The 53862-nt window shown below is 68.7% G+C and carries 58 protein-coding genes and 2 pseudogenes (1 of these 60 only partly in view); 24 read left to right on the forward strand and 36 right to left on the reverse strand.

Going from position 1 to position 53862, the window contains the following annotated elements; genetic code table 11:
* Window positions 1-120 precede the first annotated feature (120 nt).
* The 6 genes from AC5JCN_RS14850 to AC5JCN_RS14875 form a co-directional block, all read right to left on the reverse strand.
* Window positions 121-903 carry a gamma-glutamyl-gamma-aminobutyrate hydrolase family protein gene (locus AC5JCN_RS14850; RefSeq protein WP_495755858.1) on the reverse strand — a complete coding sequence of 261 codons (783 nt, stop codon included), beginning with the start codon at window positions 901-903 and terminating at the stop codon, window positions 121-123.
* Between the two features lie 9 nt (window positions 904-912).
* Window positions 913-2271, reverse strand: coding sequence for a glutamine synthetase family protein (locus AC5JCN_RS14855; protein WP_495755859.1), 1359 nt, complete (start codon window positions 2269-2271; stop codon window positions 913-915).
* Window positions 2272-2320: 49 nt separating this feature from the next.
* Window positions 2321-3637: an NAD(P)/FAD-dependent oxidoreductase gene (locus AC5JCN_RS14860; protein WP_495755860.1), complete on the reverse strand. Its 1317-nt coding sequence runs from the start codon at window positions 3635-3637 to the stop codon at window positions 2321-2323.
* Between the two features lie 7 nt (window positions 3638-3644).
* Window positions 3645-5036, reverse strand: a complete 1392-nt coding sequence (locus tag AC5JCN_RS14865; protein WP_495755861.1) for an aspartate aminotransferase family protein — start codon at window positions 5034-5036, stop codon at window positions 3645-3647.
* A gap of 59 nt (window positions 5037-5095) precedes the next feature.
* Window positions 5096-6487, reverse strand: a complete 1392-nt coding sequence (locus AC5JCN_RS14870; protein WP_495755862.1) for a glutamine synthetase family protein — start codon at window positions 6485-6487, stop codon at window positions 5096-5098.
* 70 nt (window positions 6488-6557) lie between these two features.
* Window positions 6558-7292, reverse strand: a complete 735-nt coding sequence (locus tag AC5JCN_RS14875) for a GntR family transcriptional regulator (RefSeq protein ID WP_495755863.1) — start codon at window positions 7290-7292, stop codon at window positions 6558-6560.
* Window positions 7293-7521: 229 nt separating this feature from the next.
* Here AC5JCN_RS14875 and AC5JCN_RS14880 point away from each other — a divergent pair, with 229 nt between their 5' ends.
* The 4 genes from AC5JCN_RS14880 (at window position 7522) to AC5JCN_RS14895 (ending at window position 11590) form a co-directional block, all read left to right on the forward strand.
* Window positions 7522-8637, forward strand: coding sequence for a polyamine ABC transporter substrate-binding protein (locus AC5JCN_RS14880; RefSeq protein ID WP_495755864.1), 1116 nt, complete (start codon window positions 7522-7524; stop codon window positions 8635-8637).
* Window positions 8638-8698: 61 nt separating this feature from the next.
* Window positions 8699-9853 carry an ABC transporter ATP-binding protein gene (locus tag AC5JCN_RS14885; protein WP_495755865.1) on the forward strand — a complete coding sequence of 385 codons (1155 nt, stop codon included), beginning with the start codon at window positions 8699-8701 and terminating at the stop codon, window positions 9851-9853.
* 10 nt (window positions 9854-9863) lie between these two features.
* A complete protein-coding gene (locus AC5JCN_RS14890) occupies window positions 9864-10775 on the forward strand; it encodes an ABC transporter permease subunit (protein WP_495755866.1) in 912 nt (303 codons plus the stop codon).
* Window positions 10772-11590 (forward strand): ABC transporter permease, encoded by an 819-nt coding sequence (locus tag AC5JCN_RS14895; RefSeq protein WP_495755867.1) that lies wholly within the window; start codon window positions 10772-10774, stop codon window positions 11588-11590. Before AC5JCN_RS14890 ends, AC5JCN_RS14895 begins: the two co-directional genes overlap by 4 nt.
* Window positions 11591-11623: 33 nt before the next feature.
* Here the strand turns inward: AC5JCN_RS14895 and AC5JCN_RS14900 are convergent, their stop codons facing one another.
* Window positions 11624-12325 carry a fumarylacetoacetate hydrolase family protein gene (locus AC5JCN_RS14900; protein ID WP_495755868.1) on the reverse strand — a complete coding sequence of 234 codons (702 nt, stop codon included), beginning with the start codon at window positions 12323-12325 and terminating at the stop codon, window positions 11624-11626.
* 190 nt (window positions 12326-12515) lie between these two features.
* On the opposite strand from AC5JCN_RS14900, the gene AC5JCN_RS14905 reads away from it, so the two are divergent.
* Complete coding sequence (locus tag AC5JCN_RS14905; protein WP_495757658.1) at window positions 12516-13073, forward strand: septation protein A; 558 nt, start codon at window positions 12516-12518, stop codon at window positions 13071-13073.
* Between the two features lie 85 nt (window positions 13074-13158).
* Here AC5JCN_RS14905 and AC5JCN_RS14910 read toward each other — a convergent pair whose 3' ends face one another.
* The 3 genes from AC5JCN_RS14910 to AC5JCN_RS14920 are packed head-to-tail and all read right to left on the reverse strand — an operon-like array spanning window position 13159 to window position 14705.
* The gene (locus AC5JCN_RS14910) at window positions 13159-13776 is read right to left on the reverse strand and encodes a DsbE family thiol:disulfide interchange protein (protein ID WP_495755869.1); all 618 of its coding nucleotides are present in this window, start codon (window positions 13774-13776) and stop codon (window positions 13159-13161) included.
* A gap of 6 nt (window positions 13777-13782) precedes the next feature.
* Window positions 13783-13956 (reverse strand): heme exporter protein CcmD, encoded by a 174-nt coding sequence (gene ccmD, locus AC5JCN_RS14915; RefSeq protein ID WP_495755870.1) that lies wholly within the window; start codon window positions 13954-13956, stop codon window positions 13783-13785.
* Window positions 13953-14705, reverse strand: coding sequence for a heme ABC transporter permease (locus AC5JCN_RS14920; protein ID WP_495755871.1), 753 nt, complete (start codon window positions 14703-14705; stop codon window positions 13953-13955). Before AC5JCN_RS14920 ends, ccmD begins: the two co-directional genes overlap by 4 nt.
* Before the next feature lie 193 nt (window positions 14706-14898).
* Between AC5JCN_RS14920 and AC5JCN_RS14925 the strand changes: the two genes are divergently transcribed.
* Both AC5JCN_RS14925 and AC5JCN_RS14930 read left to right on the forward strand, forming a co-directional pair.
* Complete coding sequence (locus AC5JCN_RS14925; RefSeq protein ID WP_495755872.1) at window positions 14899-15435, forward strand: L,D-transpeptidase; 537 nt, start codon at window positions 14899-14901, stop codon at window positions 15433-15435.
* 49 nt (window positions 15436-15484) lie between these two features.
* The gene (locus AC5JCN_RS14930) at window positions 15485-16675 is read left to right on the forward strand and encodes a lytic murein transglycosylase (protein ID WP_495755873.1); all 1191 of its coding nucleotides are present in this window, start codon (window positions 15485-15487) and stop codon (window positions 16673-16675) included.
* Between the two features lie 77 nt (window positions 16676-16752).
* On the opposite strand, the gene AC5JCN_RS14935 is transcribed toward AC5JCN_RS14930, so the two are convergent.
* The 5 genes from AC5JCN_RS14935 to arsK form a co-directional block, all read right to left on the reverse strand.
* On the reverse strand, window positions 16753-17700 hold the full coding sequence (locus AC5JCN_RS14935) for a prephenate/arogenate dehydrogenase family protein (RefSeq protein WP_495755874.1): 948 nt from the start codon (window positions 17698-17700) through the stop codon (window positions 16753-16755).
* The gene (locus AC5JCN_RS14940) at window positions 17693-18811 is read right to left on the reverse strand and encodes a pyridoxal phosphate-dependent aminotransferase (protein ID WP_495755875.1); all 1119 of its coding nucleotides are present in this window, start codon (window positions 18809-18811) and stop codon (window positions 17693-17695) included. Before AC5JCN_RS14940 ends, AC5JCN_RS14935 begins: the two co-directional genes overlap by 8 nt.
* A 27-nt stretch (window positions 18812-18838) precedes the next feature.
* A complete protein-coding gene (locus tag AC5JCN_RS14945; RefSeq protein ID WP_495755876.1) occupies window positions 18839-19675 on the reverse strand; it encodes a chorismate mutase in 837 nt (278 codons plus the stop codon).
* 201 nt (window positions 19676-19876) lie between these two features.
* The gene (locus AC5JCN_RS14950; RefSeq protein WP_495755877.1) at window positions 19877-20284 is read right to left on the reverse strand and encodes a DUF983 domain-containing protein; all 408 of its coding nucleotides are present in this window, start codon (window positions 20282-20284) and stop codon (window positions 19877-19879) included.
* A 46-nt stretch (window positions 20285-20330) separates the two neighbouring features.
* Window positions 20331-21587: an arsenite efflux MFS transporter ArsK gene (gene arsK, locus AC5JCN_RS14955; protein ID WP_495755878.1), complete on the reverse strand. Its 1257-nt coding sequence runs from the start codon at window positions 21585-21587 to the stop codon at window positions 20331-20333.
* Window positions 21588-21809: 222 nt separating this feature from the next.
* Between arsK and AC5JCN_RS14960 the strand changes: the two genes are divergently transcribed.
* On the forward strand, window positions 21810-22730 hold the full coding sequence (locus AC5JCN_RS14960) for a DMT family transporter (protein ID WP_495755879.1): 921 nt from the start codon (window positions 21810-21812) through the stop codon (window positions 22728-22730).
* Between the two features lie 3 nt (window positions 22731-22733).
* Here AC5JCN_RS14960 and ftsY read toward each other — a convergent pair whose 3' ends face one another.
* Window positions 22734-23762, reverse strand: a complete 1029-nt coding sequence (ftsY, locus tag AC5JCN_RS14965) for a signal recognition particle-docking protein FtsY (protein WP_495755880.1) — start codon at window positions 23760-23762, stop codon at window positions 22734-22736.
* A 52-nt stretch (window positions 23763-23814) separates the two neighbouring features.
* On the opposite strand from ftsY, the gene AC5JCN_RS14970 reads away from it, so the two are divergent.
* Window positions 23815-24531 carry an RluA family pseudouridine synthase gene (locus AC5JCN_RS14970; protein ID WP_495755881.1) on the forward strand — a complete coding sequence of 239 codons (717 nt, stop codon included), beginning with the start codon at window positions 23815-23817 and terminating at the stop codon, window positions 24529-24531.
* Window positions 24532-24592: 61 nt separating this feature from the next.
* On the opposite strand, the gene AC5JCN_RS14975 is transcribed toward AC5JCN_RS14970, so the two are convergent.
* Window positions 24593-25051 (reverse strand): hypothetical protein, encoded by a 459-nt coding sequence (locus tag AC5JCN_RS14975; RefSeq protein ID WP_495755882.1) that lies wholly within the window; start codon window positions 25049-25051, stop codon window positions 24593-24595.
* Between the two features lie 435 nt (window positions 25052-25486).
* Here AC5JCN_RS14975 and rplS point away from each other — a divergent pair, with 435 nt between their 5' ends.
* The gene (gene rplS / locus AC5JCN_RS14980; protein ID WP_495755883.1) at window positions 25487-25885 is read left to right on the forward strand and encodes a 50S ribosomal protein L19; all 399 of its coding nucleotides are present in this window, start codon (window positions 25487-25489) and stop codon (window positions 25883-25885) included.
* A gap of 215 nt (window positions 25886-26100) precedes the next feature.
* On the forward strand, window positions 26101-27504 hold the full coding sequence (gene leuC, locus AC5JCN_RS14985) for a 3-isopropylmalate dehydratase large subunit (protein WP_495755884.1): 1404 nt from the start codon (window positions 26101-26103) through the stop codon (window positions 27502-27504).
* Window positions 27505-27568: 64 nt separating this feature from the next.
* Here the strand turns inward: leuC and AC5JCN_RS14990 are convergent, their stop codons facing one another.
* On the reverse strand, window positions 27569-27943 hold the full coding sequence (locus AC5JCN_RS14990) for a hypothetical protein (protein WP_495755885.1): 375 nt from the start codon (window positions 27941-27943) through the stop codon (window positions 27569-27571).
* Window positions 27944-28082: 139 nt separating this feature from the next.
* On the opposite strand from AC5JCN_RS14990, the gene AC5JCN_RS14995 reads away from it, so the two are divergent.
* Complete coding sequence (locus AC5JCN_RS14995) at window positions 28083-28337, forward strand: hypothetical protein (protein ID WP_495755886.1); 255 nt, start codon at window positions 28083-28085, stop codon at window positions 28335-28337.
* 72 nt (window positions 28338-28409) lie between these two features.
* Entirely contained in the window at window positions 28410-28847 is a 438-nt protein-coding gene (locus AC5JCN_RS15000; RefSeq protein WP_495755887.1) for a metallopeptidase family protein, read from the forward strand.
* 6 nt (window positions 28848-28853) lie between these two features.
* Here AC5JCN_RS15000 and AC5JCN_RS15005 read toward each other — a convergent pair whose 3' ends face one another.
* The 3 genes and pseudogenes from AC5JCN_RS15005 to AC5JCN_RS15015 all read right to left on the reverse strand — a co-directional run.
* A complete protein-coding gene (locus tag AC5JCN_RS15005; RefSeq protein WP_495755888.1) occupies window positions 28854-29453 on the reverse strand; it encodes a hypothetical protein in 600 nt (199 codons plus the stop codon).
* A 60-nt stretch (window positions 29454-29513) separates the two neighbouring features.
* Complete coding sequence (locus AC5JCN_RS15010) at window positions 29514-30179, reverse strand: restriction endonuclease (protein ID WP_495755889.1); 666 nt, start codon at window positions 30177-30179, stop codon at window positions 29514-29516.
* 32 nt (window positions 30180-30211) lie between these two features.
* Window positions 30212-30391 (reverse strand): annotated as a pseudogene (locus AC5JCN_RS15015) (hypothetical protein); the annotation flags it as partial.
* 122 nt (window positions 30392-30513) lie between these two features.
* Between AC5JCN_RS15015 and AC5JCN_RS15020 the strand changes: the two are divergent.
* Window positions 30514-30840 (forward strand): helix-turn-helix domain-containing protein, encoded by a 327-nt coding sequence (locus AC5JCN_RS15020; RefSeq protein WP_495755890.1) that lies wholly within the window; start codon window positions 30514-30516, stop codon window positions 30838-30840.
* Between the two features lie 86 nt (window positions 30841-30926).
* Window positions 30927-31535: a 3-isopropylmalate dehydratase small subunit gene (gene leuD / locus AC5JCN_RS15025; RefSeq protein WP_495755891.1), complete on the forward strand. Its 609-nt coding sequence runs from the start codon at window positions 30927-30929 to the stop codon at window positions 31533-31535.
* A gap of 25 nt (window positions 31536-31560) precedes the next feature.
* On the opposite strand, the gene AC5JCN_RS15030 is transcribed toward leuD, so the two are convergent.
* Entirely contained in the window at window positions 31561-32520 is a 960-nt protein-coding gene (locus AC5JCN_RS15030; RefSeq protein WP_495755892.1) for an FkbM family methyltransferase, read from the reverse strand.
* A gap of 78 nt (window positions 32521-32598) precedes the next feature.
* Window positions 32599-33486 (reverse strand): HpcH/HpaI aldolase/citrate lyase family protein, encoded by an 888-nt coding sequence (locus tag AC5JCN_RS15035; RefSeq protein ID WP_495755893.1) that lies wholly within the window; start codon window positions 33484-33486, stop codon window positions 32599-32601.
* A 94-nt stretch (window positions 33487-33580) separates the two neighbouring features.
* Between AC5JCN_RS15035 and AC5JCN_RS15040 the strand changes: the two genes are divergently transcribed.
* A complete protein-coding gene (locus tag AC5JCN_RS15040) occupies window positions 33581-34309 on the forward strand; it encodes a DUF429 domain-containing protein (RefSeq protein WP_495755894.1) in 729 nt (242 codons plus the stop codon).
* A 143-nt stretch (window positions 34310-34452) separates the two neighbouring features.
* Window positions 34453-35361, forward strand: a complete 909-nt coding sequence (locus AC5JCN_RS15045) for a hypothetical protein (RefSeq protein WP_495755895.1) — start codon at window positions 34453-34455, stop codon at window positions 35359-35361.
* Window positions 35362-35373: 12 nt separating this feature from the next.
* On the opposite strand, the gene leuB is transcribed toward AC5JCN_RS15045, so the two are convergent.
* Together leuB and AC5JCN_RS15055 are read right to left on the reverse strand one after the other, a co-directional pair.
* Window positions 35374-36486 carry a 3-isopropylmalate dehydrogenase gene (gene leuB, locus AC5JCN_RS15050; RefSeq protein ID WP_495755896.1) on the reverse strand — a complete coding sequence of 371 codons (1113 nt, stop codon included), beginning with the start codon at window positions 36484-36486 and terminating at the stop codon, window positions 35374-35376.
* Window positions 36487-36566: 80 nt separating this feature from the next.
* On the reverse strand, window positions 36567-37673 hold the full coding sequence (locus tag AC5JCN_RS15055; protein WP_495755897.1) for a DUF2125 domain-containing protein: 1107 nt from the start codon (window positions 37671-37673) through the stop codon (window positions 36567-36569).
* Between the two features lie 114 nt (window positions 37674-37787).
* Here AC5JCN_RS15055 and AC5JCN_RS15060 point away from each other — a divergent pair, with 114 nt between their 5' ends.
* Window positions 37788-38333, forward strand: coding sequence for a gamma-glutamylcyclotransferase (locus AC5JCN_RS15060; RefSeq protein WP_495755898.1), 546 nt, complete (start codon window positions 37788-37790; stop codon window positions 38331-38333).
* 4 nt (window positions 38334-38337) lie between these two features.
* On the opposite strand, the gene AC5JCN_RS15065 is transcribed toward AC5JCN_RS15060, so the two are convergent.
* The 5 genes from AC5JCN_RS15065 to ftsE form a co-directional block, all read right to left on the reverse strand.
* Entirely contained in the window at window positions 38338-38733 is a 396-nt protein-coding gene (locus AC5JCN_RS15065) for a hypothetical protein (RefSeq protein ID WP_495755899.1), read from the reverse strand.
* Window positions 38734-38802: 69 nt separating this feature from the next.
* On the reverse strand, window positions 38803-39564 hold the full coding sequence (locus AC5JCN_RS15070; protein ID WP_495755900.1) for a lysophospholipid acyltransferase family protein: 762 nt from the start codon (window positions 39562-39564) through the stop codon (window positions 38803-38805).
* 45 nt (window positions 39565-39609) lie between these two features.
* On the reverse strand, window positions 39610-40278 hold the full coding sequence (locus AC5JCN_RS15075; protein WP_495755901.1) for a YdcF family protein: 669 nt from the start codon (window positions 40276-40278) through the stop codon (window positions 39610-39612).
* 127 nt (window positions 40279-40405) lie between these two features.
* Window positions 40406-41392: a cell division protein FtsX gene (locus AC5JCN_RS15080; RefSeq protein WP_495755902.1), complete on the reverse strand. Its 987-nt coding sequence runs from the start codon at window positions 41390-41392 to the stop codon at window positions 40406-40408.
* 4 nt (window positions 41393-41396) lie between these two features.
* The gene (gene ftsE, locus AC5JCN_RS15085; protein WP_495755903.1) at window positions 41397-42059 is read right to left on the reverse strand and encodes a cell division ATP-binding protein FtsE; all 663 of its coding nucleotides are present in this window, start codon (window positions 42057-42059) and stop codon (window positions 41397-41399) included.
* Window positions 42060-42179: 120 nt separating this feature from the next.
* Here ftsE and AC5JCN_RS15090 point away from each other — a divergent pair.
* Window positions 42180-42236, forward strand: a pseudogene (locus tag AC5JCN_RS15090) (MJ0042-type zinc finger domain-containing protein); the annotation flags it as partial.
* Window positions 42237-42262: 26 nt separating this feature from the next.
* Here AC5JCN_RS15090 and AC5JCN_RS15095 read toward each other — a convergent pair.
* A complete protein-coding gene (locus AC5JCN_RS15095; RefSeq protein ID WP_495757712.1) occupies window positions 42263-42433 on the reverse strand; it encodes a hypothetical protein in 171 nt (56 codons plus the stop codon).
* Between AC5JCN_RS15095 and AC5JCN_RS15100 the strand changes: the two genes are divergently transcribed.
* From AC5JCN_RS15100 to AC5JCN_RS15110, 3 genes are all read left to right on the forward strand, one after another.
* The gene (locus AC5JCN_RS15100; RefSeq protein WP_495757713.1) at window positions 42423-42911 is read left to right on the forward strand and encodes a hypothetical protein; all 489 of its coding nucleotides are present in this window, start codon (window positions 42423-42425) and stop codon (window positions 42909-42911) included. The genes AC5JCN_RS15095 and AC5JCN_RS15100 overlap by 11 nt on opposite strands.
* A gap of 60 nt (window positions 42912-42971) precedes the next feature.
* Window positions 42972-43520, forward strand: coding sequence for a hypoxanthine phosphoribosyltransferase (gene hpt / locus AC5JCN_RS15105; RefSeq protein WP_495755904.1), 549 nt, complete (start codon window positions 42972-42974; stop codon window positions 43518-43520).
* Window positions 43521-43589: 69 nt separating this feature from the next.
* Window positions 43590-43964 (forward strand): response regulator, encoded by a 375-nt coding sequence (locus AC5JCN_RS15110; protein WP_495755905.1) that lies wholly within the window; start codon window positions 43590-43592, stop codon window positions 43962-43964.
* Here the strand turns inward: AC5JCN_RS15110 and AC5JCN_RS15115 are convergent.
* Complete coding sequence (locus tag AC5JCN_RS15115; protein WP_495755906.1) at window positions 43954-44466, reverse strand: TspO/MBR family protein; 513 nt, start codon at window positions 44464-44466, stop codon at window positions 43954-43956. The genes AC5JCN_RS15110 and AC5JCN_RS15115 overlap by 11 nt on opposite strands.
* Before the next feature lie 130 nt (window positions 44467-44596).
* Here AC5JCN_RS15115 and AC5JCN_RS15120 point away from each other — a divergent pair, with 130 nt between their 5' ends.
* On the forward strand, window positions 44597-45760 hold the full coding sequence (locus AC5JCN_RS15120; RefSeq protein ID WP_495755907.1) for a trans-sulfuration enzyme family protein: 1164 nt from the start codon (window positions 44597-44599) through the stop codon (window positions 45758-45760).
* Between the two features lie 609 nt (window positions 45761-46369).
* Here the strand turns inward: AC5JCN_RS15120 and AC5JCN_RS15125 are convergent.
* Window positions 46370-48052 (reverse strand): acyl-CoA dehydrogenase family protein, encoded by a 1683-nt coding sequence (locus tag AC5JCN_RS15125; RefSeq protein WP_495755908.1) that lies wholly within the window; start codon window positions 48050-48052, stop codon window positions 46370-46372.
* A gap of 164 nt (window positions 48053-48216) precedes the next feature.
* On the opposite strand from AC5JCN_RS15125, the gene AC5JCN_RS15130 reads away from it, so the two are divergent.
* Entirely contained in the window at window positions 48217-49077 is an 861-nt protein-coding gene (locus tag AC5JCN_RS15130; protein WP_495755909.1) for a YihY/virulence factor BrkB family protein, read from the forward strand.
* A 166-nt stretch (window positions 49078-49243) separates the two neighbouring features.
* Here AC5JCN_RS15130 and ccrA read toward each other — a convergent pair whose 3' ends face one another.
* From ccrA to AC5JCN_RS15145, 3 genes are all read right to left on the reverse strand, one after another.
* Window positions 49244-50497, reverse strand: coding sequence for a crotonyl-CoA carboxylase/reductase (gene ccrA, locus AC5JCN_RS15135; RefSeq protein ID WP_495755910.1), 1254 nt, complete (start codon window positions 50495-50497; stop codon window positions 49244-49246).
* 117 nt (window positions 50498-50614) lie between these two features.
* Window positions 50615-52207, reverse strand: a complete 1593-nt coding sequence (purH, locus tag AC5JCN_RS15140; RefSeq protein ID WP_495755911.1) for a bifunctional phosphoribosylaminoimidazolecarboxamide formyltransferase/IMP cyclohydrolase — start codon at window positions 52205-52207, stop codon at window positions 50615-50617.
* A gap of 115 nt (window positions 52208-52322) precedes the next feature.
* Window positions 52323-53862 carry the 3' portion of a heparinase II/III family protein gene (locus AC5JCN_RS15145; RefSeq protein ID WP_495755912.1) on the reverse strand. Its footprint extends 173 nt past the window's final position, so 1540 of the gene's 1713 nt are visible here — the last part of the coding sequence; the start codon falls outside the window, past its right edge — the gene reads right to left on this strand; its stop codon occupies window positions 52323-52325.

Raw genomic sequence — 53862 nt, forward strand, 5'->3', positions numbered from 1 at the left:
TGGCCGCCATATAGACCCCGCCCCTTTTGCCTGTCAACACCACGTCACGAAAAAAAGCATCATGCTGGAAATTCGCGCGGAGCGTACTGAAAGCCCGGGCAGACAGAGCAGGCGCCCCGCTCAGGCGCGCGCGACGGAGCGGGCCCTCGCAGCGTCGCCGAAGGCCGAAAAAATGGCCTGCGAAAGCGGATCATCCCAGAAGCGCCATTCCGGGTGCCACTGGACGGCGAGCGCGAAGCCCGGCGCGCCTTCCACCCGTACGCCTTCGACCAGCCCGTCCGCCGAGGTCGCCTCGACGGCGAGGCCCTGCGCGAGCCGGTCGATCCCCTGACCGTGCAGGGAATTGACCAGGGCCGTCTCCCGTCCCGCCAGCCGGGCGAGAATGCCCCCCGGCGCAAGCGCCACGGCGTGGGCCGGCCCGTACTGCTCGTCGAGCGGACGCTCCTTGTCCTCGCGGTGATCGGCGAAGCCGGCCTCGTGCACGTGCTGGTGCAGCGTGCCGCCAAAGGCGACGTTGAGCTCCTGGAAGCCCCGGCAGACGCCGAGCAGCGGCACGCCGTGCGTGACGGCGGCACGGATGAGGCGCAGCGAGAGGTCGTCGCGGTGGGGATCCAGCAGCGTCCCGGGGCGCTGCAGGCTGCCGGCATAGTGCGACGGATCGACGTTGGAGGGGCTGCCGGGCAGGAACAGCCCGTCCACCAGCGCGAGGATCCTGTCGATGTCCGGGCGGGCCGGCGAGGGGGCGCCGTCGAGGCCGCTGATACGGCCGGGGATAACCAACGGCAGGGCGCCTGCTCCCCGCGCCACGGCGAAGAGGTACTTCTCCGTTACGGAATGGATCATCTGCCCGTTGAGGGGCTTGATGTCGGCGATGACGGCAATGACGGGATGGGCGAGGCTCATCTCCGGCCCTCAAAGGTAGTAGTCGAACTCGCGCGGCACGGGTTCGGCGAACATGTCGCCGAATTCCCCCAGCTTCAACTCGCGATAGAGCGCGGGGTAGCGCTGCGGAAAATAGCGCGAGAGGATCGGGGCCTCGGCGAACCGGTCCAGCGCCTCGAAGAAGTTGCGGGCGAGCGGCAGCGCGTCCCCGTCATGCGTTGCCCCTTTCGCCTCGGGCGTCGGCCGCAGCCGCCCGGCGACGCCGTGATGCATGCCGGCGAGGATGGCGGCGAGGGCGAGGTGCGGGCTCGCATCCGCGCCGGCCACGCGGTGCTCGACGCGCCGCGCCGGACCGTCGCCGAGCGGGATGCGGAAGGCGGCGAAACGGTTGTTGTGGCCCCAGCTGCCGCCGAGCGGCGCGAAGAGGCCGGGCTGGTAGCGGCGGAACGCGCTGAAATTCGGCGCGAAGATCGACAGGGCCTCCGGCAGCGTCGCCTGCAGGCCGGCAATGGCGGATTCGATCAGCTCCTGGCCGCCCTTGGCCGCGAATACATTGTCGCCGCTGCCGTCGGTCATGCTGACATGCACGTGCAGGCCGCTGCCCGGCTGGTCCATGTAGGGCTTGGCCATGAAGGTCGCGTCCTGGCCCCGCGCCCGCGCCACGCCTCGGATGATGCGCTTCAGCAGCACGGCATGGTCCGCCGCCAGCACGGGATCGGCGACGTGGTGGAGGTTAATCTCGAACTGGCCGAGGCCGTACTCGGCCACCGCCGTCGTGGCGGGAATGCCCTGCACCTGCGCGGCGTCGGCCACCTCGCGGACGAAGTCGGCATATTCCTCCACCTGCTCGACGCTGAGATTGGCCGGCGAACGCGGCGGCTCCCCCGTGCGCGTCAGCGGCGCCGGCCGGATCCCGCCCTCCTGCGTGCGCTTCCCGTCGATGAGGTAGAATTCTAGCTCGCAGGCGACCACGGGATGCAGCCCGTCGGCCCGCAGCCGCTGCGTGATGTCGGCGAGGATGGCCCGGGGGTCGAACCAGATCGGCTCGCCCGTCTCGGCGTTGCGCATGTCCAGCAGGCATTGCGCAGTCGGCATGGAGGCCCACGGGACGGGGGCGAGGGTTCCCGGGACCGGCCGCCCGAGCGCGTCGGGGTCCCCGTCGTCGCCGCCGATGCCGAAGGCGTTGCAGCCATGGCCGTGCACGTCGAGCACCGCGGCGCAGGAGGAGAAGGTGACGCCGGAGCGGAAGATCCGCTCGAGATCCGAGGCGGCCTCGCGCTTGCCGAGAGCCATGCCGTTCAGCCCGATCATGAAGGCATCGACGTAGCGGGTCTGGGGGTGGCGCGCGAGGAAGGCGCGCCACTCCTCGGCCGGGGTGGCGACGTTCATCGGAAGCTCCATGGCGAGGTGATGCCGGTCGGCATGATGGCTGGCTCCGTCACAGCCGGTCGCGCAAGGCGAACCAGGTCATGGCGAGCACCAGGGTGGGATGGCGGAGCCAGACGCCGCCGGGAAAACGGGGCGCTGGAAGGGCGGCGAAGACGTCGAAGCGCTCCTCGTCGCCGCAGATCGCCTCGGCCAGCAGCTTGCCCGCGAAGGTGGCGGTTCCCACGCCCTGCCCGGAATAGCCGCAGGCCGTGTAAAGGCCTGCCCGCAGGCGTCGCAGATAGGGCAGGCGCTTCAGGGTGACGGCGAGGGTGCCACCCCACGCGAAATCGATGCGGGCATCGGCCAGCTGCGGATAGATGCGCAGCATATGGGTGCGCACGAAGCTCTTCAGGTCGGGCGGAAACCCGCGCCCATAGCTCTCGCCGCCGCCAAACAGCATGCGGCCATCTGGCGAAAGCCGCCAGTAATGGACGACGAAGCGGCTGTCGGCGACCGCCTCCCAGCCCGGGATCAGCGCCTGGGCACGCTGGCCCAGCGGCTCGGTGGCCAGGATATAGTTGTGGATCGGCATCACCCGCGCCTCGGTGTCGGGCTCGAGGCCGCTGAGATAGCCGTTGCAGGCGAGGATGACGCTGGCGGCCCGGACGCTGCCGCGGGCCGTCCTGACCTCGCGCGCCGCCCCCTCGCCGATGGACAGGACGGCACTGTCCTCGAACAGCCTGGCACCGGACTCCTCGGCCGCGCGGGCAAGTCCAAGGGCATAGTTGAGGGGGTGCAGGTGCCCGGCCGTCGCATCTCGCATGCCGCCGAAATAGACCGGCGTGCCGATGGCGGCGGCGAGTTCGTCGCGGTCGAGGACGGAGAGGCCGCCCATGCCGTAGCGGTCCTGCAGGTGGCGAACCTCGTCCCGCATCTCCGGCACGTAGCGCTGCTTGTGCATGGCGTGGATCAGGCCGTCGCGCCAGTCGCAGTCGATGGCATGGCGCGCGATCAGGCCCTTCACGGTCGCCTTCGCTTCCTCGGCAAGGTGGAAGAGCTGGCGGGCGCGGGCCTGGCCGAACCAGGCTTCGAGCGTGGGCTGGTCCCGGCGCTGGCCTGAATGGAGCTGGCCGCCATTGCGGCCGGAGGCGCCCCAGCCCAGGCGGTTGGCCTCGAGCAGCACCACCGAGCGGCCGCGCTCCGCCAGGTGCAGAGCGGCGGAGAGGCCGGTGTACCCGCCGCCGACGATGCACACGTCGGCCGTGACGTCGCCTTCCAGCGAGGGACGGGGATGCGCGCCGCGCGCCGTGGCCGCGTACCAGGAGGGCGCATGGGCTTCGCCTCCCAGCCCTCCCGGGGCACCCGGCCAGTGCGGTTGCGCGGTCATCGCGGCATCAGTCCACGCGGCCGGTGCGCTTCAGCTCGGCCCAGGTGTCGTCGAGCGTCCTGCGGGCCAGCGCGACCAGCTGGTCGGCTTCCTCATGCGTGATGACCAGAGGCGGCGAGATGATCATGCTGTCGCGGACGGCGCGCATGATCAGGCCGTTGGCGAAGGAGATGTCGCGGCACAGGGTTCCGACCTGTCCGGTCGGGGTGAACTTCTGCGTCCGCGAGGGCTTGGCGGGCACCAGCTCCAGCGCACCGATGAGGCCCGTCATGCGGGCTTCGCCCACAAGCGGATGCTCGCCGAGCGCAAGCCAGCGGGCCTGCAGGTAAGGGCCGATGTCGCTGCGCACCCTGTCGACGATGCCTTCGTCCTCCAGGATGCGCAGGTTCTCCAGTGCGGCCGCGGCGCAGGTGGGGTGGCCGGAATAGGTGTAGCCGTGGAAGAACTCCTCGCCCTGGTCGACGACCACCGCGGCGACCCGGTCGGACACCATCACGCCGCCGATGGGCAGGTACCCGGACGACAGGCCCTTGGCGATCGGCATCAGGTCGGGCTGCAGGTCGTAGAGATCCGAGCCGAACCAGTGCCCCGTCCGCCCGAAGCCGCAGATCACCTCGTCTGCGACGAGCAGGATGCCATATTTGGCGCAGATGCGCTTGATCTCGGGCCAGTAGGTCTCGGGCGGGATGATGACGCCGCCGGCCCCCTGGATCGGCTCGGCGATGAAGGCGGCCACGGTCTCGGGGCCGAGTTCCTCGATCTTTGCCTCCAGCTGGCGCGCTGCCCACAGGCCGAACTCGGCCGGGCTCACGTCGCCGCCCTCGCCGAACCAGTAGGGCTGGGGGATGTGCACGATGCCGGGGATCGGAAGGCCGCCCTGGCCGTGCATCAGCGCCATGCCGCCGAGCGAGGCGCCGGCCATGGTGGAACCGTGATAGCCGTTCACCCGGCTGATGATGACGCTGCGCTGCGGCTCGCCCCGCAGGGCCCAGTAGTAGCGCACCATGCGCACGACGGTGTCGTTCGCCTCCGAGCCGGAGCCGCAGAAGAAGACGCGGCTCACACCCTCCGGCGCAAGGCCGGCGAGGCGTTCGGCCAGGCGGATCGCCGGGGCGTTGCTCGTCTTGAAGAATGAGTTGTAGTAGGCGAGTTCGCCCATCTGGGCGTGAACGGCCTCTGCGATCTCCGGTCGTCCATGGCCGATATTGGTGCACCAGAGACTGGCCATGCCGTCGAGGTAGCGGTTGCCCTCGGAGTCCCACAGCCAGACCCCCTGCCCTTTCACCATGACGCGGCTGCCTTCCCGGGCCAGCGAGCGGAAATCGGTGAAGGGATGCATGTAGTGCCGCGCATCGGCGGCACGCAGCTCGGAGGTCGGGTACAGGTTCGAGGCGGACATGGCGTAACCTCCGGGATCCACGGCGCCGGACGGCGCGGCGGCCGGCCGGACTTGTCGGGCTAGACGTTGAGCAGCAGGTACTCGCGTTCCCATGGGCTGATCACCCGCATGAACGTCTCGAACTCGGCCTGCTTGATGGCGCGATAGGTCGATACGAAGGAGCGGCCGAAGATGTCGGCGAGCTCCTCGCACTCCTCGAACAGCGCCACCGCCTCGAGCAGGCCGCGCGGCAGGCCGAAATCGAGCGTGTAGGCGGAGCCCTCGATCGGCTCGCTTGGCGTCGACTGCTCGATCATGCCGAGGTAGCCGCAGGCCAGAGAGGCCGCGATGGCCAGGTAGGGATTGGCGTCCGACGACGGCACGCGGTTCTCGATGCGGCGCGCCTCAGGCGAGGAATGCGGCACGCGAAGGCCGACCGTGCGGTTGTCATAGCCCCAGTGGACGTTGATCGGCGCCACCGAGCGGCGCATCAGCCGGCGGTAGGAGTTCACATAGGGAGCCAGGATGCACATCACGTGCGGCAGGTAGCGCTGCTGGCCCGCGATGAAGGCGAAGAATTCGGGCGTGGGCGCGCCGTCGGGACCGGAGAAGATGTTCCGGCCGGTCTCGATGTCAACGACGGACTGGTGGATGTGCATGGCCGAGCCGGGCTCGTTGGCGATCGGCTTGGCCATGAAGGTGGCGTACATGTCGTGCTGCAGCGCCGCCTCGCGAATGGTGCGCTTGAACAGGAACACCTGGTCGGCGAGCGCCAGCGGGTCGCCGTGACGGAGATTGATCTCCATCTGGGCGGCGCCCTCCTCGTGGATCAGCGTGTCGATTTCCAGGCCCTGGGCCTCGGAGAAATCGTAGATGTCGTCGAAGAGATCGTCGAACTCGTTCACCGCCGCCATGGAATAGGACTGGCGGCCCGTCTCGGGCCGGCCGGACCGGCCGACCGGCGGCTTCAGCGGGTAGTCGGGATCCTGGTTGCGCTCGACGAGGTAGAATTCGAGCTCCGGAGCGACGATCGCCTTCCAGCCCTTGTGGCGGTAAAGATCGATGATGCGGCGCAGCAGCTGGCGCGGTGCGAGATCAACCGGGCGGCGGTCGCGGTGGTAGGCGTCATGGATCACCTGCGCCGTCGGGTCCGATGCCCACGGCACCACGCACAGCGTCGAGTAGTCCGGCACTAGCATGATGTCGCCATCGGCCGGATCGAAGCTGAAACCGTCATCCTCTTCCGGATAGTCGCCGGTGATGGTCTGCAGGAAGATCGAGCCGGGCATCGACATGTCGGGCGCGTCGGCGAACTTTGCGACGGGCATCATCTTGCCCCGTGCGACGCCAGACATGTCGGGCACGATGCACTCGATGTCTTCCAGCCCGCGCGCCTCCAGCCATTCGGCGGCTTCGGCGACGTTCTTGACCCCGCGCGCGTCCTGCTTCTTGGCCGTCCGCTTCTTGCCCATGATGTGTGTCGCTCGTTCCGAATTGTGATCACATTTTGGCAGCCCGCGACAGAGGCGTCAACTCGGCCGCTCATTCCGTGCGCAGTTCCGCCTCTGGCGCCAGGGCAGAAGTGCCGATGATCCTCATGCCGTCCAGGATGTCGGCGCGGATTGCCTCCCGCAACTCTTGCTCATCGCGCGCCTCGATGGCGGCAACGGCGCGGACATGCTGGTCGTCGAGAATGGCCGTTCCGACACGGCCATAGACCGCGCGCATGAACGGTCCGAACTGGATCCAGAGGCTTTCCACCATGGGCAGGAGAACGCTCGAGGGGGCGGCCGTGTAGATCTCGAAATGGAAGCGCCGGTTTGCCGCCATGTAGCCCTCGACGTCGCCGTTCGCGAGCGCGGCCTCGATGTCGTCGTCGGCCATACGGATGCGCGCCACGCGAGTAGAATCGATATGAGACAACGCACGTCCGGCGAGCTCGGGCTCGAGCAGCGTACGCGCGCGCACCAGCTCGTCGAAGCGGTCGGCGGTCATCGGGGGGACGTAGACGCGCCGGTTGGCTCCCACGAACAGGCCGCCCTCGGCAGCCAGACGGCGGATGGCCTCGCGTACCGGCATGGGGGACACGTCGAGGCTTTCGGCAAGTCCCCGCAGTGTGACGCCCCGGCCCGGAACGATCCGCCCGCTGATGAGCGTATCGCGCAGAATGCGGTAAACCTGGTCGTGCTTGGGCCTGCCGGCGGGCGCATTCCCGGCTTTCGGCCGAGTCTCCCCCGAGCCAATCTCGGCCTTGGCAGCGGTCAGCTTTCTCGCCATTGTCGTGTCCGCGCTCTTTTCGCGTCCGGTTCATGTACGATTGACACTGCCGAACCGGTGTGATCACATTTTCATAGGATGGGGACCCGGGGCAAGCGGATTGCAGGGAAGGCCCGAAGCGGCGGCACGGACCGCCGCCGACCGGCGAGGCGCACCTGCTGGCATGCGTCTTGCCAATTTCGGGCAGCCTGCGCGCTCCGGCCGGGTCGACGGGAGATGAGGTGAAGACATGAAGCGTTTCTTGGCCGCGGCGGGCTTTGCCGCGGTCCTCGCAGCGGGCGTGATGCCTTCCGCGGCGCAGGACAAAGTCGTCAACGTCTACAACTGGTCGGACTATATCGATCCCAAGATCCTTGAGGATTTCACCAAGGAAACCGGGATCAAGGTCAAGTACGACGTCTTCGATTCCAACGACCTGCTCGAGACCAAGCTCCTGGCCGGCAAGACCGGCTACGATGTCGTCGTGCCCTCGGCGAACTTCCTCGGCCGCCAGATCCAGGCCGGTGTGTTCGAGAAGCTCGACAAGTCGAAGCTGCCGAACCTCGCCAACGTCTGGCCCGACATCTCCAAGCGTCTCGAGACCTATGATCCCGGCAACCAGTATGCCGTGAACTACATGTGGGGCACCACCGGCATCGGCTACAACGTCGCCAAGGTGAAGGAGCGCCTCGGCGACGTACCGCTCGACAGCTGGAAGATCCTGATGGATCCCGAGACGGTCGCCAAGCTCAAGGACTGCGGCGTCATGATGCTCGACGCCAGCGACGAGGTGATCCCGGCCGTCCTCATCTATCTCGGGCTCGACCCCACCTCGACGAAGTCGGAAGACCTCAAGGCGGCGGTGGAGCACTTCAAGAAGGTGCGGCCCAACATCCGCAAGTTCCACTCCTCCGAGTACATCAACGCTCTCGCCAACGGCGAGGTTTGCGCCGTGCTCGGCTGGTCGGGTGACATCAAGCAGGCTGCCGCCCGTGCCGAGGAGAAGAACAAGACCGTCAAGGATCCGAAGAAGCAGGTCGAGATCAGCTACATCATCCCGAAGGAAGGGGCGATGCTGTTTTTCGACAACTTCGCGATCCCGAAGGACGTGGAGCACCCGGACGAGGCGCTGGCCTTTATCAACTACATGATGAAGCCGGAAGTGGCGGCCGCGGCCTCCAACTACATCCAGTATCCGAACGGCAACCTCGCGTCGCAAAAGTTCGTCGACCCCGCCATCCTGAACAACAAGAGCATCTACCCGCCCGCCGACGTGATGGCGAAGCTGAAATCCTACCCGCAGCGCAGCCAGAAGGAGCAGCGCGAGCTGACCAGCGCCTGGCGGGACATGAAGCGCAAATCCTAAGCCCATCGGGCCCGGCGGCATCCGCCGGGCCCTTTTTTTGAGCCAAGCGCCCGGGATCATCATGGCGACGAAGTCACTCGGACCCATCCGCCGCAAGTTCGCCCCGTGGGAGGATCCCGCGGCGAAACCGCTGATCGAGTTCCGCAACGTGGTGAAGCGCTTCGGCGACTTCACGGCCCTCGCGGGCGTCAGCCTCGGCATCTACGAGCGCGAGTTCTTCGCCCTCCTGGGCCCGTCCGGCTGTGGCAAGACCACGTTGATGCGCATGCTCGCGGGCTTCGAGCAACCGACCGAGGGCCAGGTGCTCCTGGGGGGTGTCGAACTCACGGGGATGCCGCCGCACAAGCGTCCCGTGAACATGATGTTCCAGTCCTACGCGCTCTTCCCGCACATGACGGTCGAGAAGAACATCGCCTTCGGGCTGGAAATGGACGGTCTGCCGAAAGGCGAGATCGAGAGCCGCGTCCAGGAGATGCTGCGCATGGTCAAGCTGGAGAGCTTCGCCAAGCGCAAGCCCAACCAGCTCTCGGGCGGCCAGCGGCAGCGCGTTGCGCTCGCCCGTTCGCTTGCCAAGAAGCCCAAGGTGCTGCTGCTCGACGAACCGCTCGGCGCCCTCGACAAGAAGCTGCGCGAGGAAACGCAGTTCGAGCTCATCGACCTGCAGATGAACCTCGGCATCACCTTCCTCATCGTCACCCACGACCAGGAAGAGGCGATGACGCTGGCCGACCGCATTGCGGTGATGGACCAGGGCCGTCTCGTCCAGGTCGCGCCGCCGAGCGTCATCTACGAGCAGCCGGCGAGCCGCTACGTCGCCGACTTCATCGGTGACATCAACATCCTCGAAGGCGCCGTGACGGGCGGCGGCCGCCCGGGCCTGATCCGGCTGGACGGCTGCCACACCGGCAACCCGGTCGAGGTGGAAACCGATGTCGAGGCCCCCGCCGGCGGCAAGGCGTGGTTCGCCGTGCGGCCGGAGAAGGTGCGCATCAGCCTCGATGCGCCCGCTGCCGGAGCAGTCAACACCGCGCAGGGCGAGGTCTGGGACATCGGCTATATCGGCGACGTCTCGATCTACCACGTGCGGCTCGCGGGCGGCGCGACGGTCCGCGCCACGGTCGCCAACACGCAACGCCTCGTCGAACGTCCGATCAGCTGGGAGGACAAGGTGTGGCTCAGCTGGACGCCGGATGCCGGCATCCTGCTGACGCGCTGAGGGGGCAGCGATGAAAAAGCCGGGGCGCAACTGGGGCCGGTTCTGGGTCACCGCCATCCCCTATGCGTGGATGCTGGCCTTCTTCCTCGTGCCGTTCATCATCGTCCTGAAGATCAGCTTCTCGGCCTCCGAAATCGCCCAGCCACCCTATGTTCCGGCGCTCGACTGGGCAGACGGCCTGTCCGGCTGGTGGGAAAAGCTGCAGAGCCTGAGCTTCGACAATTACCAGCGCCTGGTCGAAGACAGCATCTATATTCGCTCCTATCTCTCCAGCATCGTCATCGCGGCGGTCTCGACGTTCCTGATGCTGCTGATCGGCTATCCGCTGGCATACGGCATGGCGAGGGCACCGCGCACCTGGCGCACGACGCTGCTGATGCTGGTGATCCTGCCGTTCTGGACCAGCTTCCTGATCCGCGTCTACGCCTGGATCGGCATCCTCTCGGAAGAGGGCCTGCTCAACACGGCGCTGCTCTGGCTCGGCGTCATCGACCAGCCGCTGGTCATCCTCCAGACCGACGTCGCGGTCTATATCGGCATCGTCTATTCCTACCTGCCCTTCATGGTGCTGCCGCTCTACTCCACGCTGGAGAAGATGGACGACACGCTGCTCGAGGCAGCGCAGGACCTGGGGTGCACGCCGTTCCAGGCCTTCTGGCGCATCACCTTCCCGATCTCGCTCCCGGGCGTGCTCGCCGGCTGCTTCCTCGTCTTCATCCCGGCCATCGGCGAGTTCGTCATCCCCGACCTGCTGGGCGGGTCGGACACGGTGATGATCGGCAAGACGCTGTGGGAGGAGTTCTTCAACAACCGCGACTGGCCGGCCGCGTCGGCCGTCGCCATCGTGCTGCTGGCGGTCATCGTCATCCCGATCGTCATTTTCCAGAACAACCAGGCCAAGCTGCAGGAGGGCGGGCGATGAAGCGCTTCTCCTGGTTCAACGCGGTATCGCTGACCCTCGGCTTCGCTTTCCTCTACATCCCCATCCTGATCCTCATCCTCTACTCCTTCAACGCCGGGCGCAGCGTCGCCGTGTGGGGCGGCTGGTCGACGAAGTGGTACGGCGAAGTCTTCCGCAACCAGCAGCTGCTGGACGCAGCCTGGGTGACGCTGAAGCTCGCCTTCATCTCGGCAAGCGCGTCGACCGTTCTCGGCACGCTGGCAGCGCTGGCGCTCTCGCGCTACGGCCGCTTCACCGGCCGCTCGCTGTTCTCCGGCATGGTCTACGCGCCCCTCGTCATGCCCGAGGTGATCACCGGCCTGTCCCTGCTTCTGCTCTTCGTCGCCATCGGCTTCGACCGCGGCTTCTGGACGATCACGCTCGCCCACATCACCTTCACGCTCTGCTTCGTGGCGGTGGTGGTGCAGTCGCGCCTCGTCACCTTCGACAGGAGCCTGGAGGAAGCGGCCATGGACCTCGGCTGCCCGCCGGCCAAGACGTTCTTCCGCATCACCCTGCCGCTGATCATGCCGGCCATTGTGTCGGGCTGGATGCTGGCCTTCACGCTGTCGCTCGACGACCTCGTCATCGCCAGCTTCACGACAGGCCCGGGGGCGACGACCCTGCCGATGCGCATCTACTCGGACGTGCGGCTCGGCGTGAAACCCGAGATCAACGCCATCTGCACGCTGATGATCCTCGTCGTGACGGTGATCGTCATCATCGCCTCGGTAGTCACCAAGCGGCAGGAGGCCGAGCGCGAGCGGGCCGAAAGACTGGCCAACGCCGCTCCGTAGATCGTCACTGCGGGGAGCGTCGGCGCTCAGGTCCTACGCGACGCGCACCCGGATCGCGCCCAATCCCTCGATGGAGACCTCCATCGTCTGGCCACGCTCCACCGCGCCGACACCCTCCGGCGTGCCGGAGAAGATCACGTCGCCCGCCTCCAGCCGGTAGAAGCGCGACAGGATCGCGATCTGCTCCGGCACGGACCAGATCATCTGGGCGAGGTCGGCGTCCTGCCGGACGGCGCCGTCTACGGCGAGCCGGAGACGGCCCGCTGAGGGATGGCTGACCGCGGCTGCCGGATGGATGAGCCCTACAGGGCCCGACAGATCGGCCGACTTGGCGATCTCCCAGGGCCGTCGCAGCGCCTTGGCCTCGTCCTGGAGATCGCGGCGGGTCATGTCGAGCCCGACGGCATAGCCGAAGACATGCTCCAGCGCGTCAGCCTCGGGAATGTTGGTTCCCCCCTTGCCCAGCGCCACCACCATCTCGGCCTCAAAATGGTAGTTGGCCGTGCCCGGCGGATACGGATGCTCCCCCACAGTGCCGTCCGGGATGGGCTGAAGCGCGTCGGCGGGCTTCATGAAGAAGAAGGGAGGTTCGCGATCGGGGTTGCCGCCCATCTCACGGGCATGGGCGGCGTAGTTGCGGCCGATGCAGTAGACGCGGCGGACCGGGAAGAGCCGGTCTGTCCCGGCCACGGGCAGGGCGGCACGCGGCGCGGGCTCAAACACGTATGAGGTCATGGAGCGGGTCCCGGAGGCGTTTGCGTCCGACGGTGCCGGGCCGGTGGCGCGGACGCGGCGGGCTCTGCTAGAAGGACGCCTACCATAAGGCGCGGGCGCGCTGAGACAACCCGCGGAAGGGACGGCGATGGACGACAGGAACACGGCCGGCAACGCGGCCGGGGAGAACGGCCTGCTCGAAGGCCGCAGCATGCGCAAGCTCAACCCGGTGCTCAGGCTGGCGCTCGAGGTGGGGCCGCTCGTCGTATTCTTCATCGGCAACCAGCGCGCCGACATTTTTTGGGCGACCGGCCTCTTCATGGCCGCTGTGCTCGTGGCGCTCGTCGTGTCCTACGTGCTGACCCGGCATCTGCCGGTAATGCCGCTGGTCTCGGCCGTCGTGGTGCTCATCTTCGGCGGCCTGACGCTGTGGCTGCACGACGACACCTTCATCAAGCTCAAGCCCACTATCGTGAACACGCTGTTCGGCGCGGTGCTGCTGGGCGGGCTGGCCTTCGGCAAGCCGCTCCTGCCCGTCGTGCTCGACACGGTGTTCCAGCTCGACGAGATAGGCTGGAAGAGGCTCACCTTCCGCTGGGGGGTCTTCTTCCTCTTCCTCGCCGTCGTCAACGAGGTCGTCTGGCGCACGCAGACGCAGGACTTCTGGGTGAACTTCAAGGTCTTCGGCATCATGCCGATCACGCTGGTCTTCGCCCTCGCCCAGACGCCGCTGATCCTGCGGCACGAGATCAAGGACGAGGGCGCGTAGGAGAGGCCTGTCACTGCGAAACCTAGGTGAACGGGCTCGGGTCGCTTTGCTCGGGCTGCAGTGACGAAACGGCGAGCGGCCTGCGCTACCCGCCTTTTTTCGCCGCCGCGGCGATGGCATCGCGGAACGGACCGGAGGTGATGGCCTGCGCCGTGAGCGGGCCGACATGCTTGTAGGCGATGGTGCCGTCGGGCGCGATCACGAAGGTCTCCGGCACGCCGTAGACGCCCCAGTCGATGGCCGCGCGCCCGTTGACGTCTGCGCCCACGGCGGCGAAGGGGTTGCCGAGCGCACCGAGGAACCGCCGGGCATTGTCGGGCTGGTCCTTGTAGTTGATGCCCACAAGCGTGACCGAGGGGTCCTTCGACAGTTCGAGCAGCACCGGGTGCTCTTCCCGGCAGGGCGCGCACCAGGATGCCCAGACGTTGACGAGGGTCACGCGGCCCTTGAGTGCGTCGGTCGAGAGGCCGGGAACCGGCTTGCCGTCCTTTGCCAGGTTCTCGAGCGGCGGCAGCGCGAAGGCCGGAGCCGGCTTGCCGATGAGGGCTGAGGGCAGGCGCTGCGGATCGCCGGAGAAGAGGCGCGCCAGGAACAGCGCCGCGAGCAGCGCGAAGATGGCCAGCGGCACCAGGACGAAGAGGCGCCGGCGCGGCGCGGCGGGAGCGTCGTCCAGAGGGCCCGATGCATGCTCCGGAGCGCTCATCGCGGCCTACTCCTGCCCGCGGCCGCCGGAGCGGCGGCGGAGCCCGGACTGCTCCAGCCGAGCGAGCGCCTGCAGCTGGGCCCGGTGGTCGAGCATGGACCGCCCTATCAGCCCCGCCACGAGCACCGCGGCGAAGGCATAGGCGGCGAGGATGAAGCCGGTATGCGGGTCGCCGGTCATGCCTTGGCCTCCGAGCCGAACTGCGGCTCCTCGCGCTGCGCGGCGACGAGGCCGAGCGCACGGACGCGGCGGCGGAGGATCTCGTTCCGCATCCCGGCGAGATGGAGTGCCAGGAACAGGAACGTGGCTCCCACCGCCATGATGACGAGGGGCCACAGCATCGAGGGGTCGATGGTCGGGCCGCCTAGGCGGATCACGCTGGCGGGCTGGTGCAGCGTGTTCCACCAGTCCACCGAGAACTTCACGATCGGAATGTTGACGAAGCCGACCAGCGTCAGCACGGCGACGGACCGCCCGGCCCGCGTCGGATCCTCGATGGCGTTCCAGAGCGCGATGACGCCGCAATACATCAGGAAGAGCACGAGCACGGAGGTGAGCCTCGCGTCCCACACCCACCATGTACCCCACATCGGCTTGCCCCAGAGCGAACCGGTGACGAGACACAAGAGCGTGAAGGCGGCGCCGAGCGGCGCGGCTGCCTTGGCCGAGACGTCGGCGAGAGGATGGCGCCAGACCAGCGTACCGATGCCCGACAGGGCCATCAACGTGTAGCAGGCCATGGAGAGCCAGGCCGCAGGCACGTGGATGTACATGATGCGCACCGTGGCGCCCTGCTGGTAATCCTCCGGCGAGACGAAGAACACCATGTAGAGCCCGGCCGCGATCAGCACGGCGGCGATCACCCCGAAAACAGGGATCAGAAAGCGGGCGAGGCCGAGAAAACGCGTCGGGTTGGCAAAACGCAGCATGCGCCTCTTCTAGCGGCAGCTTCGGGCCGGGGCAATGCGACGAAGTCTTCGAAACCGCGGGGGCGCGTGCACGGGCGAAGGCGCGCGCCCATGCGGCCAATGCGGCGCTTCCCGTTAACCAAGCGTTATGGTTGCATTCGACCTCATGGCGCTCTCCGCTAGGATCGACCTCAAGAGAAATGGGAGCCGGAGCGTGGCGTATCGGCGCCGGAACAGCCCATCATGGATCTCGACCCTTGCCGTCCTGGGGGGCCTCCTGCTCGCGGGGCTCTGGCCGTCTTGCGTGCTCGCTGCGTATGAGCGGGTTGTATTCGACGGCTTCCCAGGCGGCGTTGTCGTGGTCCGCACCTCCGAGCGGCGCCTCTATCTGTCGCTCGGCGACGGCACGGCCCTCCGCTATCCCGTCGGCGTCGGCCGGCAGGGAAAACAGTGGAGCGGGCGCGCCCGCATCGAGGGCAAGCATGTCGAGCCCGCCTGGGCTCCCCCGGACGACGTGCGCCGCGACAATCCCAGCCTGCCCGACGTGATCCCGCCCGGCCCCAACAACCCGATGGGTGCACGCGCTCTCACGCTCGATCGCGGCGACTATGCCATTCACGGCACCACGAAGAAGATGCGCGCCAGTGTCGGGACCTACGCATCCTATGGCTGCATCCGCATGCTCAACGAGGATGTGATCGACCTCTTCGACCGCGTGCAGGTCGGCACGTCCGTCATCGTCGAGCCCTGAGCGTCCCAGGACGTTGGCCCAAACCCAAGGCTTCGCTAGCATGACACGCATGCGCCGAATCGTGCCCGCCGCGACCCTGTTCGCCCTGCTCTGCTCCGCGCCCGCTTTGGCGCAGGCGAACTTCCCCTCTTGCCTCGCCGGGCTGCGTGCCGACATGGCGGCGAAGGGGGTCTCGACGGCGACGTTCGACGCCGCCATGCAGGGTGTCCAGCCCGACATGAAGGTGATCGAGCTGATGAACTCCCAGCCGGAGTTCAAGACGCCGATCTGGGACTACATGGCCGGCCTCGTCGACGAGGAACGCGTCGCCGACGGGCGGGCGGCGATGCGGAAATACGCTAACGCCCTGTCGGCGGCCGAAAGCCGCTACGGCGTCGACCGCACCACGATCGTCGCCGTGTGGGGCGTGGAATCCAATTACGGCCAGGCCATTGGCGACCGGCCGCTGGTGCAGTCGCTCGCGACCCTGTCGTGCTATGCGGGACGGCGAGAGGCCTACTTCAAGGGCGAGCTCGCCGCGACCCTGAAGATCCTGCAGGCCGGCGACGTCGACCCCTCCCACCTCACGGGATCCTGGGCCGGCGCCTTCGGCCACACGCAGTTCATGCCCTCAACTTTCCTGCGCCTCGCAGTCGACCTCGACGGCGACGGACGCCGGGACGTGGTCGACTCCATCCCCGACGCGCTGGGGTCCACGGCCAACTACCTGCGCAAGGCGGGCTGGGTGACGGGCGCAACCTGGGGCTTCGAGGTAAAGCTGCCTCCGGGCTTCGACACGCGCACCGCCGGGCGCAAGAACAAGAAGCCCTTTTCCAGCTGGGCAGGGCAGGGCGTCCGCCGCGTAGACGGCCGGGCGCTCCCCGGCGACGGGTCGGCCGGATTGCTGCTCCCGGCCGGCGGAGACGGACCGGCCTTCCTCGTGACGCGTAACTTCGACGCCATCTACGCCTACAACGCCGCCGAGAGTTATGCGCTCGCGATCGCGCACCTTTCGGACCGCCTGCGCGGCGGCGGACCGATCGTGACGCCGTGGCCGACCGATGATCCCGGACTGTCCAGGGCCGAGAAGCGGGAGCTGCAGGAGCTGCTCGCCCGGCGCGGCTTCGATGTCGGCGTCCCCGACGGCGCGATCGGCGCCAAGACCAGGGCTGCCGTCGCCCAGATCCAGTCGTCCATCGGCCTCACGCCGAACGGCCGGCCCTCCGCGAAGGTGCTGGAGGCGCTGCGCACCGGGCGGTGAGGCCCGAACCGGCTCTCCCGCCCCATCTTTGCAAGGGGCGTCGCGACGAAGCGATCAAACGAAGTGGCTGCGACCCTCTATTCCGCCGGCTTGCGCCGCCCGAAGTCCGGCTCTGCCGTCTCCTGGCCGGAATCGATGATGCCGCGGCGGATGGCGCGGGTGCGCGTGAACAGGTTGAACAACGTCTCGCCGTCGCCCCAGCGGATGGCGCGCTGCAGGGCCGTCAGGTCCTCGCTGAAGCGGCCCAGCATCTCCAGCACCGCGTCCTTGTTGTTGAGGAACACGTCCCGCCACATGGTGGGGTCGGAGGCGGCGATGCGGGTGAAGTCGCGAAAGCCGCCGGCGGAGAACTTGATCACCTCCGACTGCGTCACCTCCTCGAGGTCCGCCGCCGTGCCGACGATGTTGTAGGCGATGAGGTGCGGGACGTGGCTGGTGATGGCCAGCACGAGGTCGTGATGCGTCGGCGTCATCACCTCGACGTTCGATCCCGCCGCTTCCCAGAAGGCGCGGACCCGCTCGGTCGCCTCCTCCGGCGTGCCGTCCGGCGGCGTCAGGATGGCCCAGCGGTTCACGAACAGCGTGGCAAAGCCGGCATCGGGGCCGGAATGCTCCGTGCCCGCCACGGGATGGCCCGGGACGAGCGCGACGCCGGCGGGAAGATGCGGCTGCACCTGCGCCACCACGGCCCCCTTCACCGAGCCGACGTCGGATACAATGGAGCCCGGCTTCAGCACCGGCCCGACCCGCGCGGCGACGGCGCCGCAGGCCCCGACGGGGACGCAGAGCACGACGAGGTCGGCACCCTCGGCAGCAGAGGCGGCGTCGATATGGACCTCGTCCGCGATCTCCAGCGCGCGGACGCGGGCGCAGACCTCCGGCGAGGCGTCGGTGGCCACGAGCGTCCAGGCTACGCCCTTGCGCCGGGCCATGCGCGCCAGGGACGAGCCGATGAGGCCCATCCCGACGATGACGACGCGCTCGAACAGGGGCTCCGCGAGGCGCGGGCCGAGACCGTCAGGCACGGGCCTTCTCCCCGGCGAAATCGGCGAGCGCCGCGACGACGAGGCGGTTCGCCTCCTCCTCGCCCACCGTCAGGCGCAGCGCGCGCGGCAGGCCATAGGCACCGACGCCACGCAGCACGAGACCGCGCGCGGTCAGGAAGGCATCGGCGTCCTTCGCCGTGCGGCCGGGCGTGTCGGGGAAGTGGATCAGCAGGAAGTTGCCGACGCTTGGCGTCACCTTCAGCCCCAGCCGCTCGATCTCCACGGTGAGCCAGGCGAGCCAGCGCTCGTTGTGGGCGATGGCGGCCGCCGTGTGCGGCTCGTCGGCGATGGCCGCGATGCCCGCCTCCATGGCCGGCCCCGAGACGTTGAAGGGCCCCCTGATGCGGTTCAGCGCGTCGGCGACGTGGGCCGGAGCATAGCACCAGCCGAGCCTTAGCAGCGCGAGCCCGTAGATCTTCGAGAAGGTGCGCGTCATCACGACGTTGTCGCAGGTCGAGACCAGCTCCAGGCCTGACGAGTAGTCGTTGCGCCGCACATACTCGGCATAGGCGGCGTCGAGCACCAGCAGCACATGCGGAGGCAGGCCCGCATGGAGGCGCTTCACCTCCTCGAACGGGATATAGGTGCCCGTCGGATTGTTGGGATTGGCCAGGAAAACGATCTTCGTGCGCGGCGTGACGCGGGCCAGCAGGGCGTCGACATCGGCCGTCAGATCAGTCTCCGGCGCCACGACCGGCGTGCCCCCGGCGGCCAGGATAGCGAGCTTGTAGACCAGGAAGCCGTGCTCGCTGAACAGGCCCTCGTCCCCGGGCCCGACATAGGCGTTGGTCAGCAAGGACAGGATCTCGTCCGACCCGGCACCGCAGACGATGCGGGCGGGATCGAGCCCGAACTTGCCCGCGATCGCCTCGCGCAGCCGGGCCGAGGATCCTTCGGGATAAAGGGCCAGCTTTTCCGCCGCCCCCCTGTACGCCTTCACCGCCTCCGGAGAAGGGCCGAGCGGCGTCTCGTTGGACGAAAGCTTGTGCACCTTGGCGACGCCCGGCGCGGCGCTCTTGCCCGGCACGTAGGGCTCGATGGCGAGCACGCCGGGGCGGGGAACGGGGCGGGTCGGGGCAGCGGCGGTCATGATCTCGGGTCCGGCCTTGAGAGGAACTCACGCATCGAGCTTGAAGCGGGCGGCATGGCTGCCGATCTCGCGCAGGTCGAAGACGCCCACGCCGAGCCCGGCCATCGCCCCGGTGATCGAGTCGGCGCCGGCATCGCCGGGCGCCGAGACCAGGAGCTCGAGCCCGGCATCGTCTCCCGCGCTGTGCTCGACGCGCGCGCCGATGGCGGCGAGTGCGGGCTGCAGCCCCTCGCGCCAGCGCTCGACGCCCAGCGCGTAGAGCACGACCTCGCGCACGGCCGCGTCGGCGATGGGCTTGGAGACGACGTAGACCGGCGTGCCCGCCGGATGAGACGGCCGCTCGACGAAGGGAAGCCGGGCGATGATCTTCGGCCGGCCCTCGCCGGCCAGCGCCGTCCACCACGCGCCGGCGGCACGGCCGGGCTCGGCACGGAACACGCCAAGGTCGCCGGCCGAACCCGCCACGGCGTCGATCACCGCGCCGGCGCTGTCGTGCGGCACGTAGGGGACGGTGAAGCCGAAATGAAAGCGCGTCGTGTCGCGAATGGGTGCGTCGCCGCCGGAGATGTCGGCGTGCACGCGGTAGGGCGCCTGCACATAGGTGAAGGTGGAGATGATGACGCGCCAGATGCTCTCGGCGGTATCGAAGGGCAGCAGGCCATTATGGCGCGCGGCAAGGCGGCGCATCATGTCGGCCTCGCGGCCCGGGCGGAAAGCCGAGCCGGAATCCTGCGTCTTCTTGACCGTGATGAGCGTGTCGATGATCTCGCCGCGCTGCATCAGCAGGCGGTGCATCTCCTCGTCGATGCGGTCGATCTCGCGGCGCAGATCCGCGAGTGTCGGTATGGGAGCGTCGCCGGCCATGGCCATCCCGTCATGAACGGCGCCTTCATAGGCCGGGACGGGGCGGATGGCAAAGGGTTGGCGAGGCAACGCGGGCCAAGCGACGATCCCTCACCCCTGCCCCTCTCCCGAATCGGGAGAGGGGTTCCCCGCAGGCTTCATCTCACGCAAGCGCTTCCTTCTCCCATGTTGGGAGAGGGGCAGGGGTGAGGGATTTTTCGCTTACTCATTCTCCCGCTTCACCAGCTTCCCCTCCTCGGCCTTGTAGAAATACTGCGAGCAGACCAGCCAGCCCTTGATGGCCCGAAGCGGCAGGGCGCAGAGGATGACGGCCAGCGGCAGCGACGTGACGAAGTGGACCCAGAAGGGCGGGCTGTAGGCCGAGTCGAGCCACAGCGCGAAGCCGACGGCGGGGAAGGCCATGATGGTCATGGCGAAGAAGGCCGGCCCGTCGGCCGGGTCGGCAAAGGAATAGTCGAGCCCGCAAGCCTCGCAGCGCGGGGCGAGCGTGAGGAACCCGTTGAACAGGCGCCCCTTGCCGCAGCGCGGGCAGCGGCCCTTGATCCCCGTCTCGATGGGCGACAGGCGGGGCCAGGCGCGCTGGCCTTGCGGGAGAACGGGCTCGGTCATCGATGCTCCTCGGCGATACGGACCAACCCGGGGGAGACGCCGGGGTTCACTGTGGCGACGCTTCTGTCTGATGCCGGCACAGGCGCGCCACCTCGACCATCGCCGCGAGCCCGACCAGACCCAGCGCCGCCATGACGGACAGCGCGATGGTGGGCCCGGTCACGTCGATGAGCCAGGCCAGCGCGAAGGGGGCGGCGGCGCTGAGCACGAGCCGCACGGCGGCCAGCCGGCCCAGCCGCTCGCCATAGCCGTAGCGGCCGAACAGCGCGAGCGGCAGCGTGCCCTGGACGATGCTCTTCAGGCCCGAGCCGAAGCCCAGGATCACAGCGAAGACCGCAGCGCCGGCCACGGACGGCGCGGTGAGCAGCAGCACCGCAGCCGCGACCGGGAATAGCGCGATGCAGACGAGCGTCGCCACGATGGGGTGGCGATCCTGCCCCGCCAGCATGGTGCCGAAGCGGATGAAGACCTGGCTCGGCCCGAACAGGGCGGAGACGAGCACGGCCGATCCCCCCATGCCCAGCGCGCCGAGGAGCGGCACCATCTGCGCCAGGATGGCTGACATCATGATCCCGCCCAGAGAGAAGCCGGCCGCGATGAGCACCATGGCGCGGCGCTGGAGATGCGCGGGCAAAGGCCGCTCGGGAGCATGGGCCGGGCCGGCGTGGGCAACGCCTCCTCCGGCAGGCGGTGCCGTCCGCGCCGCCCTGACGGCTCGCGCCAGAACGAGATGGGCGGGCAGGCACACGAGGAGGTTCGCGGCGGCGAACAGCACCAGCACCGTCCGCCAGTCGAGCGCCCGGTGCAGCCAGTCCGTAAGCGGCCAGAACAGCGTCGAGGCGAAGCCCGCGATCAGCGTGAGATGGGTGATCGAACGCCCGGCCTGCGGCCCGGTGATCTGGGTCAGCGTCGCGAATGCCGTGTCGTAGAGGACCAGCGTGCCCGCGAGCTGGATGAGGACGACCCCGGTCACGAAGGTCACCGGACCCGTCGAGAAGGCGACGACCAGAAGTGCCGCGGCGGCGAAGGCCGACCCGGCCGCCATCACCACACCGCCGCCCCTGCGATCGACCATCCGGCCGACATGGCGGGAGACGAGCCCGCCCGCCAGCAGGGCGAGCGAGAACGCCGCATAGGCCGAGGACACCTGCCAGCCGATCGTGCGGGCCATGTCGCCGGCCAGGAGCGCGAAGCTGTAGTAGAGCGTGCCGTATCCGACGATCTGGGTGAGCCCGAGCAGCCATACGGCGGTACCCCGGCGTGCGGCCACCGCTCGGTCCAGCCCCGCCTCCGCCGCAACCATCAGGCACCCGCCTCCGGCCCCGCCGGAGCATCGCCGGCGGGCCGGCCCGGGGTCGAGGCGGATTGCGCGGCCATGCGCTCCCATGGACCGCGCCGCGGCGCGACGTCAAGCCGCCACTGCCGCCCGGCCCGGCATGGGACAGGCGCGAGAACCACCGAGCAAGCCGGACCGCCGCCGTGCTATGCATCGCGGCCCGCCCGTCCGAATCCCTGGTCGCCCCACATGCTCCGCCGCAACCTGCTGGGTGTCGTCTCGCTGTGCGCGGGCGTGCTGATCTTTTCGCTGCAGGACGCGATCATCAAGGAGATCAGCGGCGCGCATGCGGTGACCCTTGCGGTGGCCATTCGCGGGGTTGTGGCCATCCCCATCCTGCTCGCCCTGGTGCACTGGGAGGCGGGGCTGGGGGCGCTGCGCTCCAGGCGGTTCTGGCCGCTGACGGCGCGCGCAGCCGTGCTCTTCGTCTCCTACACCGCCTACTACATGGCTTTCCCCGCGCTGCCGCTCGCCGATGCCGTGGCGCTCTATTTCACCGTGCCGCTCTTCATCACGGCGATGGCCGGCCCGTTCCTCGGCGAGGTCGTCGGCGCGCGTGCCTGGATCGCCGTGGCGGCGGGCTTTGCGGGCGTGCTCATCATGCTGCAGCCGGGCAGCGCCGTCTTCGAGCCGGCGGCGCTCCTGTCGCTTCTCTCGGCCTTCATGTACGCGTCGTCGATGCTGATGGCGCGCAGGCTGGGGACGCAGGAGCGGGCCTCGGTCATGGCGTTCTACCAGAACTGGGTCTACGTCGTCGGTGCCTGCGGGACGGCGCTGGTGGTTCATCTGCTCGGCATCCATCATGCCTCGCACCCCAGCCTGGCCTTCCTCGTCCGCGAATGGGACATGCCCTCCTGGCGCGACCTGATGCTGATGGGCACCTGCGGCGTCATCGCCGCAATCGCCATGACGCTGCTCACCCATGCCTACCGCGTGGGCGAGGCCTCCGTCGTCGGATCCTTCGAGTACACCGGCATCCTCTGGGCGCCGCTGTGGGGCTTCCTCTTCTTCGGCGAGGTGCCGCGCTGGACCACCTTCCTCGGCGGCGCGCTCATCGTCGGCGCCGGCCTCGTGGCACTGCGCGGCACGCGAAGCGGGCAGCCCGCCTGAGGCTCAGTCCAGCCCGGCAATAGCCCGGGCGAAGTCGCGGGCCTCGAAGGGCTCCAAATCCTCGACCCCCTCGCCGACGCCGATGAAGTGAACAGGCAGGCCGAACTTCGCGGCGATGGCGACGAGGATGCCGCCGCGCGCGGTGCCGTCGAGCTTGGTCATCACGAGGCCGGTGACGCCCGCCACCTTGCGGAAGATCTCCACCTGCGACAGCGCGTTCTGGCCGACGGTGGCATCGAGCACCAGCAGCACGGCATGCGGCGCGGCCTGGTCGACCTTGCGCATCACGCGCACGATCTTCTCGAGCTCCGCCATCAGCTCGGTGCGGTTCTGCAGCCGCCCGGCCGTATCGACGATGAGCACGTCGGTGCCGTCCTCCTGCGCCGCCTTGATCGCGTCGAACGCAAGTCCAGACGCGTCCGACCCCTGCGGGCGGGCCGCGACCGGAGCCCCCGTGCGCTCGCCCCAGACCCGCAGCTGCTCGATCGCGGCGGCGCGGAACGTGTCGCCCGCCGCCAGCATGACGCTGCGGCCCTCGGCGCGGAGCTTGGCGGTGAGCTTGCCGATGGTCGTCGTCTTGCCCGAACCGTTGACGCCGACCATGAGGATGACGAAGGGCTTGGCGGAAGCCTCCACCACGAGCGGCTTCGCCACGGGCGCCAGGGTTTTCTCCACTTCGGCGGCGAGGATCTCCTTCACCTCCTCGGGCGCGATGTCCTTGCCGTAGCGCCCCTTCCCCACCGCCTCGACGATGCGCGTGGAGACCTCGACGCCCAAATCGGCCTGCACCAGCACGTCCTCGAGCTCGTCCAGCGTGTCCTGGTCGAGCCGGCGCTTGGTGAAGATGTCGGTGATGCCCGTGCCGATCGCCGAGGACGAGCGGGAGAGCCCCTCGCGCAGGCGCTGCCACCAGGATTTGCGCGGCGCCTCGGGCGCGGGCGCGGCGGCCAGGACCTCGGCCGGCGCCGGCCTTTCCGGCTCGCGGCCGAAGAAGCGTGAGAGGAAGCCGGGCTTTCGGGTGTCGTCGCTCATGGCGTCTTCGATAATGGTTTCTCGTCCGGGCCGGAAGGACTAAGCCACCGGCATGACCTCCGTTCCCGCCCTCGACCTGCTGCCGCGGCTGCTCCACCGCGACGGGCTGATGCTGATCATCGACAAGCCGGCCGGGATCGCCGTGCATCGCGGCCCCAAGGCGGCGCAGGGCGAGCCGAACCTGGAGCAGTTCTTCGGCCAGCTGACCTTCGGCCTGCCGCGCCCGCCCTCCCTGGCGCACAGGCTCGACCGCGACACCTCCGGCTGCCTCGTGCTCGGCCGCCACCGAAAGGCGCTGGACACGCTGGGCAAGCTCTTCAAGCAGGGCAAGGTCGCCAAGACCTACTGGGCGGTGGTGGAGGGAGGCCCCGACGGGGAGGAAGGCCTCATCGACCGCCCGCTCGGGCGGCTGGACCCGCAGCGCGGCTGGTGGATGAAGGAGGATGCCGGCGGGCTGCCATCGCAGACACGCTGGCGCGTGCTCGGCCGGGGAACCGACCCGGAGGGCGGCAGGCCCCTCGCATGGCTGGCGATGGAGCCGCTGACCGGCCGCACCCACCAGCTGAGGGTACATTGCCAGGCTGAGGGCTGGCCCATCCTCGGCGACGCCGTTTACGGCACGGCGCCCCGCACCGGCGGGCCGATGCTGCATCTGCATGCGCGCGAGGTCACGGTACCCATCCAGAAGAACAAGGAACCCGTCCACGCCGTCGCCCCCGTTCCGGAGCACATGCGGGCGCGCTTGGCGGCCTGCGGCTGGAGGGAGTGAGGCAGGGCAGGAGGAGGGCGGGACCGCAAATGCTGCCCCGCCCGCTGTCACGGGACCCCGGTTACTGGAACGCGTAGGCCTCCGGCGCGTGCTGAGGCTCAGGGACGTGCTTCACCGCCTCGCGTACGGCGGCAGCCAGTCGCGGTGCCTCCGGCCGGCGTGCCAGCCGCGCCGCGCCGGCGTCGACCGCCGTGCCCGGGCCGAGCCGGGCGAGCGACATCAGCCGGATGAGTTCGAGCTCGTCGTCGGTCACGCGGCAGCAGCTCGCGGGCATGAAGGTCCACATGCCGCCGCGTTCCGCCCGCAGGGCCCGCATCACGGCACTCATCGCGGCCACGAGCCTCGCCCCCTGCGCCATGCCAAGCTCGCGCTCCGCGTGGTCGTGCGCGGCCTCCCAGCACACGGCGTCGCCCGTCAGGTAGGCGGAAGCGATGTAGCGGGTGACCGCGAGGGCCAGGACCTCGCCCTCGCCGGAACAGGCCTGGCGGACATGGACGGGGTGGATCACGGGTGCGTTCACGATCCCCTCCCCTGAGCCAGGAAAACAGGGGAACAACGATGTGTGAAGGCGGGCAATGCAGGACAGTTCATCGGAATGTCTCCAACCCACGGGGTCAAGGCCCGCGCCAGAGGCACCGCAGGATTTGCGGCCGGCTGAAGATGAACTCCCCACCGGGCAAGTCAATCCGTGCGGATGTACATTGGAAAAGATCTCAGGAAGGATAAAGAGATCGATGCAGTACAGTCTGGATACGTTCCAAACTCGATGAGCGGCCCCAGTGGCTAATCCGTGCTCCCGGTTTCCGGAGCGAGCCGACCGGCGGCCCGGCGGCCCGCGCGTGTCCGGCTCGACATTCCCGCCGCGCTCGTGTATGGACCCCGCCGTCAACTGAGAACAAGCGCGCCGAAGCGCTCGCGGGGGCAAAGCCCACCGCGCACGGCAGGAGTTTCACCGATGGACATCATCCAGCAGCTCGAGAAGGAGCAGGCCGAGCGCCTCGCTACCGCCCGCGCGATCCCCGACTTCCGCCCCGGCGACACGGTGCAGGTCAACGTCAAGGTGGTCGAGGGCGAGCGGTCCCGCGTGCAGGCCTATGAGGGCGTGTGCATCGCACGCTCCGGCGGCGGCCTCAACGAGAGCTTCACCGTCCGCAAGATCAGCTATGGCGAGGGTGTCGAGCGCGTCTTCCCGGTCTATTCGCCGATGATCGACTCGATCAAGGTCGTGCGCACCGGCAAGGTGCGGCGCGCCAAGCTCTATTACCTGCGCGATCGCCGCGGCAAGTCGGCCCGCATCGCCGAGCGCAAGGATGCGCCGAAGGGCGACAAGAAGGCCCCGCCCGCGGCCGAGTGAGCCGTCCAAGGGTCGAAACGAAATTCGAGGCCGGGAGCGATCCCGGCCTTTTTCTTGTCCGGATGGCCACCGCCGGGCGACTGCGCCGGGTGGCCCGCACGCGGCAAGACCCGCGTCATGCCGCAGGCTGGCGTCAGTCCGGCCCAGAACGGACTTTTCCCCGGCGCGCGCCTCGATTACATGGGTGCCACATTCCCGTGACAGCGAGTTCCCCGATGGCGCCGCGCACCCTGTACGACAAGATCTTCGACGACCACGTTGTCGACCGCCAGCCGGACGGCACCTGCCTGCTCTACATCGACCGCCATCTCGTGCACGAGGTGACGAGCCCGCAGGCGTTCGAGGGGCTGCGCGTCACGGGCCGCAAGGTCCGCGCGCCGGGCAAGACGCTCGCCGTCGTCGACCACAACGTGCCGACCACCGACCGCTCGCACGGGATCGAGGATCCCGAGTCCCGGACTCAGGTCGAGACACTGGCGGAGAATGCCCGCGACTTCGGCATCGAGTACTACAACGAGCTCGACCGGCGGCAGGGCATCGTCCACATCATCGGTCCCGAGCAGGGCTTCACGCTGCCGGGGACGACGATCGTCTGCGGCGACAGCCACACCTCCACGCACGGAGCTTTCGGGGCCCTCGCGCACGGCATCGGCACCAGCGAGGTCGAGCACGTGCTCGCCACGCAGACGCTGATCCAGAAGAAGGCCAAGAACATGCGCATCACGGTGGACGGCGAGCTGCCGTCCGGCGTGACCGCGAAGGACATCATCCTCGCCATCATCGGCGAGATCGGCACGGCCGGGGGCACCGGCCACGTGATGGAGTACGCCGGCGACGCCATCCGCGCGCTCTCCATGGAAGGCCGCATGACGGTCTGCAACATGTCCATCGAGGGCGGCGCCCGCGCCGGCCTGATCGCCCCGGACGAAAAGACCTACGCCTACCTCATGGACCGCCCGAAGTCGCCGAAGGGCGCCGACTGGGACGCCGCGCGCCGCTACTGGGACACGCTGTTCTCGGAGGACGGCGCGGCTTTCGATCGCGAGGTGAAGCTCGACGCCGCGGCGCTGCCGCCGATCGTCACCTGGGGCACCAGCCCCGAGGACGTCGCCTCCATCAACGGCACCGTGCCGCGGGCGGAGGACGGCCTCACTGAGCAGAAGCGCACCGCCATTGCCCGGGCGCTCGACTACATGGGCCTGAAGGGCGGCGAGCGCATCAAGGACATCGCCGTCGACCGCGTCTTCATCGGCTCCTGCACCAATGGCCGGATCGAGGACCTGCGCGCCGTTGCGAAGATCGTCGAGGGCAAGGCGGTCAACGCCAACGTCAACGCCATGATCGTTCCGGGCTCCGGCCTGGTGAAGGAGCAGGCGGAGGCCGAGGGCCTCGACCGCATCTTCAGGGCGGCCGGCTTTGACTGGCGCGAGCCCGGCTGCTCCATGTGCCTGGCCATGAACGCCGACAAGCTCAGCCCCGGCGAGCGCTGCGCCTCCACCTCGAACCGCAATTTCGAGGGCCGCCAGGGCTTCAAGGGTCGCACCCACCTCGTCTCCCCCATCATGGCCGCCGCGGCGGCGGTGACGGGTCGCTTCGTCGACGTGAGGGAGTGGAACTGACCCGGCACGAAAAAGGGCGCCGCATTCGGCGCGGCGCCCTCGTCTGTTTTCCGGCTGACCAGGATCACCAGCAGCGGCGCACGACGCGGTAGCCGTAGCCGGTGTAGACGCGCGTCACGCGGCAGCGCGGGCCGCCGTAATAGCCGTAGCGGGGGCCATAGTAAGGCCGCGGCCCGTAATAGCCGTAGCGCGGACCATAGTAGCGGCGCGGGCCGTAGGCGCGCGGGCCGTAGTAGCGGCGGTGGCCGTAGTAGTACTGCGCCTTCTGCACGCTGGCGTCGTCTCCGCTCAGGTCGAGGCCGGACGCGGCGAGGTCCTGCACGAGGGCGGGTACGGCCGTGACGGGCGGCAGCGGCGCCGCGGATGCGGGTGCCGCGAAGGCCGCGCCGGCGAGGGCGACGGCGCCCGCAAAGAGAACGGCGAGGGATCGTGTCGTCATGATACGCTTCTCCGGGGTCAGTGAACCGGCGCCCCCGAGCCGGCTTGCGTCCATTCCAGGGCATGTGCACTGAACGGGCATGGAACAACGCGTTCAGCGTTCATTCAACTCAACTCGCATGAAGATTGAGTCAGCAAACATGACAAACGCCGGCGGCCCACCTCGCGATCCCGGGACCGACGCCGACGAGAGCCGGCGCATCCTGGCGCGCGTCGCCTCCGAGAGCACGACGATCGGGCGCTCCGCGATGGAACAGGCCGGCAAGCACTTCGCGGCGGCCGATGCACCGCCGGATGATCGTGTCGAGGTCTGGGGCAAGCGCATCGGCCGCCTGCTGGCGCTAGCCTTCGCCATCTGGGCGATCGCGCAGATCGCGTCACATTTCGCCCGCTGAGATCTGCCTCACCGTTGACGCCGCCGGGACGGGGGGCCATCTCCGGGGCAACGATCCTTCCCGGCGACCACCATGAACCGACCCGAGAAACCCACCGCAGCCGTCACGGACTGGTCGCGCACCGCCGCTCCGACGCTCGCCGACATCGAGCGCCTCGCCGACACCGCCTTCGCGCGGCTTCCCGAGGAGTTCCGGACGCTGTGCGACGGCGTCGTGATCAAGGTCGACGATTTCCCGGACGAAGAGACGCTGACCCAGATGGAGTGCGAGACCGAGTTCGACCTGCTCGGCCTGTTCCGTGGCACCGGCCTGGCGCAGGCCGGCGCGGGCCTGCACACGGGCCAGTTCCCCAACATGATCTGGCTCTACCGCCGCCCGCTGCTCGACTACTGGGCCGAGCACGAGGAAACGCTGGGCGACCTCGTCACGCATGTCCTCGTCCACGAGATCGGGCACCATTTCGGCCTGTCGGACGCCGACATGGAGGCGATCGAGGCGGCAGCGGGGTAGCGCTCGTCAGATCGTGCGCCCTGCCCTGGCGGCAAGCGCACGGATGGCCTCCTCCGCCTCCCGCACCGCCGGCACCGCGCGCCACGCGATCTCGATGGAGCGGTTGTCGCCATCGGAGTCCCGTTCCATGCCAAGCCCGAGCCGCAGCGAGCCCCGACCATGCTTGCCGTCGCGCCGGTGCAGGAAGGTGAGCGTGTCCGCCGGCCGCGCCTCGACCGTGTTCCAGCGTCCGCCGGTGACGGTGAGGAGGCGCCTGTCAGTCACGGCATGGGCCGTCAGCATGGCCCTCAGCGCGGTATAGAAGGGCAGCGCCAGGAGGATCACTCCCACCGCGACGAACGGCAGGGACAACAGCGTGAAGAACGCCGCCATTCCCGGTTGCATCGATTTCGACGAGGGTTCCGCCAACGCACTCGCCACCGCAACGCCAGCGAATGTGAACGAGATGCTCGACCAGCCGAGGCCGAAAACGAAGAGCGGCAGCGTCGGCAGCGCTTCCCCGAGCGAGCCGGGGACACCCGCCCACACCACCTCCTCGCCCGGCAGGAGTTCGCGCTCCACCCGTGCACGCAAGCTCGGCGGCAACCTGTCGAGCGGCGACGTCATGGCGCAGGCTTAGCAGGGGAAGGCGAAGATCGGGTTACTTGGGAGCAAGGCTGAATGACGCTAAATCGCCTTCAGCATTTCCCGATCAAGTTCGACGCTTTCGACCATTCTCGTACGAACACCGATCCCAAGCTGTTTCAGAAGCGCACAAAGTTCGAGTCCGTCTATCAGTTCGATCGGAGGCGCACCGTCCCTTGTAGCCTCGCGAAGCGCGTCAGGCGTGAAGCGACCCGTGGTGATGACGAGACCCTTGTCAGAACGTCCTACCATCGCGCCTCGAAAGTCTCGAATGGCACCAGCACCGACAGTTCCTTTGTACTTCTTACACTGGAAAAGAACTTGAAAGCTGATCAAATTGATCCTTAGAACACCGATTCCGTCGATTCCTCCGTCCCCCGACCGCCCTGTCACCTCAACCTTTATGAAGCCAGACTCCCGCAACAGCCGCTGCGACAGGCGTTCGAAAGCTGATGGAGAGAGATCATTCAGTACTGAGAGTAGAGCAGACTTCCAATCGGCAGCGATTTCCTCACTCACATCGTGAGCAAGAGCCGGGTCCAGTTGCGCGGGCTCACCTTCTGCTAGTTGTCGCTGCTTTTGCCGGACCGCAGATGGGATTTCTTTGGTGGATTGAGCATCAAGCAGGTAGCCTTTTGGCGTGAGGGTCCAGACCCCGCGGCTCGTTCGTTCAATTGCTCCAAAATTTTTAGATAGGTCCTCGCCCAAGCGGCCCGGTATGGAACTTCGTTGATCGTCGCTGTGGAACGCCTAAAGGTCTGTACGATATCAGATAAATTCATCGAACGCGAGATCCATTCATGAATCTCTTCGACCCGCGCGGACCCGCCGAGTGATTTCAGCGCTTCGACAGTCGGAAACAGCAACTCATCATATGTTGGTAGCCCCAGAGGTACCCGTCCGTTTTCCGAGTCATTCATATAATACACTTCCGCCGATTGGCCGCTTCGGTAACTTGATCACCGTCCATAGGGGCCACCAAAACGTTAGAGCGGGTACAATGGCTATCGTTCGTTACACATTCGTCCAAGATCCTCAAGAATTGACCCCCGATCAGGAGGCGCGGCTGGCTGCAATGACCCCGGCAGAGATCGAGGCCGCCGCCCTCTCCGATCCCGACAACCCGCCCTCCACCGATGAGGAGCTGCAGCGCGGCGTTATGGCTCGCGACGTCAGGATGCTGCGGCAGTCGCTCGGGCTCAGCCAGTCGCAGTTTGCCGAGCGCTTCCGCATCAACCCTTCTCGCTTGCGTGACTGGGAACAGGGCCGCCACTTGCCCGACAGCGCCGCGCGGGCCTACCTCGCCGTAATCCGGCACGAGTCGGAAGCGGTGGAGCGCGCCCTCGCCAAGGCGAAGGCGCCTGCCTGACGGCGCTACCACCCTCCGGGCGCGTCTGCTAAGACGGCGCGACCGGGCGTCCAGCCCTCGACAGTATCGTCTTCAGGACCGCGACCATGCAGCCCTTCACCACGCTCACCGGCGTCGCCGCGCCTCTCGAGATCACCAATGTCGACACCGACATGATCATCCCGAAGCAGTACCTGAAGACGATCAAGCGGACCGGGCTCGGCACGGGGCTGTTCGCCGAGATGCGCTACAAGGACGACGGGGTCACCGAGAACCCGGACTTCGTGCTGAACAAGCCGGCCTACCGCAATGCCCAGATCATCGTGGCGGGTGACAATTTCGGCTGCGGCTCGTCGCGCGAGCACGCCCCCTGGGCGCTGCTGGACTTCGGCGTGCGTTGCGTCATCTCCACCAGCTTCGCCGACATCTTCTACAACAACTGCTTCAAGAACGGCATCCTGCCCGTCGTGGTCTCGCAGGAAGACCTCGACAAGCTGATGGACGACGCGCAGCGCGGCGCCAATGCCACGATCAGCGTCGACCTTGCGGCGCAGGAGATCCGCGGCCCCGACGGCGGCGTGGTGACGTTCGACATCGATCCCTTCCGCAAGCACTGCCTGCTGAACGGGCTCGACGACATCGGCCTCACCATGGAGAAGGCCGCCTCGATCGACACCTACGAGAAGGGCGCCGCGCAGAGCCGTCCCTGGCTCTGAACCGGCCGGCCTGCTTTTCCGGACGTCAGGAGCCGCCGTCGTCGGGTGGCTCCTCTACGATCTGCCCACCATCGTAGCCGCAGGCGATACGGCCCAGCGACGCCCGGAAGGTATCGGTGTCGATCGCGGCCGCGAGGGCGTCCAGGTCCTCCTGCGCCGCGTCGAGACCCCGTCCGCGAGCCAGCAGCCGGGCAAGCAATGCCGGATCGAGATGCGGCAGCTCCGCCCAGAGCCCGCGCGCCAGCTGGCGGCTGAGGACGTGATCGGGATGCGCGGCATTCTCCGGCGCGCGGCCGATCTCGTACATGTGCGTCACCGCCGCCCAGTCGCCACGCTCGGCCGGGAGCCGCTCGAAGACGTCGGGCCGCTCCTGCGCCACGTAGAAGCGGTTGAGCGTGTCGAACAGGCGGAACCTGTAGCCCTGCGCTAGCAGGAATGGTTCCCAGTCCTGCCAGGCCGGCTCGCCCGCTCCCGGCGTCACGGCCTCCGCCACCACCACCGCGGGGCGAAAGCGGGTCCAGTCATTGCCGGCCAGCACGTCGCCTTCCGCGCCCTCAACGTCAATCTTGAGGATGTCGATGGACGTCACGCCGTGACGTTCGCACAGGGAGGCCAGTGTCAGGCAGGGCAGCGTCTCGGTTGAGAACGCCACGCCGAAAGTGCCGGCGGCGCGGGCATGGGTCTCGACAGTCGTGGAAAAGCCATGCAGCCGGTCGACGCGATGGAATGCAACCTCCCCGTCTGTGCGCCCGACCAGGCCCTCGTGCACCCCGTCGCGCGGACGCAGCCGCGGATAGAGCGCCGCAAGCTCGACCTGCGGCTCGCAGACGAGCCCGCGCCAGCCGCGCTCGTAGAACCACTGGGTGACGTTGTCGGCGACCGGATGGCCGGCGCCGACATCGATGTAGAAGCCGGTCTGCTGCCCCGCAAAGGCGAGCGAGAGATGATAGTCCTCGAGGTTTTGGGCGTAGGAGAGCGGCTTCATACCGCGAAAGATGGAGCACGGGCGCCATAAGTCACGCCCCAGCCTGCCTGGAGTGCGACTCTCACCATCGGCAGCGGGTCAGGAGCGCGCTGCAATCGCGTCGGCCATGGCGACCGTCCGCCGGGCCATGTCGGCGTGCAACCGTTCCACCATGCGCCCGTCGAGCTGGATGGCGCCCCGGCCGGCATTCCCCGGCAGGGCGAAGGCTTCGATGATCGCCCGCGCCCGCTCGACCTCGTCCGGCGAGGGCGCGAAAATGCGGTTCGCGACGTCGATCTGGTTGGGGTGGATCAGCGTCTTGCCATCGAAGCCAAGGTCGCGGCCCTGCTCGCACTCGGCGGTGAAGCCGTCCGGGTCGGACAGACCGTTATAGACGCCGTCGACGATGTCGATGCCGTAGGCCCGCGCTGCGGCGAGGCATGTCTGCAGCCACGGCAGGAAGGCTGCGCGGCCGGGGACGAGATGGGCGCGCGTCTCCTTGGCGAGGTCGTTGGTCCCCATGACGAAGCAGGACAGCCGGTTTGCACGGTCGGCCGCCGCGGACGCGATGGCCTGTGCGGACAGGATCGCGAGCGGGGTTTCCATCATGGCCCAGACACGGACGGCATCGGGCGCACCGGCCCGGGCGAGCGCGTCGGCCGTGCGCGCGATCGCGGCCGGCGAGGAGACCTTGGGAACCAGCACGGCATCCGGGCCGGCCACGCCGACGACGCGCAGATCCTCCTCGCCCCACGGCGTGTCGAAGCCGTTGATCCGGGCGATCACCTCGCGCCCGCCGAAGCCGCCTTCGCGGATGGCGGCAGCGACCTGGTCGCGGGCCATGGTCTTGGCCTCGGGAGCGACGGAATCCTCCAGGTCGAGGATCACGGCGTCGGCGGGCAGCGTCCGGGCTTTCTCCAGTGCTCTCGCGTTCGAACCCGTCATATAGAGGACGCTGCGCCGTGGGCGGACGTCGGGCTGGCTCATCGGAGCGCTCCCCTGGTCGTGATTGTGCAACGCACCATAACGCTCTTGCGGCGCACGCGCCATGATGACGAAAGTGGCAGGGGAGGACCATGCGATGACAAGCCTCGTGGCCGGCGTCGACGGGTGCCCGGGCGGCTGGGCCTGCGTCACGCTCGACCCGGAGGGCGGGCCCGCTTCATTCGCCCTGCACCGGACCTTCCCCGATTTGGTCGGGTCGTTGCCGTCCGGCACCGTGATCGCCGTGGACATGCCGGTGGGCCTGCCGGATTTCGTCGGTCCCGGCGGGCGCGGGCCAGAGGCGGCGCTGCGGCCTCTGCTGGGCGCCCGGCAATCCTCGGTCTTCTCCGTTCCGTCGCGTCGCGCCGTCTATGCCATCGATTTCGGGGCCGCCTGCTCGGAAGCGCAGGCAACGTCGGACCCGCCGCGCAAGGTATCCAAACAGTGCTTCTTCCTGTTCCCGAAGATCAGGGAAATCGACGGCCTGCTGCGCGGCGACGCTTCCCTGGCGCGGCGGGTGCACGAATGTCACCCGGAAGGCGTGTTCATGGTGCTCAACGGCATGCGGCCTCTGGCCGAGCCGAAGAAGGTGAGATCGCAGCCCTGGGGCCCAGGCCTCGACGAACGCAGGGCACTCCTCCGTGCCGCGGGTTTCGGCGACGCCTTCCTCGCCGCCCGGCCGCCGCGAGGCTGCGGCCAGGACGACCTGCTGGACGCCAGCGCCTGCGCGGTGGCAGCACGGCGCATCGCCAATGGAGAGGCCTTCAGCTTCCCGCAAGCTCCCGGCCGCGACGCTTTCGGTCTTCCCATGGCCATTCGCGCCTGACTGCGAGCGCGTTAACCCTCCTGCGTAACGTTCCGTTGACCGTGAAGCGCGATCACACGCGCCTGGTAACCGGATGATGACCTCGCCACCCGCAATCGTCGGCATCCGGTTCATCCGGCATCAACCATGCGGACGCGCGATCCATGCTGCACGAGGCCTACGGCGCCTCACGCAACGGCCCATCCTTCCGGCTCGCCATCTCCCGCGGGCCGAAGCAGGCTGCCGTTCCGCTGCTGGCATTCGTCCTGATCGCCATCCTCGGCGGCTACCTCGCGATGCGGGGACCGGAGCAGGCGACCGCGCCCTCCGACGCTCCGGGCACGGAGGCGGCCTGGTACCCGGTCTCTGATGCCGACGCCCTCTTTGCGCTCGACACGACGATGTATCCCGAGGACGCGCTGTCGCGCGAGGACAGGGCCCACAAGGGCGGCGGGCGCATCGAGGTGCTGCGCTTCGGCAGGCCCGGCGACCAGCTCGGCTTTGCCCGCGTCTCCGCCTACCGGACGGGAACAGAGGCCCGCCCCGCGGGCACCTTCTATCTCGACCTCGCGCGCCAGGCGGGCGAGGAGGGCTTCGCCGTCGTCCGCAGCGCCGTGCCCGCGGCGGTGCCCAGCAAGTTCGGGCTGATCGAGACCTCCGACGTGGCCCTGCAGGGGGGCGGGCGCACCGCCTCCTGCACCGCTTGGCGCATGGTCGCCGCCGATGCGCCGCTGAGGGTCTTCGGCTGGCTTTGCGCCGGCGAGGACCGCGTCGTTGATCCCCTGGCGCTCTCCTGCTTCGTCGACCGCCTGGGCCTCGTCGGCGCCGACCCGGCGCTGGCGGATCTCTTCGCCACCGCCGACGCAAGCCGCGATCCGCAATGCCTGCCGCCGCAGCCGGAAACGCGGCCCCATGCCGCGCGCTGGCTCAACCCCGAGGAGAGCGCCGAGCCGCAGCCCCTCGTCCCGCCGGCGCCGCTCGTCGGAAAGCCTGTTGCGGAAAAGCCGGCCCACCGCCGCGTCGAGTCGACGGCCAGCGTCGGACGCAAGCCGCGCAGGCCGCCGCTCTACTGAGAAGCCTGGCGCTCAGCGCGCCAGCTTCTGCACCTCGCCCAGCACCGCATCGCCCATTTCGGACGTGCTCACGGCGTTCTGGCCGGCGGCGGCGATGTCCTTCGTGCGAAGCCCCTGCTCCAGGACGTTCGCGACGGCCTTCTCGACGAGGTCGGCGGCCTCTCCGAGCCCGAACGAGTAGCGCAGCGCCATGGCGAAGGAGCCGAACATGGCGATCGGGTTGGCCAGCGCCTTGCCGGCGATGTCGGGAGCCGAGCCGTGCACCGGCTCGTAGAGCGCCTTGCGCTTGCCGGTGGCGGGATCCTCCGCCCCGAGCGAGGCCGAGGGCAGCATGCCGAGCGAGCCGGTCAGCATCGCCGCCACGTCCGACAGCATGTCGCCGAACAGGTTGTCGGTGACGATGACGTCGAACTGCTTGGGCCAGCGCACCAGCTGCATGCCGAGCGCATCGGCGAGCTGGTGTTCGAGCTGCACGTCGGAATAGTCGCGCTTGTGCTGCGCCGTGACCACTTGGTTCCAGAGCACGCCGGACTTCATGACGTTGCGCTTTTCGGAGGAGGTCACCTTGTTGCGGCGCTTGCGCGCCAACTCGAAGGCCACCGCGGCGATGCGCTCGATCTCGTGGGTCGTGTAGACCTGCGTGTCGACGGCGCGCTTCTCGCCGTTCTCCAGCGTCACGATCTCCTTCGGCTCGCCGAAATAGACGCCGCCCGTGAGTTCGCGGACGATGACGATGTCGAGCCCCTCGATGATCTCGCGCTTCAGCGACGAGGCGTCGGCGAGGGCGGGATAGCAGATGGCCGGGCGCAGATTGGCGAACAGCCCGAGGTCCTTGCGGAGCCTGAGCAGTCCGGCTTCCGGGCGCACGTCATAGGGCACCGCGTCCCATTTCGGCCCGCCGACCGCGCCGAAGAGCACGGCGTCGGCCGACAGCGCCCGGCCCATGGCCGCATCCGTGATGGCCACGCCGTGAGCGTCGAAGGCCGAGCCGCCGACGAGGTCCGTCTCCGTCTCGAACTTCGCGACACCCTGCGAGTCCAGCCAGCGCACCAGCTTGGCCACCTCCCCCATCACCTCGGGACCGATGCCGTCGCCGGGAAGCAGGAGGATGTTGAAGGACGCCATGGCCAGACCCCGTCAGAAAAGGAACCGCGCGCGGTCTTTAGGCGGGGAACGCGGGGGTGGCAAGGCGTCCGCGCCAGTTCTCACCAGAGCGGCGGGAGGTTTGCGACGCGCACGGGACCGAGCATGGCCTTTCCGTTCTCCAGCCGCAGCTGGAGTGTGACGCCGCGCGCCGCCGCCCCGTCGCCATTTTCCTGCGCCGGGGCCTTGCCGCCGCCGAGCAATGCGCCGAGCAGCCCGCCCAGCGCCGCCGCGCGCGGCCCCAGGCCGAAGGAGGCGAGCACCTGGTCGAGACCCGTGATCGTGACGTCGAAACGCCCGGCGGGACGCCTGCCGTCATCGACATGGAGTGCCCCGGCGGCAGCAAGAGCCTGCCGGCCGCGCTCGAGCGACAGGGTGTCGAACTGCACCTGCCCGCCGGCCTGCCGCCAGGCCTCGAGATCCTGCACCCCGCCACCCCCGCGCAGGGTCTCGGCCTGCGTCACCGTGGCCACGAGGTCGACGTTCGCCTTGTCCTGCCCGCCCAGCACGGCGTCGAGACGAGGAGCTTCCAGCTCAGTGATGCGCGAGGCGATGTCCCATGCGGCCTCGGCCTCGCGGCCGGGCGAGGGGCGGAAGTGGAAATCGGCCATCGCGGCCTTGCCTTCGAACGGTTCGAAGCCTGGTACGGCGGCAGCCAGCCGCGGTCCGGTGAGAACGACAGAGATGCGCTCGACCGGTGGCCGGTCGACGACCAGGCGCAGGCTGGCCTGTGCGAGGGTCCAGTCCAGGTTGATCCGCCCGCCGGACGAGTCCTGCATCGCGAGTGGACCGGCCGCCTCCACGATCACGTGGTTGGGCGAATAGACCTGCGCGACAGCATGCACGCGCTTCAGGCCTCCCGTGACGTCGCGGCCCTCGGCGCGACCCGCGAAGGTGGGGTTCTCGCAGATCACTTCGATGCGGAACGGATAGCCGCCGACGCTGCGGTCCGGGCAGGTCCAGACACGGCCGCGCGCGGCCTCCGCCGCGAGCCAGGCGTCGACTTCGTGTCCGACGCGCCATGAAGCCCAGAGCCAGAAGACGGACAGGCCGGCAAAAGCCACACCGAGCGCAATTGCGGGCAGAAACAGCCGCATCGGCGAACGGCGGCGCGGAAGCCCCGCCTGCGGCGGCGTCTTTTCAGGCTCCCGGTATCTGCGAACCGCCATGCGTGTCTCCCGCTTCAGACGAGCCCGTGGTAGCTGCTGGGCGTTGCGCCGCCAAGCGCCGGCTCGGGCCTGGGGAGGTCAGCGGTGCGGCGGCGCTCCGGACCGGATGGGGACATGACGGCGGAAACAGGCGATTTGTGGGTCTTCGGCTACGGCTCGCTGATGTGGCGGCCGGGGTTCGACTTCGTCGAGCGCATCCCGGCCACCCTGCACGGCCACCATCGGGCGCTCTGCGTCTATTCGCACGTGCACCGGGGCACGCCGGAGCGGCCGGGCCTCGTGCTGGGTCTCGACCGGGGCGGCGCCTGCCGCGGCGTCGCCTTCCGGGTCGCAGCGGACCGGCGCGAGGCGTCGCTCGCCTATCTGCGCAGCCGCGAACAGGTGACCAGCGTCTATGTGGAGAGCCGCGTCGCGGTGCGGCTGGCCGATTCCCGGCGCGTCGAAGCCGTGACCTACACGGCCGACCGCACGCACGGACAATACGCCGCCAAGCTCGCCCGTCCCGATCTCCTGCGGCTGGTGCGCCAGGGCATGGGACAGTCCGGGCCGAACGACGAGTATGTGCGCCACACGCACGCCCACCTCGTCGAACTCGGGGTCAGGGACGGGACCCTGTCGTGGCTCGTGGCGGCGCTCGACGCAGAGGCCCTGGCCGTCTGAGATCCTAGCCGCGGCCTCGCGGTGAAGGCCGGGCGGGAGTTGCCAGCGCCTCACCCAGATCAGCCGCGACGGCGGCACGCGCCTGCGCATCGGGCGCCATCAGGTGGAAATGAAGTTCGTCGGCGCCGGCGGCTAGCACCGCCGCGGGCGCGCCACCGGGCTCCACTGCCCCGACAGCCAGGATGACCCGAAGCGACCCGACCCGGCGCACGGCGATCACCACGGCCTCGGAATAGTCGGGCGCAGCGCCTGCCGGATAGACAGACACGACGTAGCGCCGCCCCGAGCGTCCGCGCCAGGCATGGAAACGGCCCTCGAGACCCGCAGGCGCAACGGCGCCGAGGGGCTCCGAACGGGGGATCCCGCCCTCGATCTCACGATGGTCGGCCACAGCCTGCACCCGCCGTCTCCCCTGTTCCGAAGGGAACAAAATAGGAACGAAAAGGGCGAGCTGTCAAGCCCGAAGTGGTCAGGCGTTGGCCCGGCGTGGTGCGGGCGCGGGCTCGCCGAGATCCGCAAGACCCTCCCGGAGCAGCCGGTCGGAGGCTTCTTCAATGCCGCCCTGGAGACGCTGGAAGAACTCCTGCCGCGGCAGGCCCGGCGGGAGGGGCTCGAGGCATTCGACCAGTACCGTGCCCTGACGGAGGCGCAGGCTCCGGCGCGGCCAGTAGAGGCCGGAGTTCAGCGCCACCGGCAGGCAGGGGACGCCGAGCTTCTCGTAGACGTGCGAGACGCCCTGCTTGTAGGCGGGCTCCGCGCCGGCTGGCCGGCGCGTTCCCTCCGGAAAAAACACGAGCTGCCTCCCCGCGCCGCGGCGCACCTCCTCGCGGGCCCGCATGTTCAGCTCGATCAGCACGCGCGCACCGCCCCGCCTGTCGACCGGCAGCTGGCGCGTGGCGAGGGCATACCAGCCGAACACCGGGATGAAGGTCAGCTCGCGCTTCAGGATGAAGCAGGGGTCGTCGAAGAGGCCGAGGAGCGCGAAGGTCTCCCACAGCGACTGGTGCTTGGAAGCAACCAGCAGCGGGCCCGGCGGAATGCGCTCGCGGTGGCGGACCTCCATGCGGATCCCGCCGACGACCCGGCACAGCCAGACGAAGTAGCGGCCCCACAATTTCACAAACCCGATCGCCCAGCGCCGCGAGACGAGCGTCGGCAGGCCCAGGATCATCGCCACGACGATGCTGACATAGAGTGCCGCATTGAGCAGGATCGAGCGCAGCAAGGGCATGGGTACTCCGGTCGGCGGATGCGGCGGCGCCCTTGTTGCGCGGGCTCAGCTCTTGCGCAAGACCGCCGCCGCCGGCCGGTCATCCCTGGCCGTGGACGACGCCCGCGCCACGGCGGACGTCGTACCTTCCGGGTCGAGCCGGATGCGTGCGACGGCCACGACGTACTTGACGTACTCCGTGGCGAGCAGCCGGGCTGTCGACGGCTCGTGCCACCAGGAATCGACGTCGAAATGCTCCGGCACGACCGCGTGGGCGACGAGGCGGACGCCGGGCAGGACGTGTTCCAGCTCGGCCAGCGTGCGGGGCATGTGGTAGGTCGACGTCACGATGAGGAGCGAGCGGAAATTGTGCTGCTCGGCCCAGCGGCGGGTCTGCTCGGCATTGCCGATCGTGTTCAGCGCCTCGTAGTCCAAATCAACGCAGCAGCCGAACACGTCGCGCAGGTCGGGGCGCTGCCTGGCGATCTCCTCGCGCGTCGTCTTCTCGTTGACGCCGGTGATCAGCAGGCGCTTGCCGTAGCCGCGGGAGAGCAGCTCGATGGCGTCGGGGATGCGTTCCGCCCCTCCCGTCAGGGCCACGATGCCGTCCGCCGTACGGCGCGCATCGCTCTCGCTGCGCTCCAATGCCGACACAAAGAGGAGGAAACCGCCGCCGAGCACCAGGATCGCGAGCGCGGCGCAGGTCAGGAGCAGGTTTCTGATCAGCCTCAGCATCGGCCGCACTGTCCAGTCGGAACGGTTGGCTGGCACGGGACTTTAGTTCCAGCCGCCGAGTCGCGCCACAACCACTGGTTATCTCTCAGGTTGTAGCGGTGGACGAACGGCACGACCGCTCCCGGCCTCATGCGAGCTCCCGGAGCGTCCGGCGCACCGTGATGCGGGACACGATGGCGGTCACCACCGCTACCAGGATGGCGATCAGGAAGATGGCGATCAGGCCGCGCAGCCCGATCCTCACCGTGCCGAAGAGGGCCTCGACCTGGGCTCCCTCCGCCGTCGCGACCCAGCTGCTGGCGAGCCACCCCGCGAGCAGGAAGAAGACGAAGGCCGCCGACCCGCCGATCAGCCCGCCGCGCAGGCCGAGTCGCAGGAAGTGCCGCTGGAACTGGCCGGCGATGTAGCTGTCCGTGGCTCCGACGAAATGCAGGACCTCCACGATCTCCCGGTTTCCCGCCATGGCGCCGCGCGTGGCGAAGGCGACCGCCAGCGCGGTGGCGGCGAGGACGAGCCCGACGATCGCCACGCCCAGCACCACCAGCGTACTGGCCATGGCGGAGAGGCGCTCCACCCAGATCCTGTGATCGTCGAGCGTCGCTCCCTTCACCGTGTCGGTGAGCGAGGTTCGCAGCGCGGCGAGGTCCGGCGCCTTGGCGCCGTCGATCTCGAGCACCACGATGCGGGGCACCGGCAACTCGTCGAAGTTGAGGCCGACGCCGAGCCAGGGCTCCAGCAGCCGCTCGGATTCCGTTCGCGTGTAGACGCGCACCGAGGCGATGCCTGGCGTCGAGCGCGCCAGGGCCGCCGCCTTCTCCACTTCGGCCTCGACGTCGCGCCCGGGCGCGGGGCGCACCTGGATCGTCGCCTCGCGTGCCACCGAGCTTGTCCATCCGTAGGACGCCTCGGCCAGGAGCTGCGCCGCGCCGGCCGTGATGGCGGCGAGAAAAGTCATGATCGCGATGACGGTGACCAGGGCCCGGCCGGCAATGGATTCAGCCGGGACAAGGGGATGGTTGCGCCGCAGCGCCCGGACCGGCTCGGCCGAGTCACCCTCCGCCACCGGGCCGGTGTCCGCGTCCTGTGCGTCGGTGAGCTCCCCCGCATCGGCCATCGCGTTACTCGTAGATGTGCAGGCGGCCGTCGCCGAGCACGAGCCGGCGGGCCTGGTCGAACTGGTCCATCAGGCCGAGATCGTGGGTGGCGACGACGATGGCGGTCCCGGTCTTGTTGAGCTCCACGAACAGCCGCAGAAGGCGGCGCGCGAGCGGCGGGTCGACATTGCCGGTCGGCTCGTCGGCCAGCAGCAGGTCGGGCTGCACGATGAGCGCCCGGGCGATGGCGGCGCGCTGCTTCTCGCCGCCCGAGAGCACGGGAGGCAGCACGTGCATGCGATCGCCGAGGCCGACCCAGCGCAGCAGCTCGACCACCTCGGAGCGATAGGTCGCCTCCTCGCGGCCCTGCACGCGCAGCGGCAGCGCGACGTTCTCGTAGGTGGTGAGGTGCTCGAGCAGGCGGAAATCCTGGAAGACCACGCCCATGCGGCGGCGCAGTCCCGTCAGCGTATCCTTGTCGAGATGGGCGACATCGTGTCCGAACAGGTCGATCAGCCCGCGGGTCGGTTTCAACGATAGCAGGATCAGGCGCAGCAGGGTCGTCTTGCCCGCCCCGGAGGGACCGGTCAGGAACTGGAACGAGCGCGGCTCGATGCTGAAGCTGATGTCGCGAAGCACCTCGGGACCCATCCCGTAGCGCAAGCCGACGTTCTCGAAACGGACCACGCCTGCGTCCCACCCCTCTCCCGCGCGGCTGGGCGCGGGACTTCACCGTTCATTAACCGTAAAGGCCGCCAATGAAGCTCACGCGGCGTGCGCCGCGCGGTCGAGCCTGCCTGATTCGCCATGCTGATCGTCTGCCCGAACTGCGCAAGCACTTATTCGCTGACGGCGGAACAGCTCGGCCGTGGCCGTACGTTGCGTTGTGCTCAATGCCGCCACACCTGGTTCGCCGAGCCCTCCTCGGCAAGCCCCGAACCGGCTGCCGAGGCGCCGGGGGAGCCGCTGCCGATCGAGCCTGAGGCGACTCCCGCGCCCTCGATATCTGCGAAACGGAAGGGCACCCCCGCCATGAAGAAGAGCGGGCGCATGCCACGCATGCCTGCTTTCTCGGCCGGCAAGGCGCTTCGCCCCCTGATGCGACCCGCCAACCTCGTCGCCGTCCTGCTGGCCGCTGTCCTCGTGGTCGGGGTCACCGAGCGCCGCAAGGTGGTCCGCATCCTGCCGCAGACGGCAAGGCTCTATGCCGCGATCGGCCTGCCCGTTAACCTGAGGGGCGTCGCCTTCGCCGACGTCCGCTCCGGCCTCGTCACCGTCGACAAGGACCAGACGGCGCTCGTCGTCGAGGGCGAGATCCGCAACGTCACCCGTGCCCCGGTGCAGGTCGCCGGCCTCTCGCTCGACCTCAGGGGCAAGGAGGGGCAGACGCTCTACTCCTGGACCGCGGAGCCACCAAAGCCCGTGCTGGAGCCGGGCGAGGCTGTGCCCTTCCGGTCGCGGCTGGTGTCGCCGCCGGCCGACGGCCACGACATCGTGGTCCGCTTTGCCGGCGACCCCATTGTGGCCGAGGCGCATTAGGTCGTGTAACGATCCCGCCATTGACCGGCCTCCGGTGGGGCAGGCACTACGGATGAGCTGATGTCAAACGATTGGCGGGTGAAGGAGCTTTTCGACGAGGCAACGATCGCGCGGCGGATCGACGAGCTCGCGCAGGAGATCCAGGCGCGCGGCCTCGACGACCTCCTGGCCGTGGCGATCCTGAAGGGCAGCTTCATGTTCGCGGCCGACCTCATCCGTGCCCTGCACCGGGCCGGCATGGCGCCGCAGGTCGAGTTCATGCACCTGTCGAGCTACAGGGCGGCAACCGTCTCGTCCGGGCAGGTTGCCATCCTCCGCGACGTCGAGAGCTCCGTGGCCGGCCGCAACGTGCTGCTGGTCGACGACATCCTGGAGTCCGGACGCACACTTGCCTTCGCCAAGGACCTGCTCGCCGCCCGCGGCGCCAAGGTCCTCACCTGCTGCCTTCTCGAAAAGCCGGGCAAGCGGGCGGTGGGCATCGACCCGGATTTCGTCGGCTTCACCTGCCCGGACGTGTTCGTCGTCGGCTACGGCATGGACGTCGCGCATTCCTTCCGGCAGTTGCCTTTCATCGGGGTGGTCGAACAGAAGGGCGCCGCTGCGGATTGAGGCTGCGTGCCGCACCCTGACGTTCCCAGCGGCGGCGGAGCGGCGGGCTCGGGAGACAGGGAACACGCCATGGGACACATCCTGATCGCCGACGACGAGGAGCCGCTGCGCGGCTTCGTGGCCCGCGCTCTTCAGCTCGACGGCCACACCGTCGATGCCGCCTGCGACGGGGGCGAGGCGCTGGACCTGCTGAGCGCGCCAGGCGCTGGCTACGATCTGCTGCTGACGGATATCCGCATGCCCATCATGGACGGCATCGCGCTGGCGCTCGCGGCCGCCAAGCTCCATCCCGCCATGCCGATCCTGCTGATGACAGGCTATGCAGACCAGCGCGAACGGGCGCGTGATCTCGACGCCCTCATCAAGGACGTGCTGACCAAGCCGTTCTCGCTGTCCGACCTTCGCCAGGCCGTCCGGCAGGTGCTCGAACCCGTCAGCGGTTGAGCCACCAGATCGCGACGTTGAGGATCGTGGCGAAGCTCACCCAGGCCGCATAGGGCCAGAGCAGAACCGAAGCGAGCCGGTCCAGCGGGCGGAACCGCGCAATCGTCACGAAAATGGCGGCGAGAAACGGCACGATCACGACAAGGCCGAGCAGGGGGCTCATCAGGCCAAAGAAGGCGATCGACCAGAGCGGGTTCAGGACGAGCTGGACCCAGTAGGCCGCGAGCGCGCCGGACCGGCCGGGCATTCCCGGCGGCTTCTGCAGGATGCGGAACACCGCCCAGGCCATCATCGCGAAGAGAAGTGTCCAGACCGGTCCGAACAGCCAGTTCGGCGGGTTGAAGGACGGCTTCACCAGCCCGGCATACCAGGTCGGAATGTGGGGCAGCGTGACGAAGTTGCCGATCATCGAGGCAACGACGACGGTGGCGACGGCCAGACCGGCATTGCGCAGCCAGGGGCCCCGGCCGGACCTGGTCTCGCGGGCGGTGGAGAGGGTCATCGAAGGCTCCAGCTCGTTCGGGGGAAGGTGGGCGGCCCTGCCGGCGGGGCAAGGCTGCTGCGACATCTGCGCCTCGACATCCAGCCGCCGGACTTCCATAGCATGCGGCCGAGACCGCAGGAGAACCGAGATGACCGGACGCCAGCCACCCCGCCGATTTTCGAGGCGCAGCCTCGGCGTCCAGGCGATGGGAAGCGTCGACGCGGAAACGCGCGGCGTGGTCAGGCCGATCCATGTCGCCACCACCTTCGTCCGCGACCCCGACAACCGCTACACGTCCGGCTTCGTGTACGGGCGGCCCGACAACGCCACCATCCGCGAGGCGGAGGAGATCCTGGCGATGTGGGAGGGCGCTGCTTCGGCGATGCTGTTTTCGTCGGGAATGGCGGCGGCGACATCCGTCTTCATGAGCCTGCCCGCCGGATCCCACGTCGTGGCGCCGACCGTCATGTACTGGGCGCTCCGCAACTGGCTTGCCGGCGACGCCAGGGGCTGGGGCATCGAGGCGGAGTTCGTCGACACGAGCGACATCGACGCTGTCCGCCGCGCGATACGGCCCGGCGTCACCCGGCTCGTCTGGCTGGAGACCCCGTCAAATCCGCTCTGGAGCGTGTCCGACATCGCGGCGGTCGCGTCGCTCGCGCATGCCGCAGGGGCCCGGCTGGCGGTCGACTCGACGGTGGCGACCCCCGTCTTCACCCGGCCTCTGGAACTCGGCGCCGACATCGTGATGCATGCCGCGACGAAGGCGCTGAACGGCCATTCGGATGTCGTTGCCGGCGCACTCGCCACCGCGAAGGCGGACGCGGAGTGGGAGCGCATCGCTTCCCTGCGCAAGAATTTCGGCGCCATCCTCGGCCCGTTCGAAGCCTTCCTGCTGATGCGCGGCATGCGCACGCTGGATCTGCGCGTTCGCGCGGCTTCCTCGGCCGCGCTGGCCCTGGCGCAGAAGCTGTCGGCCCACCCCCACGTCTCCGGCGTGCTCTATCCCGGCCTGCCTTCCCATCCCGGGCACGACATCGCGGCAAGGCAGATGCAGGGCGGCTTCGGCTCCATGCTGTCGATCCGCGTCAAGGGCGGCGAGGCGACGGCGGTCGCCACGGCCGCGGGCGTCGAGCTCTGGAAGCGCGCCACGTCGCTCGGCGGCGTCGAGAGCCTGATCGAGCACCGTGCCTCCATCGAGGGCCCTTCGTCCCCGTGTCCACCCGATCTGCTTCGCCTGTCGACTGGCATCGAGGATCCCGACGACCTCCACGCAGACCTCGACCAGGCGCTGCGGCGCGCGGCGGGGTGATCGGGCCGAGGAACATCGTTCCCGAACGGGAGACGGAACGCCAGAGGGGACCGTCTGGCGTTCCGCAGTTGCTCGAAGTGGGCCGATCCGGGAACCGGCATTCCCGGACCTCATTCAAGCAACTGAGGTTCGCCATGGGCTGCCGACGCGACAGCCCGGTGGCGCCCCTCGCCCCGCACACCTGCAGAACGCGCCTGCTACAGAACGCGCCGGTTACAGTGGCAATCCGCAGGATACGGAACCCGGTATCGGGGATCTGATTGCTTGTCGGGTCGTCTCGTCGCTTCCGGAACAGGGAAGCGTCTCCTGACCTCATGCTGGATATTCCAGCGTTGGTTGATAGCGACACCACGGCCTGAGGGAGATCAGGGCGGGACTATTAGGGGCCTTCAATGATGCTTTCGCGTGCTCGATCACTCGGCTAATCAATAATGATAAGCTCACACGCAACATAAATGGTGTCAACGGCCTGATTGAATTCATTCGGCCGGAAATCGAAGACTCACTTCCAGGGTCCGGTACTGGACCAATCACGTATTCACCTCACGAAGGTGGTCGTTCGCTCAGGGCGTTCTGCCCGGTGACGCCGGCCGGGAGCTCCCCCGGCACTCAGTTCCCGCCGTCCAGGAGCCGACGGGCAATCACCTGGGCCTGGATCTCGGCGGCACCTTCGAAAATGTTCAGGATGCGGGCGTCGCACAGCACGCGCGAGATCTCGTATTCGAGGGCGAAGCCGTTCCCGCCGTGGATCTGCAAGGCGTTGTCGGCCGCCCCCCAAGCCACCCGCGCGCCGTAGAGCTTCGCCATCCCCGCCTCCAGGTCGCAGCGCTTGCCTTCGTCCTTGGCGCGGCCGGCGAAGTAGGTGAGCTGGCGGGCGATGTTGACCTCGACCGCCATCATCGCGAGCTTGTCGGCGACGCGGGGAAAGGCGATCAGCGGCTTGCCGAACTGGTTGCGCTCCTGCGCGTAGCGCAAGCCGAGGTCGAAGGCAGACTGGGCCACGCCGACGGCCCGGGCCGCCGTCTGAATGCGGGCGGACTCGAAGGTCTGCATCAGCTGCTTGAAGCCCTGCCCTTCCACCCCGCCGAGCAGATTGGCGGCCGGCACCTCGAAGCCGTCAAAGGCGAGCTCGTACTCCTTCATGCCCCGGTACCCGAGCACCTCGATCTCGCCGCCGGTGAGCCCCTTCACGGGGAACGGGGCCTCGTTAGTGCCGCGCGGTTTCTCGCCCAGCAGGATCGACAGGCCGCGATAGCCGGGCTCGTCGGGGTTGGTGCGCACCAGCATCGTCATCACGTCGGCCCGCACGGGATGCGTGATCCAGGTCTTGTTGCCGGTGACCTTGTAGGCATCGCCGTCGCGCACCGCGCGGGTGCGCAGCGAGGCGAGGTCGGAGCCGGTATTCGGCTCCGTGAACACCGCCGTCGGCAGCACTTCCCCCGACGCGATCCGCGGCAGCCAGTGAGCCTTCTGCTCCTCCGTGCCGCCGCACAGGATGAGCTCGGCCGCGATCTCCGAGCGGGTGCCGAGCGAGCCGACGCCGATATAGGCGCGCGACAGCTCCTCCGAGACCACGCACATCGCCACCTTGCCGAGGCCGAGACCGCCGAACTCCTCCGGCAGCGTCAGGCCGAAGACGCCGAGCTCGGCCAGCTTGTCGATAACCTCGAGCGGAATGTAGTCGTTGCGCAGGTGCCAGCCATGGGCGTGAGGCCGCACCTCGGCATCGCAGAACCGCGCCATCTCGGCGCGAACTGCCTCCAGCGTCTCGTCCAGCCCGGCGTCGCCTGTCGTGACGGCGCCCTGCGCCTCCCGGATCAGCTCGACGAGCCGGGCCCGGTGAGCGGCGGTGTTGCCCTCCACGGCAAGCGTTCCCAGGACGCCGCTGGTCCTCGCCGCGATTTGCTGGCCCGTAAGTCCGAGCGCGGGAAGGCGCAGGATCTCGCTCTGGCTCATCGGTATGCCGCCGAGGATCTGCGCGGCAATCTCGCCGAGCCCGATGGCGACCAGCATCTCCTCGGTCGCGCCGTAGCGGCCTTCGGCCTCCAGCCTGCGCCCGTAGGCGGCGAGCTGCCGCAGGCATTCCACGCTTGTCGCGAGCCAGGCAAGGCCGTGCGCGGCGTGCTGCTCCGCCTCGATCGCAGCCGACGAGAGCTTTCCGTCCACCGTCACCCGGCGCCTCACGGCCGCGGTGGCATCTGTCAAAATCCCCGACGCGGCGTCGGCCGCGGCTTCTCCGAGCGAGATCCAGTCGGTGTCGTGCTGCGCAAGCGCGGTCGCGGCGTCGGCCATGGTCAGTCTCCCGAGGGTTCCGGCGCGGCCCGGAGATGGTGCTGCATTGCAACATGTCGCGCATGGCACATCGAGGCAATGCCCCGAAAGACGGACGGACGCGCTTGCGTTCGGCTACAGCTGCGCAGAGATGTAGCGGCGGGATTCGAAAGGCTGCCCGACGAATGCTGGACATTCCCCGCGTCGCCTGGGACGCATACTGGCGCTTCGTCGACGACGACGGCTGGGCCATCGCATCGCACATCGCGCTGCAGGCGCTGATGTCGCTCTTCCCGTTCCTGATCTTCGTCACGTCCCTCGCCGCCTTTCTCGGCAGCAAGAACATGGCGACTGCGGCGACCACGCTGATCCTCGAGGCGTGGCCGGACCAGGTGGCGCAGCCGATCGCCCGCGAGATCACGGCGGTGCTGTCCCGGACCCGCTCCGGCATCCTGACATTCGGCGTGGTGCTGGCGATCTACTTCTCGTCTAACGGCATCGAGGCCCTGAGAGTGGCGCTGAACCGCGCCTATCGGGTCCGCGAGACGAGGCCGTGGTGGCTGACGCGGCTGGAATCCATCGTCCTCGTGCTGATCAGCGCCGCCGCGCTGCTTGCCTTCGGCCTTCTCATCGTGATCGGCCCCATCGCCTGGAAGACGGCGGTCTTCTACATGCCGTGGCTGACGCCCTACGCGGTGCAGGTGACGATCCTGCGCTTTGGACTGGCGACGATGGCCATCGTGGTGACGCTGGTGCTGGTGCACAAATACCTGCCGGCCGGGCGCCGCCACATGCGCCAGATCACGCCGGGAGTCCTGCTGACCCTGCTGATGTCGCTCGTCTACGGCGTCGCCTTCGGCGCCTACCTCACCCGCATGGGCCAGACCTACGTGAAGACCTATGCCGGCCTCGCCTCGGTGATGGTGGCGCTCGTCTTCCTCTACGCCGTCGCCTTCGCCTTCGTGTATGGCGGCGAGTTCAACGCCGTCCTCATGGAGCGCCGCAAGGAGCATTCCGAGGAGGAGGATCCCGTGCCGGCTGTGTGAGATGATCCCGCGTCGCCGCCTGTCATCCTCGGCCGGAGCCGCGCAGCGGCGGAGGGGAAGAGGATCCAGGAGCCGACGCTCAACCCGTCCGGGACCGGAGGGGGAACCAAACTACACTGGGTCACCTTCCCGCACCTTTGGCCCGCCGGGGATGACAACCCCGGCGTCATCTCGCCTCCAGTACATCCTCCAGCGTGCGCAGCCCGGCCCGGGGAGAATTGACGAGCACGGCCATGTTGCCGGGGGCGTGCTGGTTCTTCCACATCTTGGTGTGGGCGACGGGGATGCGGTCCCACGGGAAGAGCTCGCTCATGCAGGGATCGATGCGCCGGTCGATGACGAACTGATTGGCGGCCGCCGCCTGCTTCAGATGGGCGAAGTGCGAGCCCTGGATGCGCTTCTGCCTCATCCAGACGAAGCGGGCGTCGAAGGTGATGTTGAAACCCGTCGTGCCCGCGCAGAACACCACCATGCCGCCCCGCTTCACCACGAAGCAGGAGGTGGGGAAGGTGGCCTCGCCCGGGTGCTCGAAGACGATGTCGACGTCCTTGCGGCCGGTGATGTCCCAGATCGCCTTCCCGAACTTCCGCGCGCCCGCCATGTAGGCGGTGTGCTCGGGGGAGTTGACCTTGGGCAGCTGGCCCCAGCAGTCGAAATCCTTGCGGTTGATGACGCCCTTGGCGCCGAGCTGGAGCACGTAGTCGCGCTTGCTCTCGTCCGAGATGATGCCGATTGCGTTGGCGCCCGAGGCCGCGCAGAGCTGCACGCCGAAGACGCCCAGGCCGCCGGAGGCGCCCCACACCAGCACGTTGTCGCCCGGGCGCACGGTGTGCGGGGCGTGGCCGAACAGCATGCGGTAGGCGGTGGCGAGGGTGAGCGTGTAGCAGGCGCTCTCCTCCCAGGTCAGGTGCCGCGGCCGCTGCATCAGCTGGCGCGACTGCACCCGGCAGAACTGCGCGAAGGACCCGTCCGGCGTCTCGTAGCCCCAGATGCGCTGCGACGTCGAGAACATCGGGTCGCCGCCATTGCACTCCTCGTCGTCACCGTCGTCCTGGTTGCAATGAACGACGACCTCGTCGCCGACCTTCCAGCGCCTGACCTTGGCGCCCACGGCCCAGACGATGCCCGAGGCATCCGATCCCGCGACATGGAACGGCAGCTTGTGCCCGTCCAGGGGCGAGATGGGCTCGCCCAGTGCCGCCCAGACGCCGTTGTAGTTGACCCCCGCCGCCATCACGAGGACGAGAACCTCGTCGTCGCCGATGGTCCAGGTCGGCACGGCCTCGAGCTGCATCGCGCTCTCCGGCGGGCCGTGGCGGTCCTTGCGAATGGCCCAGGCCCACATCTTCTCGGGCACGTGCCCGAGCGGCGGGATTTCACCGATGTCGTAGAGATCCTTTGCGGGGGCGCCCGTCGCCATGTCTCAATCCTCCGACCGGGCCTTGAGCCCTGTGGTTGAGCACAGTCTACCATGGCCCATGCTGCACTGCGCCATAGGCCGAAGGCAGCATGCCGGCAACGAGCGCCGCGACCGGGATCAGTGCCGGAAGTGGCGATGGCCGGTGAAAAGCATGGCGAGGCCGGCCTCGTCCGCGGCCCTGATCACCTCGTCGTCGCGCATCGAGCCGCCCGGCTGGATAATCGCCGTCGCACCGGCCTCGGCTGCCGCCAGAAGCCCGTCCGCGAAGGGGAAGAACGCGTCGGAGGCCACCACCGAGCCCTTGGCAAGGCTCTCTGAAAGCCCCGCCGTGCGCGCCGCCTCGGCCGCCTTCCACGCCGCGATGCGCGAGGAATCCACCCGGCTCATCTGGCCGGCGCCGATGCCGACCGTGGCTCCGTCCCTGGCGTAGACGATGGCGTTCGACTTGACGTGCTTGCAGACCCGGAAGGCGAAGACGAGGTCGGCGAGTTCCCGCGGGTCGGGAGCACGCTTCGTCACCACCTTCAGGTCCATGTCGTCCACGACGGCATTGTCGCGGCCCTGGGCGAGGAAGCCGCCCGCCACGGTCCGGAGCACCAGACCCTCGGCGCGCGGATCCGGCAGCCCTCCCGTGACGAGAAGCCGCAGGTTCTTCTTGGCGGCGACGATGCTCACGGCTTCGTCGGTCGCGTCGGGGGCAACGATGACCTCGGTGAAGATCTCGACGATGGCGCGTGCCGCCTCGGCGTCGAGGGTCCTGTTCAGCGCCACGATGCCGCCGAAGGCCGAGACGGGATCGCAGCGCAGCGCCTTGGCATAGGCCTCCGCCAGCGTCTCTCCCTCCGCCACGCCGCAGGGGTTGGCGTGCTTGACGATGACCACCGCCGCCGTGCGCGACGGATCGAACTCCGCCACCGCCTCGAAGGCGGCATCGGTGTCGTTGATGTTGTTGTAGGACAGCGTCTTGCCCTGCAGCTGGCGCGCGGTGGAGACGCCCGGGCGCGTCTCCGCCGTCCTGTAGAAGCCGGCCGCCTGGTGCGGGTTCTCGCCGTAGCGCATGGCCTCCGCCAGCGTCCCGCCCACGGCGCGGAAGCGGGGCATGGTGTCGCCGACCTCGTTCAGGAACCACGTCGAGATGGCCGCGTCGTAGGCGGCGGTGCGGCTGTAGGCCTTGGCGGCGAGGCGGCGGCGCAGACCTCCCGTGGTGCTGCCGCCCGTCTCGCGGATTTCCGCGAGCACCGACGCATAGTCGTCCGGGTCCACCACGACGGCCACGTCGGCATGGTTCTTGGCGGCCGCCCGGATCATGGCGGGACCGCCAATGTCGATATTCTCGATGCAGTCGTCGAACAGCCGGCCGGCGGCGACGGTCTTCTCGAAGGGGTAGAGGTTCACCACCAGGAGGTCGATCGGCACGATGCCGTGCGCCAGCATCGCCGCCTCGTGCTCGGGGTTCTCGCGGATGGAGAGCAGTCCGCCATGCACCTTCGGGTGCAGGGTCTTCACCCGTCCGTCCATCATCTCGGGAAAGCCGGTGACGTCCGACACGTCGGTGACCGGGAGGCCGGCCTCCGCGATGGCCTTGCACGTGCCGCCTGTCGAGACGAGCGCGACGCCGGCCTCCGCCAGCGCGGTCGCCAGCTCGATCAGCCCCGCCTTGTCCGACACCGAGATGAGGGCCCGCCCCACGCGCCGCAGATCGCTCGCCATCGTCCCGTCCTGTCCTGCTGAGCCGGGCTGTGCACCGGCGGGCGCGCGATAGCACGATCAGGCAGGAGACGAAACCGCCCGGACCGGGGAAGCAGGAGTTCCCGGTGAAATGCGCCTATTTCCGCTCGAAGCGCCACTCGACCGTGGGCATGGTGCGCCACGCCCCGGTCACCACGAGCTGCTCCGCGCGCCGCGCGCCGCCGGGGCCGGCAAAGAAGACGCTCTCGTCGATCGCGACCGGCAGCCCTCCGGCATCGAAGTGCCAGCTTCTGCCATCCGGCAGGGCCAGGGTGACGCCGCGGCCGTCGGGGTCTCGACTGGCCTTGACCGAGGGATGCAGGTGGAAACGCACGGCGTAGCTGTCCGGCCCGGACGCGGCGCGGGAGGGGTTGGGCGCATGCACGGTGTCGCTGCCGGACAGGCGCATGCCGTCGGAGGCGAGCACGATGCGGCGCACGTGCAGCACACCGAACAGCGCGCGGTAGCCGTCATGCGACATGGCGAGTGCCACGGACGGGCGGTCGTCGTCGCGCAGCATGTCGCGCTTGGCCTCGACGAGGCGCGGGCCGGACAGGATGGGCGTGCCAAGGAAGCTGCCGACGCCCTCCTCCGGCACGAAGCGGCAGGAGGACGTGTCCGCCACCGTCACGGTGCTGTGCGCCGCCGTCGAGCGGGCGAGCTGCCGCCACTGTTCCCCGCCCGGGGGCGGCGCGCCGCAGTTGACGACGATGCGGAACGGCCCGTCCGAGAGCTCGAAGGACAGGCAGCCCGCATGGGCGCGACCCGAATAGGCCTGCGGAGGCGGCTGGCCGGCGTCGACGATGGCGACGACGCTGCGCGCCTGCAGGCGCTGGTAGCCGGAATGCGGCGCGTTCTCAATCGGGCTGACACGCGCATCGGTGTAGGCGAGCAGCGTCGCGACCGTGTCCGGCGACGTGGCGCTCATGCCGTTGAAGAGGGCGAGCGAGCCGTCGCCGTGCCTGAACAGGCGCAGCATCGGCATCATGCGGTCGATGGCGTTGAGCAGCGCGGCAGGGGCCTCCAGCCCCTGGCTGGCATAGGTCTGGCGCAGCGGCAGGAGGTCGGTGAGGAGGTCGACCAAGGTCTGTGGATTGCGCGCGATGTGACCGCCGTCGGGCAGCACCTGCCGGTCGAGTTCGTCCGACAGGCGACGGGATGCCCGCCGCAGCGCGCTTCCGCCGGTGCCGGAGCACAAGACGACGTAGGCCACCGCGATGGCGCCAAAGAGGCGCGCCTCGCCGGAATCCGAGCGGGAGGCCGTCTTGTCGAGCCAGGCAGCCTGCCTGTGGAGGGAGCGCAGGAAACGACGATAGAAGGAACGGTCCGCGCCGCTGAGGATCAGGGGCGACTGGCTGAGCCAGGAGATGATCCGGCGGGCCACGACCTGCGGTTCCCAGGCCGCGCCGGGCCGGTACTTCCCCCAGGAACCGATCCAGTCGTCCACGAGAGCCCGGGCATTGGCGTTGGCGAGCGCCGAGTCGGCAGCGCGCAAATGCCTGAGCCAGCCGAAGCCCATCAGCGCCTGCGCCCAGGCGTGCGAGGGCGGCTCGATGTCGAACGGCGAACTGCCGGAGGTCGCCGCGAACTTGCCGGCGAAGGCGAAATAGCCGGCGTAGATGTCGTTGGCGACGGTG

The organism is Alsobacter sp. (assembly GCF_059501845.1).

Coding starts and splice junctions, on each gene's coding strand:
- AC5JCN_RS14850 (WP_495755858.1), bottom strand. CDS start 903: ATGAGCCTCGCCCATCCCGTCATTGCCGTCATCGCCGACATCAAGCCC.
- AC5JCN_RS14855 (WP_495755859.1), bottom strand. CDS start 2,271: ATGAACGTCGCCACCCCGGCCGAGGAGTGGCGCGCCTTCCTCGCGCGC.
- AC5JCN_RS14860 (WP_495755860.1), bottom strand. CDS start 3,637: ATGACCGCGCAACCGCACTGGCCGGGTGCCCCGGGAGGGCTGGGAGGC.
- AC5JCN_RS14865 (WP_495755861.1), bottom strand. CDS start 5,036: ATGTCCGCCTCGAACCTGTACCCGACCTCCGAGCTGCGTGCCGCCGAT.
- AC5JCN_RS14870 (WP_495755862.1), bottom strand. CDS start 6,487: ATGGGCAAGAAGCGGACGGCCAAGAAGCAGGACGCGCGCGGGGTCAAG.
- AC5JCN_RS14875 (WP_495755863.1), bottom strand. CDS start 7,292: ATGGCGAGAAAGCTGACCGCTGCCAAGGCCGAGATTGGCTCGGGGGAG.
- AC5JCN_RS14880 (WP_495755864.1), top strand. CDS start 7,522: ATGAAGCGTTTCTTGGCCGCGGCGGGCTTTGCCGCGGTCCTCGCAGCG.
- AC5JCN_RS14885 (WP_495755865.1), top strand. CDS start 8,699: ATGGCGACGAAGTCACTCGGACCCATCCGCCGCAAGTTCGCCCCGTGG.
- AC5JCN_RS14890 (WP_495755866.1), top strand. CDS start 9,864: ATGAAAAAGCCGGGGCGCAACTGGGGCCGGTTCTGGGTCACCGCCATC.
- AC5JCN_RS14895 (WP_495755867.1), top strand. CDS start 10,772: ATGAAGCGCTTCTCCTGGTTCAACGCGGTATCGCTGACCCTCGGCTTC.
- AC5JCN_RS14900 (WP_495755868.1), bottom strand. CDS start 12,325: ATGACCTCATACGTGTTTGAGCCCGCGCCGCGTGCCGCCCTGCCCGTG.
- AC5JCN_RS14905 (WP_495757658.1), top strand. CDS start 12,516: ATGCGCAAGCTCAACCCGGTGCTCAGGCTGGCGCTCGAGGTGGGGCCG.
- AC5JCN_RS14910 (WP_495755869.1), bottom strand. CDS start 13,776: ATGAGCGCTCCGGAGCATGCATCGGGCCCTCTGGACGACGCTCCCGCC.
- ccmD (WP_495755870.1), bottom strand. CDS start 13,956: ATGACCGGCGACCCGCATACCGGCTTCATCCTCGCCGCCTATGCCTTC.
- AC5JCN_RS14920 (WP_495755871.1), bottom strand. CDS start 14,705: ATGCTGCGTTTTGCCAACCCGACGCGTTTTCTCGGCCTCGCCCGCTTT.
- AC5JCN_RS14930 (WP_495755873.1), top strand. CDS start 15,485: ATGCGCCGAATCGTGCCCGCCGCGACCCTGTTCGCCCTGCTCTGCTCC.
- AC5JCN_RS14940 (WP_495755875.1), bottom strand. CDS start 18,811: ATGACCGCCGCTGCCCCGACCCGCCCCGTTCCCCGCCCCGGCGTGCTC.
- AC5JCN_RS14945 (WP_495755876.1), bottom strand. CDS start 19,675: ATGGCCGGCGACGCTCCCATACCGACACTCGCGGATCTGCGCCGCGAG.
- AC5JCN_RS14950 (WP_495755877.1), bottom strand. CDS start 20,284: ATGACCGAGCCCGTTCTCCCGCAAGGCCAGCGCGCCTGGCCCCGCCTG.
- arsK (WP_495755878.1), bottom strand. CDS start 21,587: ATGGTTGCGGCGGAGGCGGGGCTGGACCGAGCGGTGGCCGCACGCCGG.
- AC5JCN_RS14960 (WP_495755879.1), top strand. CDS start 21,810: ATGCTCCGCCGCAACCTGCTGGGTGTCGTCTCGCTGTGCGCGGGCGTG.
- ftsY (WP_495755880.1), bottom strand. CDS start 23,762: ATGAGCGACGACACCCGAAAGCCCGGCTTCCTCTCACGCTTCTTCGGC.
- AC5JCN_RS14970 (WP_495755881.1), top strand. CDS start 23,815: ATGACCTCCGTTCCCGCCCTCGACCTGCTGCCGCGGCTGCTCCACCGC.
- rplS (WP_495755883.1), top strand. CDS start 25,487: ATGGACATCATCCAGCAGCTCGAGAAGGAGCAGGCCGAGCGCCTCGCT.
- leuC (WP_495755884.1), top strand. CDS start 26,101: ATGGCGCCGCGCACCCTGTACGACAAGATCTTCGACGACCACGTTGTC.
- AC5JCN_RS14990 (WP_495755885.1), bottom strand. CDS start 27,943: ATGACGACACGATCCCTCGCCGTTCTCTTTGCGGGCGCCGTCGCCCTC.
- AC5JCN_RS14995 (WP_495755886.1), top strand. CDS start 28,083: ATGACAAACGCCGGCGGCCCACCTCGCGATCCCGGGACCGACGCCGAC.
- AC5JCN_RS15000 (WP_495755887.1), top strand. CDS start 28,410: ATGAACCGACCCGAGAAACCCACCGCAGCCGTCACGGACTGGTCGCGC.
- AC5JCN_RS15005 (WP_495755888.1), bottom strand. CDS start 29,453: ATGACGTCGCCGCTCGACAGGTTGCCGCCGAGCTTGCGTGCACGGGTG.
- leuD (WP_495755891.1), top strand. CDS start 30,927: ATGCAGCCCTTCACCACGCTCACCGGCGTCGCCGCGCCTCTCGAGATC.
- AC5JCN_RS15030 (WP_495755892.1), bottom strand. CDS start 32,520: ATGAAGCCGCTCTCCTACGCCCAAAACCTCGAGGACTATCATCTCTCG.
- AC5JCN_RS15035 (WP_495755893.1), bottom strand. CDS start 33,486: ATGAGCCAGCCCGACGTCCGCCCACGGCGCAGCGTCCTCTATATGACG.
- AC5JCN_RS15040 (WP_495755894.1), top strand. CDS start 33,581: ATGACAAGCCTCGTGGCCGGCGTCGACGGGTGCCCGGGCGGCTGGGCC.
- AC5JCN_RS15045 (WP_495755895.1), top strand. CDS start 34,453: ATGCTGCACGAGGCCTACGGCGCCTCACGCAACGGCCCATCCTTCCGG.
- leuB (WP_495755896.1), bottom strand. CDS start 36,486: ATGGCGTCCTTCAACATCCTCCTGCTTCCCGGCGACGGCATCGGTCCC.
- AC5JCN_RS15055 (WP_495755897.1), bottom strand. CDS start 37,673: ATGGCGGTTCGCAGATACCGGGAGCCTGAAAAGACGCCGCCGCAGGCG.
- AC5JCN_RS15060 (WP_495755898.1), top strand. CDS start 37,788: ATGACGGCGGAAACAGGCGATTTGTGGGTCTTCGGCTACGGCTCGCTG.
- AC5JCN_RS15070 (WP_495755900.1), bottom strand. CDS start 39,564: ATGCCCTTGCTGCGCTCGATCCTGCTCAATGCGGCACTCTATGTCAGC.
- AC5JCN_RS15075 (WP_495755901.1), bottom strand. CDS start 40,278: ATGCTGAGGCTGATCAGAAACCTGCTCCTGACCTGCGCCGCGCTCGCG.
- AC5JCN_RS15080 (WP_495755902.1), bottom strand. CDS start 41,392: ATGGCCGATGCGGGGGAGCTCACCGACGCACAGGACGCGGACACCGGC.
- AC5JCN_RS15100 (WP_495757713.1), top strand. CDS start 42,423: ATGCCACGCATGCCTGCTTTCTCGGCCGGCAAGGCGCTTCGCCCCCTG.
- AC5JCN_RS15095 (WP_495757712.1), bottom strand. CDS start 42,433: ATGCGTGGCATGCGCCCGCTCTTCTTCATGGCGGGGGTGCCCTTCCGT.
- hpt (WP_495755904.1), top strand. CDS start 42,972: ATGTCAAACGATTGGCGGGTGAAGGAGCTTTTCGACGAGGCAACGATC.
- AC5JCN_RS15110 (WP_495755905.1), top strand. CDS start 43,590: ATGGGACACATCCTGATCGCCGACGACGAGGAGCCGCTGCGCGGCTTC.
- AC5JCN_RS15115 (WP_495755906.1), bottom strand. CDS start 44,466: ATGACCCTCTCCACCGCCCGCGAGACCAGGTCCGGCCGGGGCCCCTGG.
- AC5JCN_RS15120 (WP_495755907.1), top strand. CDS start 44,597: ATGACCGGACGCCAGCCACCCCGCCGATTTTCGAGGCGCAGCCTCGGC.
- AC5JCN_RS15125 (WP_495755908.1), bottom strand. CDS start 48,052: ATGGCCGACGCCGCGACCGCGCTTGCGCAGCACGACACCGACTGGATC.
- AC5JCN_RS15130 (WP_495755909.1), top strand. CDS start 48,217: ATGCTGGACATTCCCCGCGTCGCCTGGGACGCATACTGGCGCTTCGTC.
- ccrA (WP_495755910.1), bottom strand. CDS start 50,497: ATGGCGACGGGCGCCCCCGCAAAGGATCTCTACGACATCGGTGAAATC.
- purH (WP_495755911.1), bottom strand. CDS start 52,207: ATGGCGAGCGATCTGCGGCGCGTGGGGCGGGCCCTCATCTCGGTGTCG.